This window comes from Amycolatopsis sp. NPDC059657 (assembly GCF_042734395.1).
In the GTDB taxonomy this organism is placed as follows: Bacteria; Actinomycetota; Actinomycetes; order Mycobacteriales; family Pseudonocardiaceae; genus Amycolatopsis.
In genome coordinates, this window is sequence record NZ_JBHWEB010000007.1 from 22298 (window position 1) to 77740 (window position 55443).

The 55443-nt window shown below is 66.9% G+C and carries 57 protein-coding genes, 1 tRNA gene and 1 pseudogene (1 of these 59 running past the window's edge); 27 read left to right on the forward strand and 32 right to left on the reverse strand.

Annotated features, from left to right (window positions below; genetic code table 11):
• Positions 1–119: 119 nt before the first annotated feature.
• Complete coding sequence (locus tag ACFV15_RS05775) at positions 120–953, reverse strand: MarR family transcriptional regulator (RefSeq protein WP_378348979.1); 834 nt, start codon at positions 951–953, stop codon at positions 120–122.
• A gap of 303 nt (positions 954–1256) precedes the next feature.
• Here ACFV15_RS05775 and ACFV15_RS05780 point away from each other — a divergent pair, with 303 nt between their 5' ends.
• Together ACFV15_RS05780 and ACFV15_RS05785 are read left to right on the forward strand one after the other, a co-directional pair.
• Entirely contained in the window at positions 1257–1565 is a 309-nt protein-coding gene (locus tag ACFV15_RS05780) for a hypothetical protein (RefSeq protein ID WP_378348980.1), read from the forward strand.
• 34 nt (positions 1566–1599) lie between these two features.
• Positions 1600–2799, forward strand: coding sequence for a peptidoglycan-binding protein (locus tag ACFV15_RS05785; protein WP_378348981.1), 1200 nt, complete (start codon positions 1600–1602; stop codon positions 2797–2799).
• A gap of 2 nt (positions 2800–2801) precedes the next feature.
• Here the strand turns inward: ACFV15_RS05785 and ACFV15_RS05790 are convergent, their stop codons facing one another.
• Positions 2802–3209: a hypothetical protein gene (locus ACFV15_RS05790; protein ID WP_378348982.1), complete on the reverse strand. Its 408-nt coding sequence runs from the start codon at positions 3207–3209 to the stop codon at positions 2802–2804.
• Positions 3210–3401: 192 nt separating this feature from the next.
• Here ACFV15_RS05790 and ACFV15_RS05795 point away from each other — a divergent pair, with 192 nt between their 5' ends.
• A complete protein-coding gene (locus ACFV15_RS05795) occupies positions 3402–4022 on the forward strand; it encodes a DUF47 domain-containing protein (RefSeq protein WP_378348983.1) in 621 nt (206 codons plus the stop codon).
• Between the two features lie 3 nt (positions 4023–4025).
• Positions 4026–5015, forward strand: a complete 990-nt coding sequence (locus ACFV15_RS05800; RefSeq protein ID WP_378348984.1) for an anion permease — start codon at positions 4026–4028, stop codon at positions 5013–5015.
• 71 nt (positions 5016–5086) lie between these two features.
• Here ACFV15_RS05800 and ACFV15_RS05805 read toward each other — a convergent pair whose 3' ends face one another.
• The 5 genes from ACFV15_RS05805 to ACFV15_RS05825 all read right to left on the reverse strand — a co-directional run bounded on the left by ACFV15_RS05805 (position 5087) and on the right by ACFV15_RS05825 (position 10413).
• Positions 5087–6298: an MFS transporter gene (locus tag ACFV15_RS05805; RefSeq protein WP_378348985.1), complete on the reverse strand. Its 1212-nt coding sequence runs from the start codon at positions 6296–6298 to the stop codon at positions 5087–5089.
• Between the two features lie 845 nt (positions 6299–7143).
• A complete protein-coding gene (locus tag ACFV15_RS05810; RefSeq protein WP_378348986.1) occupies positions 7144–7962 on the reverse strand; it encodes a trypsin-like serine peptidase in 819 nt (272 codons plus the stop codon).
• A gap of 11 nt (positions 7963–7973) precedes the next feature.
• Positions 7974–9446, reverse strand: coding sequence for an alpha/beta fold hydrolase (locus tag ACFV15_RS05815; RefSeq protein ID WP_378348987.1), 1473 nt, complete (start codon positions 9444–9446; stop codon positions 7974–7976).
• 158 nt (positions 9447–9604) lie between these two features.
• Entirely contained in the window at positions 9605–9943 is a 339-nt protein-coding gene (locus tag ACFV15_RS05820; RefSeq protein WP_378348988.1) for a hypothetical protein, read from the reverse strand.
• A gap of 107 nt (positions 9944–10050) precedes the next feature.
• Positions 10051–10413 carry a hypothetical protein gene (locus ACFV15_RS05825; protein ID WP_378348989.1) on the reverse strand — a complete coding sequence of 121 codons (363 nt, stop codon included), beginning with the start codon at positions 10411–10413 and terminating at the stop codon, positions 10051–10053.
• Positions 10414–10797: 384 nt separating this feature from the next.
• Here ACFV15_RS05825 and ACFV15_RS05830 point away from each other — a divergent pair, with 384 nt between their 5' ends.
• The 4 genes from ACFV15_RS05830 to ACFV15_RS05845 all read left to right on the forward strand — a co-directional run bounded on the left by ACFV15_RS05830 (position 10798) and on the right by ACFV15_RS05845 (position 15259).
• Positions 10798–13137, forward strand: a complete 2340-nt coding sequence (locus ACFV15_RS05830) for a SulP family inorganic anion transporter (RefSeq protein WP_378348990.1) — start codon at positions 10798–10800, stop codon at positions 13135–13137.
• Between the two features lie 194 nt (positions 13138–13331).
• The gene (locus ACFV15_RS05835) at positions 13332–13460 is read left to right on the forward strand and encodes a hypothetical protein (protein ID WP_378348991.1); all 129 of its coding nucleotides are present in this window, start codon (positions 13332–13334) and stop codon (positions 13458–13460) included.
• Positions 13461–13530: 70 nt separating this feature from the next.
• Positions 13531–14769: a hypothetical protein gene (locus tag ACFV15_RS05840; RefSeq protein WP_378348992.1), complete on the forward strand. Its 1239-nt coding sequence runs from the start codon at positions 13531–13533 to the stop codon at positions 14767–14769.
• A 10-nt stretch (positions 14770–14779) separates the two neighbouring features.
• Positions 14780–15259, forward strand: coding sequence for a hypothetical protein (locus tag ACFV15_RS05845; protein WP_378348993.1), 480 nt, complete (start codon positions 14780–14782; stop codon positions 15257–15259).
• Here the strand turns inward: ACFV15_RS05845 and ACFV15_RS05850 are convergent.
• Together ACFV15_RS05850 and ACFV15_RS05855 are read right to left on the reverse strand one after the other, a co-directional pair.
• Complete coding sequence (locus ACFV15_RS05850) at positions 15252–16607, reverse strand: MFS transporter (RefSeq protein ID WP_378348994.1); 1356 nt, start codon at positions 16605–16607, stop codon at positions 15252–15254. The two genes, ACFV15_RS05845 and ACFV15_RS05850, sit on opposite strands and share 8 nt — an antisense overlap.
• Positions 16604–18202, reverse strand: coding sequence for a flavin-containing monooxygenase (locus ACFV15_RS05855; protein ID WP_378348995.1), 1599 nt, complete (start codon positions 18200–18202; stop codon positions 16604–16606). Before ACFV15_RS05855 ends, ACFV15_RS05850 begins: the two co-directional genes overlap by 4 nt.
• Before the next feature lie 348 nt (positions 18203–18550).
• Here ACFV15_RS05855 and ACFV15_RS05860 point away from each other — a divergent pair, with 348 nt between their 5' ends.
• From ACFV15_RS05860 to ACFV15_RS05895, 8 genes are all read left to right on the forward strand, one after another.
• Positions 18551–18826 carry a hypothetical protein gene (locus ACFV15_RS05860; RefSeq protein ID WP_378348996.1) on the forward strand — a complete coding sequence of 92 codons (276 nt, stop codon included), beginning with the start codon at positions 18551–18553 and terminating at the stop codon, positions 18824–18826.
• Positions 18827–20327: 1501 nt separating this feature from the next.
• On the forward strand, positions 20328–22571 hold the full coding sequence (locus ACFV15_RS05865) for an ATP-binding protein (RefSeq protein ID WP_378348997.1): 2244 nt from the start codon (positions 20328–20330) through the stop codon (positions 22569–22571).
• Positions 22568–23002: a roadblock/LC7 domain-containing protein gene (locus ACFV15_RS05870; protein ID WP_378348998.1), complete on the forward strand. Its 435-nt coding sequence runs from the start codon at positions 22568–22570 to the stop codon at positions 23000–23002. The genes ACFV15_RS05865 and ACFV15_RS05870 overlap by 4 nt, the downstream gene beginning before the upstream one ends.
• Positions 22999–23376 carry a DUF742 domain-containing protein gene (locus tag ACFV15_RS05875; RefSeq protein WP_378348999.1) on the forward strand — a complete coding sequence of 126 codons (378 nt, stop codon included), beginning with the start codon at positions 22999–23001 and terminating at the stop codon, positions 23374–23376. The genes ACFV15_RS05870 and ACFV15_RS05875 overlap by 4 nt, the downstream gene beginning before the upstream one ends.
• A complete protein-coding gene (locus ACFV15_RS05880; protein ID WP_378349000.1) occupies positions 23357–23944 on the forward strand; it encodes an ATP/GTP-binding protein in 588 nt (195 codons plus the stop codon). The genes ACFV15_RS05875 and ACFV15_RS05880 overlap by 20 nt, the downstream gene beginning before the upstream one ends.
• 19 nt (positions 23945–23963) lie before the next feature.
• The gene (locus ACFV15_RS05885) at positions 23964–24719 is read left to right on the forward strand and encodes an MHYT domain-containing protein (RefSeq protein ID WP_378349115.1); all 756 of its coding nucleotides are present in this window, start codon (positions 23964–23966) and stop codon (positions 24717–24719) included.
• 275 nt (positions 24720–24994) lie between these two features.
• Positions 24995–25684 carry a hypothetical protein gene (locus ACFV15_RS05890; RefSeq protein ID WP_378349001.1) on the forward strand — a complete coding sequence of 230 codons (690 nt, stop codon included), beginning with the start codon at positions 24995–24997 and terminating at the stop codon, positions 25682–25684.
• 275 nt (positions 25685–25959) lie between these two features.
• Entirely contained in the window at positions 25960–26220 is a 261-nt protein-coding gene (locus ACFV15_RS05895; RefSeq protein ID WP_378349116.1) for a hypothetical protein, read from the forward strand.
• Positions 26221–26691: 471 nt separating this feature from the next.
• On the opposite strand, the gene ACFV15_RS05900 is transcribed toward ACFV15_RS05895, so the two are convergent.
• The 15 genes from ACFV15_RS05900 to ACFV15_RS05970 form a co-directional block, all read right to left on the reverse strand.
• Positions 26692–27519, reverse strand: a complete 828-nt coding sequence (locus ACFV15_RS05900) for a hypothetical protein (RefSeq protein ID WP_378349002.1) — start codon at positions 27517–27519, stop codon at positions 26692–26694.
• A gap of 80 nt (positions 27520–27599) precedes the next feature.
• Positions 27600–28028: a 3-hydroxyacyl-CoA dehydrogenase NAD-binding domain-containing protein gene (locus ACFV15_RS05905; RefSeq protein WP_378349003.1), complete on the reverse strand. Its 429-nt coding sequence runs from the start codon at positions 28026–28028 to the stop codon at positions 27600–27602.
• On the reverse strand, positions 27949–28788 hold the full coding sequence (locus tag ACFV15_RS05910; protein ID WP_378349004.1) for a lantibiotic dehydratase C-terminal domain-containing protein: 840 nt from the start codon (positions 28786–28788) through the stop codon (positions 27949–27951). The genes ACFV15_RS05905 and ACFV15_RS05910 overlap by 80 nt, the downstream gene beginning before the upstream one ends.
• Positions 28785–31256 (reverse strand): hypothetical protein, encoded by a 2472-nt coding sequence (locus ACFV15_RS05915; protein ID WP_378349005.1) that lies wholly within the window; start codon positions 31254–31256, stop codon positions 28785–28787. Before ACFV15_RS05915 ends, ACFV15_RS05910 begins: the two co-directional genes overlap by 4 nt.
• A complete protein-coding gene (locus tag ACFV15_RS05920) occupies positions 31253–32350 on the reverse strand; it encodes a hypothetical protein (RefSeq protein ID WP_378349006.1) in 1098 nt (365 codons plus the stop codon). Before ACFV15_RS05920 ends, ACFV15_RS05915 begins: the two co-directional genes overlap by 4 nt.
• A 93-nt stretch (positions 32351–32443) precedes the next feature.
• A complete protein-coding gene (locus tag ACFV15_RS05925; protein ID WP_378349007.1) occupies positions 32444–32626 on the reverse strand; it encodes a thiocillin family RiPP in 183 nt (60 codons plus the stop codon).
• Positions 32627–32676: 50 nt separating this feature from the next.
• The gene (locus ACFV15_RS05930) at positions 32677–32865 is read right to left on the reverse strand and encodes a thiocillin family RiPP (RefSeq protein ID WP_378349008.1); all 189 of its coding nucleotides are present in this window, start codon (positions 32863–32865) and stop codon (positions 32677–32679) included.
• 76 nt (positions 32866–32941) lie between these two features.
• On the reverse strand, positions 32942–33106 hold the full coding sequence (locus tag ACFV15_RS05935; RefSeq protein ID WP_378349009.1) for a thiocillin family RiPP: 165 nt from the start codon (positions 33104–33106) through the stop codon (positions 32942–32944).
• A gap of 30 nt (positions 33107–33136) precedes the next feature.
• On the reverse strand, positions 33137–33307 hold the full coding sequence (locus tag ACFV15_RS05940; RefSeq protein ID WP_378349010.1) for a thiocillin family RiPP: 171 nt from the start codon (positions 33305–33307) through the stop codon (positions 33137–33139).
• Between the two features lie 26 nt (positions 33308–33333).
• A complete protein-coding gene (locus ACFV15_RS05945; RefSeq protein WP_378349011.1) occupies positions 33334–33516 on the reverse strand; it encodes a thiocillin family RiPP in 183 nt (60 codons plus the stop codon).
• Positions 33517–33531: 15 nt separating this feature from the next.
• Entirely contained in the window at positions 33532–33699 is a 168-nt protein-coding gene (locus tag ACFV15_RS05950) for a thiocillin family RiPP (RefSeq protein WP_378349012.1), read from the reverse strand.
• A gap of 12 nt (positions 33700–33711) precedes the next feature.
• On the reverse strand, positions 33712–34449 hold the full coding sequence (locus ACFV15_RS05955) for a nitroreductase family protein (RefSeq protein ID WP_378349013.1): 738 nt from the start codon (positions 34447–34449) through the stop codon (positions 33712–33714).
• Positions 34446–36074: a hypothetical protein gene (locus tag ACFV15_RS05960; RefSeq protein ID WP_378349014.1), complete on the reverse strand. Its 1629-nt coding sequence runs from the start codon at positions 36072–36074 to the stop codon at positions 34446–34448. The genes ACFV15_RS05955 and ACFV15_RS05960 overlap by 4 nt, the downstream gene beginning before the upstream one ends.
• A gap of 11 nt (positions 36075–36085) precedes the next feature.
• Positions 36086–36742, reverse strand: coding sequence for a TOMM precursor leader peptide-binding protein (locus ACFV15_RS05965; protein WP_378349015.1), 657 nt, complete (start codon positions 36740–36742; stop codon positions 36086–36088).
• 16 nt (positions 36743–36758) lie between these two features.
• A complete protein-coding gene (locus ACFV15_RS05970; protein WP_378349016.1) occupies positions 36759–38063 on the reverse strand; it encodes a YcaO-like family protein in 1305 nt (434 codons plus the stop codon).
• 379 nt (positions 38064–38442) lie between these two features.
• On the opposite strand from ACFV15_RS05970, the gene ACFV15_RS05975 reads away from it, so the two are divergent.
• The 4 genes from ACFV15_RS05975 to ACFV15_RS05990 all read left to right on the forward strand — a co-directional run bounded on the left by ACFV15_RS05975 (position 38443) and on the right by ACFV15_RS05990 (position 41721).
• On the forward strand, positions 38443–38892 hold the full coding sequence (locus ACFV15_RS05975; protein WP_378349017.1) for an XRE family transcriptional regulator: 450 nt from the start codon (positions 38443–38445) through the stop codon (positions 38890–38892).
• A 223-nt stretch (positions 38893–39115) separates the two neighbouring features.
• Entirely contained in the window at positions 39116–39574 is a 459-nt protein-coding gene (locus tag ACFV15_RS05980) for an ImmA/IrrE family metallo-endopeptidase (RefSeq protein ID WP_378349018.1), read from the forward strand.
• 18 nt (positions 39575–39592) lie between these two features.
• Positions 39593–40810 carry an MAB_1171c family putative transporter gene (locus ACFV15_RS05985; protein WP_378349019.1) on the forward strand — a complete coding sequence of 406 codons (1218 nt, stop codon included), beginning with the start codon at positions 39593–39595 and terminating at the stop codon, positions 40808–40810.
• Positions 40807–41721 carry a nucleoside hydrolase gene (locus ACFV15_RS05990; protein ID WP_378349020.1) on the forward strand — a complete coding sequence of 305 codons (915 nt, stop codon included), beginning with the start codon at positions 40807–40809 and terminating at the stop codon, positions 41719–41721. The genes ACFV15_RS05985 and ACFV15_RS05990 overlap by 4 nt, the downstream gene beginning before the upstream one ends.
• A 2-nt stretch (positions 41722–41723) precedes the next feature.
• Here ACFV15_RS05990 and ACFV15_RS05995 read toward each other — a convergent pair whose 3' ends face one another.
• Genes ACFV15_RS05995 through ACFV15_RS06010 form a run of 4 tightly spaced genes read right to left on the reverse strand, consistent with a single transcriptional unit; the run spans position 41724 to position 44205 of the window.
• Positions 41724–42014, reverse strand: coding sequence for a winged helix-turn-helix domain-containing protein (locus ACFV15_RS05995; RefSeq protein WP_378349021.1), 291 nt, complete (start codon positions 42012–42014; stop codon positions 41724–41726).
• Complete coding sequence (locus ACFV15_RS06000) at positions 42011–42421, reverse strand: hypothetical protein (RefSeq protein ID WP_378349022.1); 411 nt, start codon at positions 42419–42421, stop codon at positions 42011–42013. Before ACFV15_RS06000 ends, ACFV15_RS05995 begins: the two co-directional genes overlap by 4 nt.
• 51 nt (positions 42422–42472) lie before the next feature.
• Positions 42473–43237: an ABC transporter permease gene (locus ACFV15_RS06005; protein WP_378349023.1), complete on the reverse strand. Its 765-nt coding sequence runs from the start codon at positions 43235–43237 to the stop codon at positions 42473–42475.
• Positions 43237–44205, reverse strand: coding sequence for an ABC transporter ATP-binding protein (locus ACFV15_RS06010; RefSeq protein WP_378349024.1), 969 nt, complete (start codon positions 44203–44205; stop codon positions 43237–43239). The genes ACFV15_RS06005 and ACFV15_RS06010 overlap by 1 nt, the downstream gene beginning before the upstream one ends.
• 227 nt (positions 44206–44432) lie before the next feature.
• On the opposite strand from ACFV15_RS06010, the gene ACFV15_RS06015 reads away from it, so the two are divergent.
• The 3 genes and pseudogenes from ACFV15_RS06015 to ACFV15_RS06025 all read left to right on the forward strand — a co-directional run bounded on the left by ACFV15_RS06015 (position 44433) and on the right by ACFV15_RS06025 (position 45140).
• A complete protein-coding gene (locus tag ACFV15_RS06015) occupies positions 44433–44630 on the forward strand; it encodes a hypothetical protein (RefSeq protein ID WP_378349025.1) in 198 nt (65 codons plus the stop codon).
• A gap of 116 nt (positions 44631–44746) precedes the next feature.
• Positions 44747–44911: pseudogene (locus ACFV15_RS06020) on the forward strand (alpha/beta hydrolase); the annotation flags it as partial.
• Between the two features lie 40 nt (positions 44912–44951).
• Positions 44952–45140, forward strand: coding sequence for an alpha/beta hydrolase (locus ACFV15_RS06025; RefSeq protein WP_378349026.1), 189 nt, complete (start codon positions 44952–44954; stop codon positions 45138–45140).
• 327 nt (positions 45141–45467) lie between these two features.
• Here ACFV15_RS06025 and ACFV15_RS06030 read toward each other — a convergent pair.
• From ACFV15_RS06030 to ACFV15_RS06040, 3 genes are all read right to left on the reverse strand, one after another.
• Positions 45468–45540: transfer RNA gene (locus ACFV15_RS06030), tRNA-Ala, on the reverse strand.
• Positions 45541–45767: 227 nt separating this feature from the next.
• Complete coding sequence (locus tag ACFV15_RS06035; RefSeq protein ID WP_378349027.1) at positions 45768–46556, reverse strand: thioredoxin domain-containing protein; 789 nt, start codon at positions 46554–46556, stop codon at positions 45768–45770.
• 3 nt (positions 46557–46559) lie between these two features.
• Positions 46560–47087 (reverse strand): DoxX family protein, encoded by a 528-nt coding sequence (locus ACFV15_RS06040; RefSeq protein ID WP_378349028.1) that lies wholly within the window; start codon positions 47085–47087, stop codon positions 46560–46562.
• A 67-nt stretch (positions 47088–47154) separates the two neighbouring features.
• On the opposite strand from ACFV15_RS06040, the gene ACFV15_RS06045 reads away from it, so the two are divergent.
• A complete protein-coding gene (locus ACFV15_RS06045) occupies positions 47155–47985 on the forward strand; it encodes a glutamate ABC transporter substrate-binding protein (protein ID WP_378349029.1) in 831 nt (276 codons plus the stop codon).
• The gene (hrpB, locus tag ACFV15_RS06050) at positions 47982–50351 is read left to right on the forward strand and encodes an ATP-dependent helicase HrpB (protein ID WP_378349030.1); all 2370 of its coding nucleotides are present in this window, start codon (positions 47982–47984) and stop codon (positions 50349–50351) included. Before ACFV15_RS06045 ends, hrpB begins: the two co-directional genes overlap by 4 nt.
• 43 nt (positions 50352–50394) lie before the next feature.
• Here the strand turns inward: hrpB and ACFV15_RS06055 are convergent, their stop codons facing one another.
• Positions 50395–53196 (reverse strand): M36 family metallopeptidase, encoded by a 2802-nt coding sequence (locus tag ACFV15_RS06055; protein WP_378349031.1) that lies wholly within the window; start codon positions 53194–53196, stop codon positions 50395–50397.
• A gap of 443 nt (positions 53197–53639) precedes the next feature.
• On the opposite strand from ACFV15_RS06055, the gene ACFV15_RS06060 reads away from it, so the two are divergent.
• Both ACFV15_RS06060 and ACFV15_RS06065 read left to right on the forward strand, forming a co-directional pair.
• The gene (locus tag ACFV15_RS06060) at positions 53640–54554 is read left to right on the forward strand and encodes an ATP-binding cassette domain-containing protein (RefSeq protein WP_378349032.1); all 915 of its coding nucleotides are present in this window, start codon (positions 53640–53642) and stop codon (positions 54552–54554) included.
• Positions 54551–55443 carry the 5' portion of an alpha/beta hydrolase family protein gene (locus tag ACFV15_RS06065; RefSeq protein WP_378349033.1) on the forward strand. The gene runs 133 nt beyond the window's last position, so the window shows 893 of its 1026 coding nt (coding positions 1–893); the start codon lies at positions 54551–54553; its stop codon lies off the right edge, out of view. Before ACFV15_RS06060 ends, ACFV15_RS06065 begins: the two co-directional genes overlap by 4 nt.

Genomic DNA, 55443 nt, shown 5'->3' on the forward strand with positions numbered 1-55443 from the left:
ACACCTCTCAACCGCTGCCTGGGGTGGTGGGGGGGGTTTTTTTTTTTATAACAGCCCCGCTGGGGTGGGGGCTCCGGCGTTCCCACCCCGGCCGTACCACTCACGACGGTCCGTTTACGTCACCACGGCAAGACAGCCTTGATGGCAGCCGAGATCGGTTCGAGGTCGGCGACCATCCCGTCGAGCTCGCCGGCGGTCAGCGCGTTGTACGGCGCCTCCGCGAGCCGGTCGGTCAGCGCCTCGACGCGTCCCTTCGTGGCCCGCCCTTCAGCGGTGAGCCGGCCGTCGTCCCCGACGAGGCCGCGGGCGCGCATGCCGTCGATGACCGCGGCCAGCTGCGCGGCGGGGAGATGGTGCACACGGCCGAATTCCGCGGCCGGCATGTCCGCCGACAGGGCGTGCAGCACGTGGCACTCCGTCCCGCCGACACCCTCGGCCACCAGAGCGACCGTGTGGCCGTCGCCGCGGTGCTCGCGGAGCAGGGTGGCCGCGTGCCACAGCCGGGCCACGGGCTCCTCCGGCACCGGGAGCGCCCGCAGCGCGGCGAAGAGCGCGCGCCCCTCCACCGGCGCGCTGGTCGCCGCCCTCAGCAGCAGGTCCCCGGCACGCACGACACCGGGGCCGTCGGCGAGGTCTCCGAGCGTCCGCCGCAAGGCCGTGGCGCATCCCCGCTCGCGGGCGGCCAGCGCCGCTTCGGGCGTGGTCAGCTCCCAGACCCGCGGGAGGTGACGTGCCACCTCACCCGGTGCGAAGTTGTAGAAGACGGCGTGGACGACCTCGGCGGGCATCGAACGGCCGAACGGCGCGGCCCGCCCCGCGAAGTAGGCGTCCCACTGATTGCGCAGGCCCAGTGCCATCAGGTCGTCGTCCGATCCGTCGACCAGGTAGGGCACCAGGCCGATCGGCTCGATCAGGTCGTACATGCGGCGGGCTACGGGTTCCTGGTGCGACATCTCATCCCCTGTGTTCGTGGTGGCGCCCTCGTGGCGGCCGGTCACCTACTCCACGAACGGCCCGTCCGGGATTCGACACCCGAGCCTCAAGAAATTCCGGACCGCGTCGCGTGCACCGGTTCGAGGCCTTTTTCGTATGATCGCCCACGGAACCGAGACGCCGCCGCGTGCGTCGGTGTACACGAACGGTCATCGCGTTTCGGGAAACCCGCGCAGACGTCGATGTGAGCTCATAGGCTGTTCGCAGAACAGCGCAAGTCGGACAAGCACGGGGCGCAGGCGCCGAGACTGGAGGGATCACTCATGGCTCGCCGATTCGATCCAGAGCAGATCGCCGAGCTGGCCAAGAAGGTCGGCGGGCTCAAGGACGGGATCAGCACGACCGGCAAGGACCTGGGCAATGGTGATCCCGGTGGCGCTTTCGGCCACCTGAGCAACGCGGCCAATGCGGGCAAGACGGTGCAGGGGTTCCACAAGGGTGTGAACGCCGAACTGGCCGCCGCCGGGAAGCTCGTCGACGCCGCGTCCGCGGCGCTGGCCGACGCGGCGCGGCTCATCGACAACTACGAGGACGAAGGTGCGTACACCTTCCGCGGCGCCAAGCGGGATTGATCGGAATGTGGACGCGAAACAGGGGGCTTGACCGATGACCACGGCGCGACGGAATCCGGATGTGCTCGACGATCCGGCACATGACCGTCCGAAGTCGATGGACGCCATCGACACACACGCCCAGCAGGCACAGAAGCTCGACGCGCGTGCGGTCAACGACCAAGCCGCGAAGGTCGGCGTGGCCGCGACCAATGCCAACGATCTCGGAGACGATCTCAAACGCTTCCGCGACGACGTGCTGCGCCACTGGGAGGGCAAGGACGCGGACGCGGTCGCCGACCACCTCGAAAAGCTGGGCAAGGCCAGCTATCAGGTCAGCGACAAGGCCGAGGCCGCCAAGAACATCCTCCAGCGCGTGTCCGAGATCCTGGACGACGTCAAGAAGAAGGTCGCCCAGCTCGCCCAGGAAGCCAACGACAAGGACGCGGACAACCGCAAGCTGATCGGCGCCGCCCGGCAGCGGCGCAACACCGCTGACGACGAGAACGAGATCGCCGCCGCCGCGTCCGACATCGAGCGGCTCCGGAAGCTCAACGAGAAGGACTCCAACGGCAAGAAGACTGAGATCGAGCAGGCGCTCGACGACGCCGAGAAGCAGATCGACGACCTTCTCAAGCCGCTCGGCATGCAGATCGAGGGCGGTTTCCTGGAGCTGCTGCCCGCTGAGGAAGGCACGACGGCGAGCAGCGCCGCGCCCAAGCCGGTCGACACCACCGTCCACCACGCGCCCGTCGGCAACCACGGGAGCGGAGGCGGCGACCACGGCGGTGGCGGCGGGGTCGCCGGGGTGCCCGGCGACGGAAGGCCGGCCAAGCCGATCGACGCCCGCGGCGACAACCCGGCCAAGATCGCCGAGAAGTTCCTCGGCCGCAACGCCAGCGACCTCAAGCGCAGCGGCGAGCTGCCCGCGATGCAGTCATGGGTGCCCAACGACGTCAACTGCGCGAACTTCGTTTCCGGCTGCCTGGAGGCGGCAGGCCTGATCGACAAGAGCCAGGCCAGCGCCTCAGTCGCAGGCCTCGCCGCCAACCTCGAGGCGGACGGCTGGGTGTCGATCCCGCTCTCCGAGGCGAAACCCGGCGACGTGGTGATCGCGAACGGCGGCCACCACGTGGTGCTGTACGCGGGCGACGGTCAGTTCATCGGCTCCAACAACGTCAACCCCGACGGTTCCCAGAAGGTCAGCATGGGTGGCGGCGGCGGCCTCGTGAAGATCCTCAGGGCGCCGGGCTGAGACTAGAACCCGAACAACGCGCGCGGTGCCTCGTGCTTGTCCGGCCAGTCCAGCCAAGCGACATCGGTCGGGCCGATGGCGTAGTCGGACAAGCGCCAGGACCGCGCGTCGTCGGGCCTCCCCTGCTCGGTCTTCTTGAGCAGGACGGCGTAGGCGTCCGACATCACGCCGTCGAGCCTGCGTGACTCGTAGACGGTGCCCGCGTAGTAGGGGCGGCCGCCTTCGACGCCGTGCATCCTGCCGTGCAGGAACACCCAGGATCCGACGCGGTTGAGCTGCTCCACCGCCACCTGGACACGATCGCCGAACGACTCGTCGAGCCGTGCGATGGCGGCTTGGAGCACCGCTTCGCGTACCGGGTCCCCTGGGCTCAGCGGTTCCGGGACGGATCGTGCGGACGGGCTGTACATGTTCGGGCTACCTCCCAAGAGCAGCGATTCACCTGGCCTCGGTGATGCTACCGCTCCGATCGCGCCCAGTCCTGGCTTCGGGAACGCGCGGCCACTCGCCTGATCCAGCTCCCTCTCATCAGGGCGATCAGCGCTGCCGGTACGGTCCGCGTGACCTACCGTCCACGGCAGTAGCGGCGAGGAAGGAACTTCATGCGTTTGCGGCTGCAGCCCCGGAACACCAAGTTCTTCGACCTGTTCACCCAGGCCAGCAGCAACATCAGCGCCTGCGTTGGCGTGCTGGGCGAGTTCGTCGCCGCGCCGCCCGAACGGCACAAAGAGCTGGCGAAGCGGATGCACGACGTCGAGCACGACGCCGACCAGACCACCCACACCATCTTCGAGGAGCTCAACCGCTCGTTCATCACGCCGTTCGACCGGGAGGACATCTACCGGCTCGCCGGCCGCATGGACGACGTGGTCGACTACATCGACGCCGCCGTCGACCTCGCCACGCTCTACCAGCTCGGCGAGCTGCCCGACGGGGTGCGCGCCCAGGTGGACCTGCTCGCCCAGTGCGCGAAGCTGACCGTCGAAGCCATGCCGAAACTGGCCAAGCCCGCCAGCCTGAACGAGTACTGGGTGCAGGTCAACGAGCTGGAGAACCAAGCCGACCAGGTGTACCGGCGGCTGCTGTCGTGGCTGTTCAGCGGCGAGATCGACACGCTGACCGTGCTTAAGCTCAAGGAGGTCGTCGACCAGCTGGAATCCGCGGCCGACGCCTTCGAGCACGTCGCCGATGTGATCCACACGATCGCGGTCAAGGAATCCTGACACATGCTCTCAACGGGCTTGGTGGTCCTGGTCGTACTCGCGCTGACCTTCGACTTCACCAACGGCTTCCACGACGCCGCCAACGCGATCGCTTCGGCCGTCTCGACCAAGGCGCTCTCACTGCGCGGCGCGCTGCTGCTGGCCGGCGTGATGAACCTGCTGGGCGCGCTCGCGGGCACCGGTGTCGCGGTCACCGTCGCCAAGGGTGTGATCGCCACTCCCACGGCAGGCGGCGGGCTGATGGTGATCATCGCCGCGGTGATCGGCGCGATCACCTGGAACCTCATCACCTGGTACTTCGGCCTGCCGTCCTCCTCGTCGCACGCGCTGATCGGCGGGCTGGTCGGCGCGGCGCTCGCCTCGGCCACCACCGTCCAGTGGAACGGCGTGCTCACCAAGGTGCTGATCCCCATGGTGGTCTCGCCCGCGGTCGGGCTGCTGCTCGGCTACTTCCTGATGACGGCGATGCTGTGGCTGCTGAAGTCCGCCGACGCGCACAAGGCCAACCGCGGCATGCGCCGTGCGCAGATCTTCTCCTCGGCCAGCCTCGCCTTCGGCCACGGCCTGCAGGACGCGCAGAAGAGCATGGGCATCATCGTCCTCGGCCTGGTGATCACCGGGCACCAGACCGACTTCTCGGTGCCGTTCTGGGTGATCCTGTCCTGCGCGCTCGCACTCGCGCTCGGCACCTCCGCCGGCGGGCTGCGGATCATGCGCACCCTCGGCAGGCGCATCTTCCCGCTCACCCCGCCGCACGGGTTCGCCGCCGAGGTCTCCGGCGCCTCCGTCCTGTACTTCACCGCGTTCGTCTTCGCCGCGCCGATCTCCACCACGCATGTGATCACCTCGGCGATCATGGGCGTCGGCGCGACCCGGCGCCGATCGGCGGTCCGCTGGGCGGTCGCGGGGAACATCATCACCGCCTGGGTGCTCACGCTCCCGGCCGCCGCCGCTGTGGCCGCGCTCGTCTACAGCGTCACCAGGCTGTTCTGAGCACGAGCCGGGACGACGGGTCGTGCAGGCCGCGATCGCGGCTCTCGAGCTGTACTGACATGCCCGGCACCTCAGCCCGCCGGACGCCGAGCCGCCGGGATCGCCTTCGCCGCACCGCGCCCCGGGCTCAGCGGCTGGCCGCGGTGGTCGATGACGACCTCGGGGTCGTGCCGCGGCCAGTACCGCACCGCGAAGGCGATCCCGGCCAGCGCCAGTACGCCGAGCACGATCCAGGCCGGGGTGAACCCGATGCCGGTGCCCAGCCAGCCCGCGATCGGATACGCCAGCAACCAGCACGCGTGTGACAGCGAGAACTGCGCGGCGAAGATCGCGGGGCGGTCCGCCGCCTTGCTGGAGCGGCGCAGCACTCGCCCGACCGGCGTCAGGACAAGCCCGGTGCCCGACCCGATCACCGCCCACACCACCACCGCCACCGTCCACCGCCACCCACCTGTATCCACAGTGGACAAACCGATGGCGCCGAACATGCCCGCGATCAGCACGCAGGCTCCGGCCAGCATCACGTCGCGTTCGCGGACCCGATCCAGGACCCGCGGCACAACCAGCGCGACCACGATCGTCCCGACGCCGTTGCCTGCCAGCAGCAACGCGACATCGGCCTGCGACCGGCCGAGGGAATCGCGCACGTAGTTGACGGTGTTCACCATCACGGCCGAGCCGGCCGCGGCCCGCTCCCCCAAGGCACGCAACGCGGCCAGATCAGGTGCGTACCGGGCAAGCGGACGCCACATCGGTCCGAAGAAGATCTCCAGGTTCGGCCGCCCCAAAAAGGATTCCAGGTTCTTCAGCGTCGCCGCCACCCCCGCCAGTGCCAGCTCGTCCGGATCCTCCGGCACGTTAAACCCGGCCAGTGGCAGGAACTTCCCCAATGCCGCGCTGACACCGTCCGTTCGCGCGGTCCGGTAGATGCCGGCGTACCGCGCCCGGTGCACCGGGGCGTCGGGGAACAGCTCGGGAATAGGCGGCTCATGCACGACGACGGCGCGGACCTGCCCGGGATGTGTCGTGGCGAGCACCAGACCGGTGTTGGAGCCACCGCTGTTGGCGAACACGGACGCGGGCTCACCCGTCACCGCGCGCAGCACCCGGTGCGCGTCGTCAGCCTGCGTCTCCACCGCGATGTCGCGATCCGGATCATCCAAAGTGGACTCCGACAGGCCACGCGGGTCATAGGTGAGCACGGTGTAATGCTCGGCGAGCAGCGGCACGACATCTTCGTAAGCCGCCATACCCGATGGCCCGCCAGGGATCAGCAGCAGCACAGGACCGGAGCCGCACACAAGGTACCTCAGGCGTGCGCCCGGGACGGCCAAGGTATTCAGCTTCACTTCACCGCCGGACGAACCGGGTTCTTCCTCGTCGCAGACATGACGCAAACACCTACCTGATTCTCGAATCGATCCGTTCGCAGAGAATGCGACGGTGATTTCTTTTGGCATCCAAATCGTGAAACGGCCGCATACCCGTCGAGAGCCTAGTCGATTTTCACGAACCAGATCATGCAACTTCCTGCCGACTTCGGCGGCCATGCCGCATCAAACTGCACCCGCGGGGATCAAAAGTCACGCGCATTCATTAGGCGCGGAACATGTCATCTGCCGCTGGAAGCGAACAGCGAGTCGTTCAATTCAATAGGCTGACACCACCCGCGTAGCCGGCGAGGTTCGAGCTGGTCGACACCGAAGCCGCCTCCGCTCGGTCCGTTGTCCGTGCCACCACCACAGTTGTTGGGCACGCCGCGCCGGGCCATCGCCGCGTCGACCACCGTCTTGGCCGCAGCAGCGCAGCGGCGACCAAGGCGGCGTCGAAGGCGTTGTGCGGGTTGCGCGCCCGTCACGCCGTCCTGGCTGACGGCGGCCCAAGTGGTGATCAGGAACTAAAACGAGCCGACCGCGTGTTCAGCCATGAGCGTCGCGCTCTCCCGGCCGCAGACCTTGATCAGGTAGCTGCCCGAGCCGCCGCCCGCCAGTCAGAACGAAAACGCTGAGCACCCGATCCCCAGCTCCAGGCCCTGTTCGAGGTCACCCGGCGACGCCGCCGACACGCTGGCGATGACGCACGATGATGGCGGTTCTAACCATTCCAAACACTCACGCCCCTTCTGCCTTTACGCGGGCTTGGGCAGCAGGCAGCCCTTCTTGGCCAGGTTCAGCCGGCTGTGCCCGTCGAAGCAGGTGGTGAGCCAGTACACCTGAGTGCCGTAACCGCGCCCCTTGTGCACGGTGATCACGCCATCGCGGTCCATCTCGCAGGGATTGTTGACCGTGCACTGCTCACCGGCACGGTTGCTCGTGTTGTTGAGGCCGACGAGCTCGCCGCTCGTCCGGTCGAGCATCGGCGAACCGGAGCTGCCAGGTCCGGTGTCGCAGGCCTGGGTGTAGCGGATCACGTCCTTGGTGACGTTGCCGGTCTCGAGTACCCGGTAGACGAGCCGGTCGATGTCGCACTCGTAGACCTTCTTGAGCCCGCCGGAGACGATCCGGATGGCGGTGCCCACCGCGGGCCGCCCCGTGGTGATCGTGAACGGGCGGGCCCCGTGCTCCGCCTCGATCTGCCGGTAGGTCTGCTTCAGCTCGTACAACGCCATGTCGGTGCCGGTCATGGTGACGTACAACGCTTTGGTCGCCTGCAGGGTCGCCACGGTCCCGCCCTTGTCATCGAGCAGTGCGGCCAGACGCTCGGACGGGCGGTTCACCAGCACCTCGTCCGCGACAGGCTTGGCGCCCTCGTAGCAGTGCCCGTTGGTCAGCGCCAGCGCGCGGTCGCCCGGCGCGGAGTCCGGCAGCCGGATCAAGGACCCGGAGCAGCCGCCGATCTTGAGTACGCCCGCCAGACCGGTGCCCGTCGCGCCGGCAGCCGGTGCGAACAGGGCGAGCCCCAGGCAAGCGGCGCCGACTGCCGCGCTTGCGCGCAGGAGAATGTTCATCATCGGTCCCTTCAGTCCAAGCCCGCGCACGAGCCGCCGCTGAGCGCGCCTGTACGGAAAAAGTCGACAGCCTTCGAGGAGCAGGGATTGCGCGGGAACGACCCGTGTGCACGGTCGCGGATGGTCAGCAGGGTCCCTCCGGTCGCGTCTCGCGCCGCGACGGACCAGGCATACGGCGTGACGTCTTCCGTGAGATGTCCGGAAAGCTGCAGTGGACTCTCACCGCGCACGGGTTCCCACCGGCGCGCGGGGAATGGCCAGCCCGCGCAGTACAGGCTTTCCTCCACCCGCCCGCCGGTCATCGGAAATTCACGCACGCGGTTCGTGCGGTCGGTCCAGATCCGGTCGAAGTCGGGAATGTCGTTGCCTTCATTGCACATGAGCGCGTCGTAGGCGGCTCCCCCCTGGGGAACCGAGTCCCAGCCTGCCGTCCGCACCGGAGCCGGAGCCGGAGCCGGAGCCGGAGCCGGAGCCGGAACGATCGAATGCGGCACGCCGCCGTCGCGCACGGTGGCGATGTCACGTGCGACGGACGCCCAGGCTTGCCGGTGGGCACCTAGTTGCCGGCGCAACCAGTCACCGTCGAGCACGACCCGACCACCGCCTGCCCGGGGTTCTCTGGTGAGCTGATCGGCCAGTGCGAGCAAGGATGCCTTGACCGCTTCCGGGCTCACACCGAAGTGGAACTCGTTGTCGTGCCCGGCCAGCCATTGAGCGAATGAAACGAAACGCGCTTCGTCGAGCTCGTCGTACGATCGCTCGACGGCGAGGCCGTCCAGCACCGGCGCCACCGTGGAGTCCAGCCACATGGCCCGCACCCGGTCATCGAACAATCCGCGGTAGCGAAGGCCGACCGCAGTGCCGTAGGACACCCCGTAGAAGCTGACCTTCTCCTCTCCCAGCGCGCCACGCAGCCGGTCGAAGTCGCGGGCGATGTTCACGGAGGTCAAGTTCTCGAAGAAGTCGGGGTCGTGTGCCACACATTCCCGGTTTTCCACGGCATAGTCATCGAACTTGGCCTTCAGCCTCTCCTTCAGCGGGCTGAGCGGCGGAAGAACCGTCGGAGGCGGGAAGCCACACCTGACCTTGTCGCTGTACCCGGTACCCCGCACGTCGACGACGATGACGTCGTGATCGGTGGTCAGTGTGCTCAGCGGACCGGCGTCGAACCACAACGGGAACGACGGAAGGGAATTGCCCGGGCCACCGCCGGCGTAGAACAGGGCACCTCGGCGTTTCGCAGGATCAGTCGCCTTCTGCCTGGCGACGGCGACGTGGATCTGGCGACCACCCGGATTCGCGTAGTCCAGAGGCACCTCCAGCATGGCGCATTCGGTCACCTTGTCGGCGGCCGGCCAGTCTTTCGCCGTCGTAGCGCACAACGACCAAGTGAGTTCTCCACCACTGGTGGCAGCGGATGCCGGAGCAGCCTGCGCGAAGGCAAGGCCACCCGCCAGCACGACCGCCGAGATCGACTTTTTCATGGCGGCAGCCTAAGAACGCCATGTCTGGACTTTTTCGCGAAATTGTACGCAGACGGTAACAGAGCCGCGTTGATTGCACATGACCGTGCAATCAACGCGGCATACAGAATCAGCGACGCCCGTAAGCAGCCGATCTTTACCAACGGCACGGAGCGCCCTTACCTCTGGCAGGTGCCCCTCACCTCCGGCAAGCCAGCGCGGAATTCCGCGACTGTGCGAAATGCGACCGACATGGCGAGGCCCTCCGCTGCGCCACCGACAAGCATGGCACCGACAGGGCCGCGATCAAGGAGTCCACGCGGCTGACGCCCCCCGTTACCTTCGGCGCAGGTCGAGTCCAGGTAGCTGACCATGTCGGCGGTCAGTCGCACCGCGGCCGGGTCACAGGCGGCGTCGGCCAACGCGTGGCTCCAGGCGATCCCTTCCGGGATCGGGCGATGATCAGCGAGCGGCTTGCCACGCGAGCCTTCCCGCGACGACATCAGCAGCGCGACCAACTTCCACAACTCGTCCGGGATCGCATGAGAACGAACACCGGCCGATTACCACCTACCACCAGGCCAAATTTTTGGAGACACGCACTAGTCCAAAAGCGGCCAGGGTGTCAGCCGTGGCTGGCGGCGAATCCCACGGCGACCCAGCCCTGTGATTGGCGGCGCAGCTCGAAGCCGTAGGCGACGGCCCCGGGATCGTTGCCGTGCAAGGCTTTGACGCTCTCCCAGGAATAGTCGCCCGGCTCGTCCGGGCGATAGGGCGCTGACCAGAACTGGGGTGCGGTTCCGCCGCAACTGCGGTGTCCCCAGAACTTCACGGACTTGGTGCTGTCGGTGAACACGGTCCGGGCCGTGTCGTCGACGGTCCACCAGTCCTCGCAGTTCGGACTGCCTGCCACCGCGGTGCCGGTGACGGTGAGCCCGCACAGCACTGTTGCCGCCATGGCCGAGCCGGCCAGGTGCCCCCAACGCATTCGATGTCCCCCTTGGATCGAGTCGGTGCGGCGAACTATACCCGAAATGTCCGAGTCGGTGGCCGGGTCTCATGGACGCACAGTTTGATGTAAAGGTCACAGTACCCGGCTTTATTTAAGTCGTGGTCGGGTGCACTCGAAAGGCGGTTGACAAGATCAACCGTATGAAGATCAACTACGTTGCGTGACGACTTTGCCCATCGCGAACACCGATGAGTGACATTCGCTGCTCAGCCAGTGGGACCCATTAGTAAAGAACAATGGGAAGTTTCTTTACTAATAGAACACCTTCGCTTGGTTTTGCGGTATTCATTAAGTGGTGGCCGTCACCGCGGCCGGCCACGCGCACCCACGTGTCCAAAGCAATCACGGAGGAATCAAGCAATGAGCAAGGTGACCAGCGAACGGGAGCACGCGCCACCGCCGGGTACGGGCAGGTGGCGGTCGCTACGGGAGAACCTGCGCCACGACGTTCCGGCGTCGCTGGTGGTGTTCCTCGTCGCTGTCCCGTTGTCGCTCGGTATCGCACTCGCCTCGGGTGCGCCGATCGTCGCGGGCCTGATCGCCGCGGTCGTCGGTGGTGTCGTCGCGGGCGCGCTCGGTGGTTCGGTGCTTCAGGTCAGTGGTCCCGCCGCGGGACTGACCGTGATCATGGCCGACACCATCAACCAGTTCGGCTGGAAGACGACCTGTGCGATCACACTGGTGGCGGGTGCCCTCCAGGTGGTGCTGGGACTGAGCCGGATCGCGAGGGCGGCGCTGGCCATCTCGCCGGCGGTCGTGCACGGCATGCTCGCCGGTATCGGCGTGACGATCGTGCTCGCCCAGCTTCATGTGGTTCTCGGCGGCGGTCCGGAAAGCTCGCCGATCGCCAACGTCAAGGCCTTACCTCAGCAGATCATCGAGAATCACGAACCCGCCGTGCTGATCGGCGTGCTCACGATCGTCGTACTGGTGATGTGGGGCAAGATGCCGTCGGCGGTTCGCAAGATTCCCGGGCCACTCGCCGCGGTGCTGCTGGTGACGGTGCTGGCCGCGACGACCGGACTGGACGTCGCGAAGGTGGAGACTCCCGCCAACCTGCTCGACATCCGTTTCGTGCCACTGTTCCCCTCAGCTGGTTGGGCCCAGTTCGGCATGGCGGTGGTGACCATCGCACTGGTGGCCAGCGTCGAGAGCCTGCTTTCGGCTGTGGCGACCGACAAGATGCACAAGGGACAGCGCGCCGACCTCAACCGTGAACTCATTGGGCAGGGCGCGGCGAACATGGCCTCCGGCGCGCTGGGCGGCCTGCCGGTCACCGGCGTGATCGTGCGCAGCTCGACCAACGTCCAGTCCGGCGCGCGGACCAGGATGTCCGGGATCCTGCACGGTTTGTGGATCCTGCTGTTCGTCGTGGCCTTCGCGGGTCTGCTGCGCAACATTCCACTGGCCGCTTTGGCCGGACTGCTGGTCTACGTCGGCGCGAAGCTGCTGAACCTCACCCATGTGCGGGAAGTCCGGCGCCACGGCGATCTGCCCGTCTACCTGATCACGCTGGCCGGCGTGGTGTGCATAGACCTGCTGACCGGGGTGATGATCGGGATCGGGGTCGCGGCCGTGCTCATGCTGCGCCGCCTGCTGTGGTCCGGGATCCACGCCGAGCCGGACGGCGACGGCTGGCGAGTCGTGGTCGAGGGTGCGCTCGCCGCGCTGTCGATTCCCCGGTTGTCCTTGGTGCTGGGCGGTTTGCCCCGCGGCAGCAGGGTGACGTTGGAGCTCGTGGTCGACTACATGGACCACGCCGCGTTCGACACGCTGACCACCTGGCAGAAAGCGCACGAGAACACCGGCGGGATCGTGATCGTCGACGAGGTCGGTCACCCGTGGTTCGAACGTGGACGGGCAGGCGAGCCGACCGTGCACAAGTCGAAGGCGAATCCGGTGGTGCCTCGCTGGTTCGCGCCGTGGTCGGACTGGCAGCAGTCGGAAGGGCCTTCGGTGGCGGGTGTCAGCGTGCCCGCGCAGAGCTCGATGCGCCGCGGCACCGAGGAGTTCCAGCGGCGGACCTCGAAGCTGGTGCAGCCCGCACTGAGCAAGCTCGCCGACTCGCAGCGGCCGCAGACGCTGTTCATCACCTGCGGCGATGCCAGGATCGTGCCCAACCTGATCACCACGAGCGGGCCAGGTGACCTGTTCACCGTGCGCAACATCGGGAATCTGGTGCCTGACAACGCGAGCAGCGTCGATGGCATCGACACCTCGATCGGCGCCTCCGTCGAATTCGCCGTCGGTGTGCTGAAGGTGCGCGAGATCGTCGTGTGCGGACATTCGTCCTGCGGTGCGATGAATGCGCTGCTGAACGGAGCACCCGCCGGAGCTCCGGCGTTGGCTTCGTGGCTGCGTCACGGTGAAGCGAGCCTGACGCGGTCGCGGTCGCACGCGAACATCGGCATCGAGGGTGAGCAGACACCGATCGGTCCGAACCAGCTCGCGCTGCACAACGTGCTGCAGCAGCTGGACCGGCTGCGGGAGTACCCGGTGGTCCGGCAGGCCGAAGCGCTCGGCGAGCTCGAGCTGATCGGCATGTACTTCGATGTCGGCGCCGCGCAGGTGCATCTCTACGACGCCCGCACCGGCTCCTTCAGTTCGACGGGCAGGTCCGTGCCGAGTGGCAGGGACGCGACGGTGGCGGCACTGACGATCAACGGCCATGTCATGCCTTCGAACGGTTCGGCGCTCTAGCGCTCCGGTAATCGTGTGAAAGCCGGGTTCGGGGACCTCCCGGACCCGGCTTTGGCGACCCCTGGATCAGGGAGATTCGACCACGATTCTTTTGTGAAAAGTCACCTTGACGATGTCTTTGGAAACCCTTTACGTTGAGGTGGTGATGATCTCCGCATCGTCACGGTCTCGTACACCCCAACCGGAGGTATGACATGGACAAGCTGGTCAAGCTCATCGCCAAGGACGACATCTGGTCGAAGTGGGTCGCCGCGAACTCCGCGCCCGCGGCGGGCAAGGAAGGATGCATTTCCAAGTCGAAGCAGGGGTGCATTTCCCGCTAGTTCCAGAACTTCGCATCGGTGGCCGGCCAGTGCGCCGGCCACCGATGTGGCAATCGGATGACAGGTGGAGATGACTGTGCAGCCCTCGGCCGAGATGGTCGAAAAGATCCGGGGAATTCCGCTGTATCGCGACTCGCTCGAGTCCGGCGATTTCCCCATTCTCGAAAAGAGCGTCATCGCGCGGGGTTTCCCCGACAATTGGATGACCCCGGAACTCAAGGAGGCGCTGGACACCGGCGCCGCGGAGTTCGTGCTGTCCACGGGGACGAACCACGCGCGCATGCAGTTGATCCGGCCGCCGTACTTCCTGCTGAAGTCGTACTACCGGCTGTGGAGCGAACATCCGGACATCGCGCACACCTGGGCGGCCGGGTGCCCCCGGGTGTCGATCACCACCGTGCTGGCCACCGAGCACGTCGCGCGGGTGAACGCCAGGGCACGCGGCGAGGAGCCTGCCGAGCGGCCGAGCCTGGCGGACCGGCGCCTCGACGAGCGGACGCTGTACCTCAATCAGCGCCTCGACCCCGCGTTGTGGTCGCGAGCGGACGTCTCGCGCATGATCGATGAGATCGACCAGGTGCGGGCGACGCATCCGGAAGGCCGCTATCACCTCGACTGCTCCAGCTACCACCTCGCCCACCTGGTGCTGAAGGCGCGGGAATGGGGACTGTCCGATCGGCTGGCGCGGCCGGACAGCATCGTCCACGCCTACGAGTACACGCCGGACAACGTGTCCCGTTTCCTTCGCGAGCAGTTCGACTGCCCGATCGTGGATCTGTTCGGCAGCACCGAACTCGGATACCTGTACTACAGCGACAAGGACGGGCGGTACCACCCGTACCTCGACGAGATGCGGGTCGAACTGGTCCCGGTCGAGCAGGGGAGCACGCTCTACAGCCTGATCGTGTCCAGCATCCGCAATCCCCACATGCCGCTGATCCGCTATCGCTCCGGCGACTGCGCGCGCACGGTGGACGGGACTCCGGACCCGGCGAGGATCGCGCGGTTCTGTGGCCGGGAGAAGGAACTCATCCGGGTCGGGTCGACGCTCGTCTGCCACGGTGACCTCGACCGCTGGATAGGTGAGTGCGCGCCATCGGTCTTCCTCTACCGGCTGCGGGTGAGCGACGGGTCAGCCGCGGAGCTCGAATACGCCACCTTCGACGGCTCGCCGATCGAGGGCGGCGCGCTCGTGACGGCACTGGCCGAGCACCTCGAGCTGGCCGTCGAACTCGTGCACCGCGAGCACATCCCGATCGGCAAGTCGGGCAAATACGCCTGGCTGCACCCCGAATCCCGAGACCACTAGGAGCCTTGCCATGTCCGTGGACCTGCGGTCACTGCTGGGGGAGTCGCTCTACGACGAGGTCGTGACGTACTTCGTGGGCAAGACCGGTGAGCCGGTCGACTACGTCGAGCGGCAGACCCTGGAATGCCTGCGATACCTGTACCTGGTCTCCGCGCACCGGGACGAGCTGGCGGGGCTGTTCCTCCCGGTCGAGCAGGAGATCGACGAGATCTGGCACTACCTGATCCTGCAGACCGCCGAATACCGCGACCTGTGCGCCAGGCTGCCCGGCGGCTTCTTCATCGAGCACCGCAGCATCAGCTACACCGAGTACCAGGCCGAACCGCCACGCGAGCAGGCCATCGGCGAAGCGCTGCGTTGGATTCCCTTGTACCAGAAGGAGTTCGGACCGTTCGACGAAGGCGCGTTGCCACATTGGACGATGGTCCGGTTCCTGCACGCGGAACTGGGCCTGTCACTCGACGAGATCGGTACGGCCGCGGTCAGCTGACGGCCGCGGTGACGCGGGACCTTCCCGCGGCGTACGCGATGGCGAGCCCGGTGACGAGCTGCACCACCAGCACGACGCCGAACGACGTCGCCGCGAACACCGTGCCGAGCACGGCCACCCCGATCGCCATCGCACCCTGCTGGGTGGTCACCAGCACCCCGCCACCGACACCCGCGTAGGCGGTGGGCACCGCGGCGAGCACCGAGATGTTCGCGGCGCCCACCACCAACGCCTGGCCGAGACCGATCAGCGCCAGTCCGGGCAGCGCGTTCCAGACCGGGCCGTCCAGCCCCAGCCAGCCGAGCAGCCAAGCGACACCGAGCGCTTGCACCAGCGCGCCGCACGAAGTCGTCCGGTCGCCGATGCGCGCTCGCAAACCCGGTACCGCGAACGATCCGAGCAAGAACGCCAGCGACATGGGCACCACGGCCAGCCCGGCCGTCATCGGGTCCAGCCCGAAGCCGTGCTGCAGCGTCAACGGCAGCGCGAACAGGAAACCGGCCCACGCGGCCAGGAACGGCGCGAGCAGCAGCAGCCCGCCGCGTACCCGTGGCTCGGTGAGCACCGACGGCGGGAGCAACGGTGACGTCACCCGATTTTCCGTACGCCACAACGCGATCGCCACCGGCGCCGCGGCCACCAGTAGCACGAACGTCCACCACGGCCAGCCGAGCACCGGGCCACGGTTGACCGGCACGAGCACCATCAGCACCAGCGATCCCAGCAGCGCCGTGCCACGCGGGTCGATGCCCGCCGGGTTCGCGGACCTGGTGTCGGGGACCAGGAAAACCGCCAGCACCGCCGCCGCCAGCCCGAGCGGCAGGTTGATCAGGAACAGCAGCCGCCACGAGGTGTCCCACAGGTCGGCGCGCAGCAGCACGCCGCCGAGCACCAGGCCGAGGATCGCGGCGAGCCCGCTCACCGCGGCGTACAGACTCATCGCCCGCGCCCGGCGTTCCGGTGTGATCGCGGCCTGGATGGTGCCGAGCACCTGCGGCGGGATCAAAGCCGCTGTCGCACCCTGCGCCACCCTCGCTGCGATCAGCCAGCCGGGGCCGGTCGCGAGCGCGCACAGCAGCGACGTCACGACGAACCCCAGCAGGCCGGCGATCAGCACCCGGCGGCGGCCGAAGGCGTCACCGAGCCTGCCGCCGAGCACCAGCAGCAAGGTGAAGGCGAGCCCGTACCCGGCGACGAGGAGTTCCAGGTCGGCGTTGGCCGCGCCCAGGTCCGTGCCGATCGTCGGCAGCGCGACGTTGACGATGAACGAGTCCATCATCGGCAGCAGGGTGCCGAGCAGCACGACCGCCAGCCCGGCGAGGGACAGCGGGTGTTCGCGGCCGGTCACGGCGCCGTCAGCGTGAAGCCGCGGTAGCCCTGCTGGGCGACGGTTTCGCAGATGCCGCGGTAGACGTCGAGGCCACCCGAGTACGGCATGAACACCCTCGTCTTTCCCGGGACATTCGCGCCCAGGTAATAGGAATCGGCATGGCGGTACAGCGTCTTGGCCGCCGCTTCGGCGACCTGGCCGGTCCAGTCCTCCTGCGCGGCCGGGTCGGCTTCGGCGCACTGCTGCCCGGTGGAGCGCAGATGCAGCAACAGATCCCTGATCCAGGCGACATGGTGCTCGATCGCCCTGAGCACGTTCGACAGCACCATCGTGCTGCCGGGGCCGGTGATCGTGAACAGGTTCGGGAACCCCGCCACAGCGAGCCCCAGGTAGCTGCCGGGCCCGCCTGCCCACTGCTTTTCCAGCGAGACGCCGTCTCTGCCGGTGATGTCCATCCGCGTCAACGCGCCCGTGAAGGCGTCGTAACCGGTGGCGAACACGAGCACGTCGAGCGGATACGTCTTCTTCGCCGTGCGGACGCCGTCTTCGGCGATCTCCTCGATCGGTTCTTCGCGCAGGTCGACAAGCCGCACGTGGTCGCGGTTGAACGTGGTGAAGTAGCCGGAGTCCACGCAAAGCCGCTTGGTGCCGATGGGATGACCCCGCGGAACGAGCCGCTCCGCGGTTTCCGGGTCATCGACGGCCGCCCTGATCTTGGCGCGGACGAAGTCGGCCAGCAGCGCGTTGGCTTCGAGGTCCCGGCCGGTGTCGGTGAACGTCGCGACGATCGAAGTGCCACCCAGCGCCCATCGCCGGTCGAGCGCCGCCTCACGCTCGGCGGGGTCGGTCCCGAGTATCGGCTGACCGGTGCCCGTCACCGCGTGACCGAATCGGGTGGTGCTCGCCAGCCGGACCCGTTCGTCGAACTTCCCCGGTTCGGCCGCCAGCTCGGTTTCGTCCAGCTTCCGGTTCCCGGCGGGGACGCTGAAGTTCGCGGTGCGCTGGAAGACCACCAGTTCGGCGGCTTGCGCGGCGAGTTCGGGGATCACCTGGATCCCGGAGGAGCCGGTGCCGATGACCCCGACCCGTTTGCCGGCCAGGTCGATCGGCTCGTGCGGCCACCGCCCGGTGTGCAGCTGGATGCCCTGGAACCGTGATTCCCCCGGTACCTGCGCGGCGGACATGCAGCCGACGGCGGAGACGAGGAAGCGGCAGCGGTGCTCGCCGCGGCCGGTGCGCACCAGCCAGGTGGCGGACGCCTCGTCGAACACGGCGCCGGTGACCCGGGTGCCGAAGGTGATCAGCGGCAGCACCCCGGCACGCTCGGCGAAGTGCTCGGCGTAGCGCAGGATCTCCGGCTGGCCCGCGAACCGCTCCGACCAGCGCCATTCCCGGTGCAGGTCACGATCGTGCAGGTAGCAGTAGTCGAGGCTCTCGATGTCGCACCGGGCCCCGGGATACCGGTTCCAGTACCAGGTTCCGCCGACCCCGTCGCCGGTTTCGAAGGCGTGGCAGGAGAACCCGTTCTTGCGCAGTTCCGAGAGCATGTGCAGGCCGGCGAACCCGGCCCCGATCACGATGGCGTCGTAGTCGATCGGCGCGGCATCGCTCAAGGGCTTTCCTCTCCTCGCGGTACTTCGGTCCGGCGAAGAGGTACGCCCCCGCCACCAAGATCGACTATAGCGGCAAAACGGACATCGGGGCTGCCGGCTGCACCATTTCCACAACTCCGCCACTGGTGACCGTGGGCACTCTCCGTTGGCGGCTTCGTGCCGATGGCCCGCGCTTCGCGGGCGGCGCTTTCCGTGGAAGGTGCCGCTCCGTACGTCCGGCTGGGCGCGGATCGAAAGTACGTCACCGCCTTGCTCGACGAGGGCTGGTCTCAGGAGACATGCCCTAGTCAGCTGCCAGCTAGCCGGAGCGTGCCGGTCCGGCGCACCGGTCACTGTGGAGCGTGCGGCATGACAGGGCTGCCGCGCTCGCCCGCGACGGCGCGGCAGAAGCTCGTTTGGGCGGGTCTGTCGGTGTCGGCCACCTACGTCGGCTCGGTGGTGATGGCGAACTGGGCCTCCACGCACTGGTCGGCTCTGCTCGTCGGCTCGCTGATCGTGCCCGCCGGCACGCTGTGGGCCGGGGTGACATTGACGCTGCGCGACCTGCTGCACGAAGCCCTGGGCACGTCGGGCGTTCTCGCCGCGATCGTGGTGGGGGCGTTGCCTGGCACGACCGGCCTCTAACCTCGTTGCGCGCCAAAGGACCTCGGCGCGGATCTGACTGCGCGCCTGCTTTCCCACGCGTGCACATACCGCGCTCGCGTGGCCAGAAGGAACAACGCACCCCGGCGTAACCCTCATTCACGAAACGGAGACGCGACTCACATGCACATTCATCGTGAGCGAGCACAAAAGACTGAGCACGCGCGCACTACTCGACGAACAAGCCGCTATGACCGAACTAGCCAGAACCATAGCTCTACTGGACGACGCTGTCCGATGCGCTGCAATCATGACCGACTGCACTGAACTCGAGACGTTCGCCACGAAGCACCTGACCCCGTCACACACACGTCACGACTGGTTCCGCGGTACCTCAGAATCGCTGGATGGGATCAAAGACGCGCTACGCGCCACCCCGCCGATGTCATTCGGCGTGGTTTATATGTCATAAATAGCCACTGGTTGATGGTCATAAACGCCACCGTTGCCCCAGCAGTGGCCTGGGCGCCGAGCCACTACGTCACGTCTCAAACTATGCACCCCTCGAAGTATGTCACGGAGAGTGTTCACTTAAGGTTCAATGGGCTTCTTGGCCACTTCGATGATGGACCACAGTTGACTGTCGGTGCGCCGGTAGCAGATCCGCCGTTGATCCGTCATTTCCTCGACGGCCAACATGCCCAGGGACGTGAACCGTTGAAACGATTCGACTGCGGAAATGCCCAACTCAACTTGGGATGAGTACCGGCAAGCCACAGGAATTGAGCGTGGCCGCCAGCGCTCCGGCAATCGCTGTAAAAATGGTAGCGATCGTCCATCGTTTGTCGACGGGTAATTGACGTCACGCTTCTCAGCGTCCGCTCATGCCACTGGTCCGGCGCACACTGAACATCGACTCGTGTCGAGCCGCAGATGTTCTAATGAAGGCGCATGCCTGGTCGCCGGCATGGGTTTCTCCGCTCAGCCCACCGCACCCGCACGATCGACTCCGCACGTAGCGGCCGCTCCGCGACGGTAAGTGCGAGCCGGTCGCCGTAGGCATGCCGATCATCCTTGTCCGCCGGTGACGGACCGCGGACGAAACAGCGGCGCGGTGATAATTCCCTACACTGGTCGAGCGGCACCGCGGCCTGTCCAAGCCGGTCGGCCTGACCGGGTGAAGCGTGTTCGCCACGAGTAGCGTCGCGGTCGTGGCCACGGTGGCGTCGATGAGGTGCCGAGGTGCCCGCCCCCGCACACCTGTCCAGCTGAACAACGCCACAACCGCTCGTCGTCCCCGGCGTACCCGCCGGCAGGTATCCGTCGATCCCGCCGATCAAGAAATTGCCGCCGGAAATTCACGGACACGGCGATCGCGGAATTGGGTAGTTCACACTCCGTAGCTGATGCGTACGGGGGAACTAGGTCCAGCTCCTTGACAACACCCCCGTCAGCGGAGTTATGTCCCTGGCTTGAATTCAGAGAAAAATGAACTCTGAAAATCGTTCATCGGGCCACGGGTAGGAATCGAGCCACGCCACAGATGAAAGAAGACGAACCACTTCGACGCCGTCCTGCCGCCACCTACTGGAATCCCAGTACGTGGCGGCTGCGCACCAAGATCTCCGTAGTGCTGTTGTTGCCCGTGCTCGTCGCGCTGCTGCTGGCGGGGGTACGGGTGCAGGCCGAGCTGGCCAGAGCGGGCGGGCTCAGCGCCGTTCGGGATCAAGTGCCTGTTCTGCAAGGGATCGCCGAGCTCAGCGCGCTCGTCGACGACGAAATGATCCACGACGGCGGATCCGCGCAGACCAGCGCGGTGGACGCGAAATCGGCGTCGGTGCGGCATGACGCCGACTTCGCGCGGCTCGCGCCGGAGACCGCGCAGGCGCTGGAGACCGAACTGGGGAAGCTGGCTGAGCTGCGTCAGGAGACCGGGTCGCCCGCCGTCAAAACCGGTGGCTACCACGACTTCGTCTTCGCGCTCAGCGAAGTAGTTCCCAGGGTGGTCGGACAGGCAGGCGGCAGCCCGGATCTCGACGTCTCGGCCGGCGTCGCCAAGGCGCTCGTGCAGCTGAGGACCAGTCTCGCGGTGCGCGAGGCGCTGTCCGGGCAGTCACAGGACCCGCCGATCGTGGCCGCCACCCAGCAGGCCGCCGCCGAGGAAATCGTGTTGACCGCCCAGATTCGCCGGTCGTTGCCGCCTGGGGCGGAGGCCGCCCGGTTCGCCGCGGCGACCATCCCCGGCGCCGGGGGACCGGCGGCGAAACGCGCCGCCCTCGGGAATCTGCTGACGGAGCACATCAAGATGCTTTCCGACTCGGTCGGGTTCCAGACCAACCTGGCCCGTTCCGACGCCCTTCGTGACGCCGCGCTCATCATCGCTTCGCTGCTCGGCGCCCTCGCCGTCGCGCTCGCCGTGGCGCGGTCGCTGGTCGCGCCGATCCGACGGCTGCACGCGGCCGCGATCGACGCCGCGCGCCGCCGCCTGCCCGACACGATCGAGCGGATCCGGGGCGGGGAAGTGATCGACTGGCAGGCGATCGAGCCGCTCCCGGTCGGCTCCGAGGAGGAGATCGGCCAGCTCGCCCGCGCCTTCGACGACATGCACCAGCAGGCCGTCCGGCTGGCCGTCGGTGAGCAGGCGGAGATGCGTATCCAGGTCAGCGAGATGTTCATGACGCTGTCCCGCCGCAGTCAGTCGCTGGTGGAACTGCAGCTTTCGGTCATCGAGGACCTCGAAACCGACGAGCAGGATCCGCAGCGGCTCGCCGAGCTCTTCCAGATCGACCACATCGCCACCCGGTTGCGGCGCAACGGCGAGAACCTCCAGGTCCTCGCCGGTGGCCGCCCGGTGCGGCGGGAAATCGGGCCGGTCGCGACGGTCGAGCTGCTGCGAGCCGCGACCTCGGAGGTCAAGGACTACCAGCGGATCTCCCTCGGGAACGCGCCGCGCGGGTCGGTGCAGTCCGAGGCTGCCGCCGACGTCGTGCACATCCTCGCCGAACTGCTGGAGAACGCCATCCGCTCCTCGCCGCCGGATGAGCAGGTCGTGCTCACCGCCGACCGCGGGTTCGACGGCGGGGTGCTGATCGAGGTCGTCGACGTCGGGCTCGGCATGGGCCGCGAAGACATCGAGGCGGCGAACGTCCGGCTCTCCGCCGGTGACGCCGTGAGCCCGGAAACCACGCGCCGCATGGGGCTGTTCGTGGTGAGCAGGCTCGCCGCGCCGCACGGGATCACCGTCCGGCTGCGCCCGACGGCCACCAGGACCGCGAATGCGGGGATCACGGCGAGCGTGCACGTTCCCGGCGAGCTCGTGCTGGTCGACCTGCCGCCGCGGCCCGCGATCAACGGCAGCGCCCGCCACGAGCTCGAACCCCGATGGCCCTCCGAGGAACCGAGGCCCTTCGACGCGGAGCTCACCCCGATGCCGCTCCCGATCTTCGACCAGACGCTTTCACATTGGTTCGCCGAGGAACCCGTCGCGGCTGCGACGGACCAGGCCGGCCAGTGGGTCACCCCCGTCGACCAGGTCCGGCTGGCCGCGGAAGTCGCGGTCGGCGGCCTGGCTGACCTCGAGTTCACCGAGTCCGGGCTGCCGACCCGGCAACCCGGCGCGCAGCTCGCCCCCGGCGCGGCCGCCCCGCGCCGGCCCGAGACATCCAACACGTCGTTCCGCGATCCGGCGGCGGTGCGGAACAACCTTTCCCGGCACTACAGCGGCATGCGTGCGGCCCGCCATCGCGTGACGAACGAGCCGGCCGAACCGAAGGTGGAGAAGCGATGAACACCCGGCAAGAAGGAGCGGACGTGATCGACCAGCCTCGGAACTGGCTGGTTTCGGCGTTCACTCAGGACGTTCCCGGCGTCGCACACGCGGCGCTCGTCTCGGCGGACGGACTGCTCGTGGCGGCAAACGAAACGCTGCCGCGGGACCGGGCCGACCAGCTCTCGGCGATCGCGTCCGGGCTGTCCAGCCTCGCGCTGGGCACGGCCGAGCTGTTCACCGCCGGCCGGGTCGTGCAGTCCGTCATCGAGATGGAGCAGGGCTTCCTGATGCTGATGAACGTCGGCGACGGCTCGAACCTGGTGGTGCTGGCCAACCCCGGCTGCGACATCGGGCTGGTGGGGTATGAGATGACGTTGCTGGTCGACCGGGTCGGGAAGATGGTCGAGACCCCGGTGCGGCGTGCGGCCTCACCGGGAGCCACCAGGTGAGTGAAGCCCAGCGACGTGAGGGCGGTCGGCACGCGGCTTCACTGGCCCGCCCCTACGCGTGGACCGCCGGCCGGACCCGGCCGACGGTCGACCTCCCGGTGGAAGCGCTCGTCGAGACGACCGCCGAGGGACGCACGGCACCCTACAGTCCTACCAACCCGCTGGCGGTGGTCACGCAGCTGTGCCTGCACCAGCGTTCGGTGGCGGAGGTCGCGGCCCACCTGAACGTGCCGCTGGGGGTGGCCAGGGTCCTGATCGGCGACCTGCTCAGCGCCGGGCAGGTGTCGGTGCGGGACACACTCACCGAAGACACTTCCTGGGACGAACGCAACGACCTGCTCGAAAGGGTCCTCAGTGGACTACGCGCACTCTGAACGACGGATCACCTCGGCCAAGATCGTGGTGGCAGGCGGGTTCGGCGCCGGCAAGACCACCTTCGTCGGCGCGGTCTCGGAAATACTCCCGCTGCGCACCGAAGCCGTGATGACGACCGCGGGCGCCGGGGTGGATCGGATCGAGGCGGTGCCGGGGAAGATCGCCACCACCGTCGCGATGGACTTCGGCCGGCTCACTCTCGCCGACGACCTGGTGCTCTACGTGTTCGGCACGCCGGGCCAGCACCGGTTCTGGTTCATGTGGAACGACTTGGTCCGCGGCGCGGTCGCCGCGATCGTCTTGGTCGACACGCGCCGTCTCATGGACTGCTTCGCGCCGATCGACTTCTTCGAGTCGCGCGGACTGCCGTTCCTGGTAGCCATCAACCAGTTCCAGGGCACCCGCCAGCACTCGCCAGGACAAGTGCGGGAGGCGCTCAAGATTCCGGCGACGGTGCAGGTGATCTCCTGCGACGCGCGCTCGCCGGAGTCGACGAAACAGACCCTCATCGCCGCGGCCGAGCACGCGTTGGCCGAGTTACATGCGCCGCACCAGCGAAAAGCCTGACAGGAGCCCGGAAATGCAGATGGATCACGACGATTTCGCCATGGGGAACTGGCTCATCGTGCTCGCGTACCTCACTTCGGTGGTGGGGTGCGCGCTCGGGCTCGCCTGCACACTGCAGGCCCGGTCCACCGCCAACTCGCGGAGCCGGCTGGGCTGGCTCGCGCTAGCCGCGGTGTCCATCGGCGGTGTCGGGATCTGGGTCATGCACTTCATCGCGATGCTGGGCTTTTCGACGCCAGGTCTGCCGGTGCGCTACGACATCCTCCGCACGACATTGTCCGCGATCCTTTCGGTGGCCGCGGTTTTCCTCGGCCTGCTGGTGTTCGGGGTCCGCGACCGGTTCGCGTGGCGGCGGCTGCTGCTCGGCGGGCTGCTCACCGGGCTCGCGGTGAACGTCATGCACTACACCGGGATGTGGGCGGTGCAGATCAAGGGAACCATCGGCTACGACGTCCCGATGGTGGCGCTCTCGGTGATCATCGCGGTCGTCGCCGCGACCGCCGCGCTGTGGTTCACCGTCGCGCTGGACAAGCTCCTGCCCCGACTGGCGGCGGGACTGGTGATGGGCGCGGCGGTCACCGGCATGCACTACACCGGGATGGCGGCGGTGCGCCTGCACCTGGATCCGGCGGCGGCGGATCCGCCCGGGGTGGAGGTCTTCTCCTTCCTGTTCCCGGTTTTCGTGCTGGCCACGCTGGCGCTGGCGGTACCGATCTGCGCGGTACTGACGGCATCGGCGAGTACCGAGTCGCCGCGCCCGGTCACCCAGCCATAGGATCCCGGAGACCCGGTCAGCGATCCCGCCTCCGCCCCAGGCGGCGACAGCTCGCACCTTGCCTGCTCTTCCCGGAAGGCCGAGTGGCCGTATTGCGCTGCTCCGAGTCGCCATCGAACGCCCCTCTGCCGCGCTGACCCATGCTCGAGTTCCACATCGAAGTCGCTGTCGCCTGGCAACAGGTCGCTGCCGGAGACTGGGCTGGGTAGGCCGCCGACTCTCTGAACGGTACTGACATCGATAGTCGGCGACCGCTATTCGGATGGAGCGGCCAGATGAGCATCGTTGATCAACTGCCAGCCCTCCTAGGAGTCGTAGTCGGCGCGACCATGTCCTACATCTCAACGAACCTCACTGAACGAAGCCGCTGGCGGCGCAGCCACGCAGCACGATGGGACGAACGACGACTGGCCGCCTACTCCGACTACGGAAACGCCGTCAAAGAGATGGTCTTGCTGGCCAACCGCATTGCCGCGGCACGCGGCCCCAACACCGATCCCCAGCCACTCGAACCGGATGACGACGCGCTCGCGACACTGACCGAGGCGGCAATGCGGTGTTCAGTTCTCAGCGAGACGGTGCGTCTGCTGGCCGACACCAACACGATCACGGCCGCGCGAACAATGAGCCACTGCTCTTGGAAGCTTGAGTGGTTCGTCCGCGGACGGCTCGACGCTGACACCGCAGCATGGCAGCAGGCGTTCAAGGAATACAAGGATGCCCGCGACGAATACCTACGCCGCGCCCGCCAAAGCTTGCAGGTGACAGGATCCCCGATCCCGCACAACAGACCATGGCCACCACGATGGCAATCGGCCCCGCCAGCTATGGGGAACCAGGAGCAGCCCGACCGGGCCATCATGCGTCTCCCCCTCGACTGTCGGCCCAAGACGCTACGTTTGAGGATGGAAACCCTGTTCACGATCTCGCAGACGAAGCCGCGACTGGGTCCACGGTCCTCTTGATCGCCTTCGGGAACATCCGCACGTCAAGTGAGTCGAGGAGCCGCTGCGAGACGGTCTCGCGAAGCACACTCAGCAAGATGCCCCAGACGGGGTGCTCCCCAGATTGAATCCTCGTCCTGGCCATACGAGACTCTCGCCCCCGCCCGAGCCGCCACACGAGACGTTGCTAGAGACACCAAATTGCGCCGGCCAGACGCTGTAATGAGCCGCGGCCGCTCGACCCGAAATCCGGCCTGCAGGCGTACCCGGTCCGGCCTGGGCTGACGTTCCACAGGTTGCGGCACAGCCAGAAGACCTGGCTCATCGCCGGCGGCGCCCTCGATATCGTCCAAACCCGCCGCCTCGGCCACCACCTCCACGACCGCGTCGTAGAGACCTACAGCCACGTCGCCCGCGAAGTCGAAACCCGGCTATTGGCCGATCTGCAGCGACGCTGGAAGAAGGCGGACCGGCCGGAGCTGATCGCCGGGCGCAACCCGGTGGTCGAGGCGCTGCGCGCGGACGTCCCGGAACCAGCAACGAAAAGCCACCGCTGAACAGCGCTCCACCCGCACCACACTGCTCCAGAAACGCTCCAGCAGGGGCATAGAGAACCCCAAGAACGATCACGCAAGATCGGAGCAGAATGCAGAAAACCCCTCCGACCAGCCGAAACGGCTCAATCGAAGGGGTTCCCTGAGACGTGGAGCTAAGGGGACTCGAACCCCTGCCCCCCTCACTGCCAGTCAGGTGCGCTGGCGCCTTCTACCTGCAAAAACAGGGAATCCGCATGAAAACGCTGCCGTTCAATGCACGTGGATGCCGTTCAGCGCGCCCCTGTGCCCCGGGTTTGCCCCAGGGAAATTGGTGTGAAACCAGATCACCGCGTCACTGCTCTCTGTAACCGTTGCTGGTGGCCGGCTTGCACCCTCGAAGGATCAGTGTTCGCCTTGCCCATCTGGCAAAGAGCAATTGGACGCGTCCATCCGCCAAGCCGACCGGTTCTCGGTTTCCGCTTGCCGGGTGTCTCAACCAACCAGTCTGGTGAGAGCCTTCTTACCTTCAGCCCGCACGAGGTTCAAGGTATCGGAGCTCCAGTCCGCCGCCGACAAATTGTCGAGGAATTCCTGAATCGGACCACGAGCTTCTGAACGCCTTAGCTTGCCGAGGGCGCGTAGGGACGAGGCAGCTACTGCGGGATCGTCCAGCAGGTTCAAAAGCACGTCCAAGGCCCGGTCGTCCTTGAGCTTCGGCAACGCCGCGACGATGTCAGCTCTACTCGCGCCGTAGGAGCGGTCCTGGGCGAGGTCGAGGTACTCCGTGGCCACTGAAGGGTCAGCGAAAGTCGCCAGTGCAGTGGCTACCGCTTCCCTGAAAACAGCGGTGATGACTTCACCTGCGTCCGGTCGCCGCGGATCGAACAGGTGCGGCGGATTCCGGAAGAATTCAAGGAGGGCTGGACGTGCCTGTTTTTTGGCGAAGCTGAACGACAACGCGCGCACTATCCCGTTGGCCACCGTCGGATGACCGACCTTGGGCAGCCATTTCAAAAGGATAGGCACGGCTGCCCGGTAGTCGACCTTCCGCGTCTTCTGTTCCCCGGTTTTGTCATCCTGGTAGGTGTAGTCGACCTGGAACAGGTGCCAGACATCGGTCAACTCGTAGCCGGTTGCGACGAAGTCAGGGATCACCCCGTCGTTGAGTTCGGCTAGCAGGCCAGCCGCCGCTTCGTCAGCCGGACGCCGGGCTTCGACCGCAGCCGGATCGGCCGCCTCGGTTTCCCTGTGAGCGGCGACGAGTTCCAGGACCTCCGCGTGTGAGAGCGCGTGTCCTGACGGGGGATCCGTTTCAGTCATGGGATGATTTCCTTCACAATCACGCAGTTGGCAGTGATCCATTGCTTCCAGCAAACCAAGAACGAGGCCGGCCTCGACCACTACCAAGTCCGGTCCTGGCGAGCCTCGTATGCAATCACCGAGACCGCACCGATCCGGTCCAGCGCTCCCGCTAGCTCCGCTGCGGTCACCACGCCGAACTCGACCATTTGCAGACCGGACCGTGAGGTCCGGTCGAGCGACTCCCGACCGGCAGCAGACGTCCGAGTACACACCACGACGTCCTTTCCACCGAGCGCGAAGTCCAACGCGATCCCTGTACCTATAGTGCCGCCACCGATCACGGCAACGCGCCTGACAACACTTCGTGTCATTTCCCCCAACCTCATAAGTGCAGCGCAACTGCCATTGAGCCAGCAGCTCTCAAGTATTCGAGGCCGGACTGCAGCACTAGCCTGTGGAGGCGATGATGCCGAGCAAGCACTCTTCGCCCGGGGCGAAACCCCAGCGATTGAGGTCCAGGTGCACATACTGCAGCAGCAGATTCGCCGGATCCACCGGGACGCCAGCCGTGCGGGCGCGGCCTACGGTTTCGGCCACCACGGCCGCGTGGTCCTCGGCGCGCGGGATGTTCCCGGTCACGGCCGCAACGCCGTCCGCCGTGGCACGCAGCAGCTCGCGGAGTTCACGCTGATCCGGGATGCTGAGCCGCAGCTGCCAGCCCCACTGTTTGCGGTGGGCGGTCCAGAACTCTTTCTCGCGGCCGGGCATCGCGGTCCCGACCGCCGCGGCGAGGTACCGGACGGCCATGGCTGCGCGATCGTAGCGCGGGTCGAGGTTTGAGACGTCGTTGTCCACATACCACCGCGACGCGTGCGTGAACAGTTCTTCGGCCAATGCCACACCCGCCACGCCGCCGTACTTCGCCAGCTCAGGGGCGTATAGGCCGGGCGTGACCTTCTTCGGCCCAGGCCTCGTGAACGACATTCCAGGGCCGACGAGTCCTGGCCCCGATCCCGCGCCGCGGACGTCGTGCAGTAACGCCGTCAGCTCACCGGCGCGGTCGTGGATGCGGTCGACGCCGTCCGGACCGCAGTTGATCCGCAGCCGCAAGTGCAGGCCGGCGATGTCGAGGTACCGCATGAAAAACCAGCGATCCGCACCCTCTTTCTCGGCCTGCGCGCGCAGCCAGGGCAGCACGACTCTGGTTGCTTCGTCCAGCAGGTCGGCCCGGCCGGGATATGCCCGTACGTACCACCAGTCTGTAGCCTGAGCTGTCAGCGTTGTCATCGAGTCCCCTCGTCATGGCGCGGCCAGGACAGCAATGTGATGTGCTCCGTCACCCGCCGCTTGCCGTTGTCGTCGCGCTGGGGCTGGCTCTCACGTCCCGGCAGCACCTCGACGAGTCGTACGTGTTTGGTCGCCGATTCCAGCCACTGGTGGAAAATCCGCATTGACAGCGGTGAATCCAGGCTGATCCACATCGGCTTTCGCGCGCCCGCGCCGGGGAAGAACGAAAGCTGGTGTGCGAACACCTCGCCGGGCAGCCCGTGCTGGTCGCGGAACTCCCGCAGCCGGAGCGCGAACGTGGCGTCGTCGCTGTCCGGACGCGGCATCGCGGCCAGCGGGACGAGCCAGGACGCGCGCCTGGTCACGATCCGGCCATCTTCGGCACGTGGTATCGCTACCACGTCCGCGCCTGCCTGAGCGAGCAATTGGGGCATCTTGCTGAGCGTGTAGTCGCAGTCCGGGCTCGCATTGACCCACGGATCGGCCAGCACGGCGAGCAGCCGCACGTACGACTGGGTCAAGTGCTGTGGCACCAGGCCGAGATAGGCAAGGCCGAACGGGTCACCCGCGGGGTCGCAGAGCGAGAGCGTGTTCGTACCGGCGTCGTGCACCAGTACCATTTCGTCCAAAGTGGACGCTCCGACGGCGTTGGGTTCGCCAGGGATCAGCAGTGGCGGCAGGATACCGGCGCATTCGGCCTGCGCCGTATTGCAGTCGGTCCACGGCACCAGTTCGCGGCACGGCACGCCGGGCCAGCAGCGCTCGATGTGAGCGGAAAGCCCTGCGCTGAACTCCTCGCCGAGCAGCCCGCGGAACCGGGCGAACATGCCACCGGTGCCGGCGCCGAAGTTGTTGACAACCAGCCGGTGCCGACCAGCCAGTACCGCTTCGTGGCTGTCCGCCTCGATCTGGAACATCACGCTGACGTTCGGCGGCGCGCTGGTCGGCCCGACCGGTAGCCAGGCACGCGCGCCGGGGTCAGCCTTGCTCCGCTGGTCCGCCGCGGTTGCCTGGTCGTAACCGGGGTTGTTGTCTCGTTCGACCATCTGCCGCATGAGGAATGCGAGGGGGCTCGCGCAACTGCCGCCGGCACCGAACTCGGCGACGAACCGGTCGAGCAGGAAATCGTAAAGGTGCGAACGGAACAGGTATGGCCGGATCATCGCGCCGAGCGTGGCGAGGTCCTCGCCGACGGCGGGGAATGACCTGGGGTCGGGCAGTTCGAGATCGGTTTCCCGGTCCTCGTAGACCAATCCGCTCGGGTTCCCGCTCATCTCTTCGCGGCTGGCCCAGTTCTCGGTCACCTTCGCGATCCGGGCCCCCACCTCGGCCCTGGCGGCCACGCCGCCCTCGCCGGACCGGGCGCCGAGGTCGTGCGCGAGTGTCAGATCCTCAGCCGGGATCTCAGATTCGGCGCCCTGGACCAACGCAGCTAACACCTGGAGCGGTGCTTCGCCTTGGAGCCAGGGTGTCACGGGCCGAATCACACCGGAGTCCAACAGCCTGCGGAACCGGGCGAACGGCCGCAGGCCTCCGATCGCTTCGACCACTTCAGCGTAGCTGACGCGGTCACGTCCGGCGAAGCCACCGATCCAGCGCAACGCGTGATCTGCCTCGACAACCCGGTCTTGGCGCCAGACGGTGCCTTCGGCAAGCACGAGTTCGGAATGGACAAGAATGCCATTCGGCTCGTTCGGGCCGCCTTCCCGGATCAAGGCGGGACGGTAGTCCAGCAGCGGCGCGGTTGTCTCCGAGCGCGCCAGCCGGACCAAGGCGAGATAGGCGACCGTCGCAGAGGTGCGGTTGCCGCTGCGGCCGGTGCCACGCTTGCCGCCGACCCCGACGGTCGTCAGGCCGGAGAACGGGCTCGTCTTGAGACTCGCGCGCGTGATGTAGGAATAGAGCGTCTGAAGGTCCCTCGGGGTGTCGAAACCACGCTCATGCGGCTTGCCGTACCGGATCCAGTCCGGTGCAGCGATCGCCAGCGATTCCAGGAAACCCTTGTCTTGCAGTACTCTTCGGAATTCATCGAGCGCCGCCACGCGGTGTGCAGCCAAGACGTTCGTCAGCTCGTCCTGACGTTCCGCCCGCGAAATGATGAGGCCATCCCACTCTTCGATCAGCGCCGCGTGCCCGGCTGGAACCCTGGCGCTGAGTCGTTGCCTGGTGTCGGTATCCCAGCCGAGCGCGGCTCGCTTGTTGACCGCGCGCTTGCCCGCGAGAACTGTTCGGCGCAGCGGCACATCGTCGTCCAACCGCGGGACGAGTCCGAAAAGGACATCGATCAGCGGTTCCGCGCAGCCTGCCAGCCGTTCCTCGGCCACCCGTACCTCGGTGAGCAACTCGCCGACCTTCGGCACCACCAGGTCCACCACGGTCGCGTCCAGTCCGGCGACCCTGGTCAGGAACGGTCCGATCAGCGGGGACAGCCGATCGGCGACGAGCGGGCTGAGTGCGGCGGCGGTCATGCGCCCAGCCCGAACAGCAGCCGCGCGACGGTGTACAAGGAGTACAGGACGCCAACGAAGAGCACACAGCCGTAGGCGACGCACACCGCGCCATATGCGAAGTAGGAAGCCTTCGCCCGCTGGGAAGTCGAGGCTAAGTGAGGGGGAAGCTCGCGACGGCGGAGGACACTTTTCAGCACGGTGAACGCGCGCCCACGTGGGTCGACGAGACCGGTGCCCGCTTCGACAGCCGAATACCCGTCCGACGGCAGCAGCGGGTTGACGTTGACGATCAGGCCGAGCAGCTGCAGACCCAACAGGAAGATCGCGGTGGCTTGGATGAACCCGTCCGAATTGAGCGCGGTCAGACCGACCAGGCCGCACAAGATGCCGTCACTGGTGATCCCTGCCAGTGCGAGCGTGACCCGCCCGCCGCGGCCGTGCAGCCGGTAGGCGTCGGTCCGGTCGACGTAGGCGACCGGCATGAAGTAGAACAGCAGCGCGACGCCGAGGCCGCGGACCGGCGCTTTCAGCACCTGTGCGACCACGGCGTGCGAAAGTTCGTGGATCAGCACGATCAGCAGCTGCGCGATCACCGCGGTGACGAAGGCCGGGACGTGCACGTAGACGATCGGCGGGGTGCCCGCGAGCAGCGCGTAGCCACCGACCGCATACCCGCCCAGCGCGACAATACCTAGCAGGATGGCGAAGAATTTGACCGGGAGCAGGCGCAGTAGACGAGCGAGCGGCTCCAGTAGCTTCGGCAGCGACCGGGTGAGCACCACCCTCGGCATGAACATCGACGACCGGACTCGGTCGGACTTGAGCACCTTGTCCGGCAACGGCGAGCCGACCAGCAGACCGCTTTTCGCCAAGGCCTCCAGGAATGGGTCGATGTTCCGCTCGAGCGCGACCGATCTAGCGGACTGCCCGCCGGACAGGAATTCGACGAGGTCCTGCTTCGTCCGCGAGCCGTCCAGATGTTTGACGATCACTTCGGCCGCGGGCGAGATCCGGTGGTAATGGCCGGTAACCGGATCGAAGATCAGCGGGGTGTCGTCCATCCCGCGGAGGATTTCCAGCTCTTCTCGGAGCTTCGGCGCTGCACTGATCACTTCGTTACCTCAATCCATTGGATCCGCCCCGTAGAGGGCCATATGAGAACGCGACGACGTCCCTGGCTGCCATGGACAGCCAGGGACGCTCGGTCAGCCCGAAGCTGACGACGCCGAGGTCAGCGACGACGCGGAGCTAGCCGGACAAGAGAAAGAGCCTCCTGAGGTCAGCGACGAGAACGAACTGAGGGCATTGCCATCAGGAAGTTCTTCCAGCGCCATCTCACCGTCGATCGCGTACAGCTCGAACGCGGCCAACGACAAATCGTTGATCATGGATCACCTACTTTCCTATGCGGTCACGCGCTGTTCCGCGTGATTTGTGGTCAGCCCGAAGCCGATGACGCCGACGTCACCGAAGACGCCGAACTGCCCGGGCAGGACATGGACAGTGCGGACGTCAGCGACGAAAACGAGCTGAGCGCACTGCCTTCGGGCAACGACTCCAGGCCGAGTTCCCCGTCGAGAACGTAGAGATCGATCTCTGAGCGAACTATGCTGCTGGTGTTGAGCACTTCGCTGATCCCTTCAGATCGGTCTGGTCTGTTCGGCCGTTGCGCGACCGAACAGACCAGACAAGCGGAACATCACTCAGCCGAAGCAGCCGATGCTGCTGGCTGTGCCGGCGCTGGTGAACGGGCAGGCAGCGGTCGACACCGAGCCGGCACTGCTGACTGACGACAAGGCGTTGCCTTCGGGCAGCGCCTCGATCGCCATTTCGCTTTCGAGTACGTACAGTTCGAAAGTGTCTGTCATGGTTTTCCCTTTCTGCGTGGATCAGCAGGCTTAGCCGAAGGTGGAAGATGTACCCACGGTGGCCGCCGAGCTACCCGGGCAGGACGCTGTGGAACCCGATGCGGCGGTGAACCAGCAACCGAGCGCGTTGCCTTCCGGCAGCTCCTCGATCGCCAGCGCGCCATCCAGGGCGTACAGGTCGATAACGTTCGTGTGAGACATGAAGATTTCCCTTTCCTGGTTGGGAATCAGCCGCCCTGGCAGTTGGCCGACATCACGGATCCTGCGCTGCTGACCGGGCAGCTGGCACTACCGAGCGTGCTCGTGGTGCTGAAGGTGCCGAGTGCGTGGCCGTCGGGCAGGGTTTCCATCATCAGGCCGTCTTCAAAAAGCTCCACGGCGTGCAGATCGAAAGTGTTCTCGTTGCGCATGTCAGTAGCTCCTTTTTAGGTGTAGGTGGAGAAACTGGCGATCGAGCTGGCACTGGTGGCCGGGCACGATGCGGTGGACACCGAGCCGCCAGTGGAAACCGACGACAGCGCATTGCCATCGGCGAGTGTTTCGAACTCCAGCGAATCGCCCAAGGCGTAGAGTTCGAGATCGGGACCGGACATCTATTTCCTTTCTCACTCCCGGTGGTCTGCGACCTCCGGTGATTCGGGGGGTACGACCGGCTCACCGAGAGCCAGTGCGAAGAGTTGGTGCCTGCTGCTGCCGTCGCTGTGCAACGGCTGGCGCACGGAGGCGGGGATGAACCCGGCGAACACCGTGCCGGCCAGTCCGGTAGCCACCGCGTCGAGCCACATCGTGTAGGCGGCGGCCGAGGTCCTGGACATGAGCATGCGGTAGCCGTGCGCGCCACTCGATGTGGCGACTCGGTCGACGTCCGCGGCCAGCGAGACGATCGCCGCCGAGTCGCAGAACTCGGCCTGCAGGGTGAGGTCGTAGCGCGCTTCGTCCGCCGGGAGCGGGGCGACCGGCGTGTACGCGCGTACCTGGCTGTCCAGCCGGTAGATCCCCGGTTCGAGCCCGTTCACCCGGAACGCGACCACGCTGATCTCGAGCGCACCGGCCTCCTGTGCGTCCGGCCAGGCCGCTCGATCGGCGTCGAGACCACGATCGACGAGGTCGGCGATGTGCGCCGAGCCGATCGGCTCGGGACCGAAGAACCGCTGCGAGGTCCGGCGGTGCAACGCGTCGAGTAGCGAAGATCGGGCTTGTCGTGGTTCTTCGCCGACGATGACGGCGGGGCCGAGCGGGGCCGGTTCGGTCCTGGTCCTGACCGCGATCCCGCCACCGGCGGGAGGCCGGTCCGAAGCCAATTCGGAGAGCATCTGGGTAACGAGATCGAGCGGGCTGCTCATCGGGCACCTCCGAGGTCAAGGACGGCGGTGATCGGTTCGACGTCGGTGTCGAGGCCGATCCCGGTGGCCAGTTCGCTGTCGTCGAAGTCCGGGCGCTGGTGGAACCCGATGCCGAGCACCGAGCAGACCTCCCGCGCTGTGGCCTGGGCGCAGCCGCTGTCGAGGAACACGATCCGCAGCGCGAACGCCGAGTACTTCTCGGCGACCTTGCGGTAGTCGCCGCCGAGCACGACGGTGACCGGGGCGTCGCCTCGCACCGTGTCGGTGCGGACCGAAAGCCGCGCCAGCTGGTGGGTCGAGTTCACGTAGCCGTAAGTGCCCGGCTCGATGCCGTCGCACGAGCGCACCACGACGTAGGCGGTGACCGAGCCGATGTTGCCACCGCTGGCCGTCCAGCGCAGGACCTTCTGCTCGGTGACGGCCTTGGTGCCGACGGCCGTCATCAGTACCAGCGACAGCCGTTCGGCGTCCACATCGGATATCCGACTGTCCACAGTGATGCGTGCCGGTTCCCAAGCGGAGGCAAGCAGTTCGAACGGCGGGGCGGGCAGATCCGTCTTTGGCGCCACCGGCCAGATCCTCGACTTGCGCTGCAGGGCGAGATTCGAAGGCTTGTAGTGCATCTGATGCGCCTTGAGGTCAGCGAACTCCTTGGGCGGCATGGCGACCGACGCCTCGTATCGAGCGGGAATGGTCGCTTCCTCGGCGACGGGGCCATCTGCTGTCGAACAGAGTTCGCAGCCAGGACGGGTCGCGGAGGAGATCTCGGACTGGCTGAGATCGTCGAGGTTTACCCGGCGCCAGCGGGACGGCAGCGGCGACGGCGTGCTCCGCGAGATCATCGCGAACAGGTCCCGCGCGAAGAGTGCCGCCGCGAGGTCGACGTCACCGCCACACGCGGCCCGGTCGTCGCTGGTGTTATCGGAGGAAAGGCAATACAAGCAGGGCGTGGTGCGTGGATCCACCACAGGGCCGAGTTCCGCGGTACGCCCATCGAGGCGAACCCGTACCAGCGGGATGCTCTTGTCCCAGCAGTGCCGAACCGCTTCATCCGCCGTCGTGCCTGCGGAGTCGACCCACACCACCAGGTTCGTGTCCGGCCTGGGCAGCGGGCCGGCGGCCACTCGCACATCGAGCGACGAAGCCAGTTCGGCGGTGAACGCTTCGGCGAGCCCGCTCGTGCCGAATACCTCCAGCCGGACCGACTCCAGCCGCATGGCCGCCTGCTCCCAGGAAGCGTTCGCGCCGGTGGAGTCTCCGATCCGCGACAGGTAGTCCGCGAGTTCAGCCTCGACCTCTCTCACCGGATGCTCCGCCGGGGGTCCTTCCTCGATGACACCGCACGCCCACAGCAGGGAAAGTGCTTTGAAGGCAACGTCTTCGCTGATTTCCAGTTCGGACGCGAGTGTTTCGTGCCTGGTCTGGCCGTCGAGCAGGTCGAGCAGCGACGGCAGCAACGCTGTCGCCGACTTGCCGCGGAACAACTGGCGCTTCGGGCCACCTTCGACGACGAGCTCGTCCGGTTCCAGGCGGACCACCAGCCCGCGCCGCACTCGCGGCCGCTGCGGCACCCGAAGCTGCGGGTCGAACCTCGCTGCGGTGCCGATCGACTCTGCGGTGATCACCGATGGTCCCTTCATACGGCCTTCGCCTCCTCCGTGTTCGTGGCCGACATGGCCGCCAGTTGCCCGAACAGCTCTTCGGATCGCGACCCGGTGTGTCGACGGCAGCGCTGACAGCGGTCCACCGCGACCACCGAAGACCTCGAGGTGGTGCCGTTTACCTGGTCGAACCGCCGAATGGTGCCGCCGAGGCGCTCCAGATCCGGTGCCGCGAACACCTCGTCGATTGCCTGTAGCGTGAACCCGGCCGCGATACCGACGTGGTGCTGCGGGAAACCGGTCGGCTGCGTGCCATCGACGTCCGACACAGGGCCAATGCCCCGCCGATGTTGGTTCCGTCGGGCGAGATAGCACTGGTAGCAGGCGGTCCGGCCGGGCACGACCACCGGACCGCACTGCAGATCGGTGGCACCGGGGCGCACTCCAAACCAGGGCACGCCGAGCCGGAATGCGGCCTCGTCGATGCCCTCCGCGAGCCGCGGCCGTTCATGCGAGGTCGCCAGCACGATCAGGTCGGTGTAGGGCCAGAGACTTGAATGGGTCCCATCGGTCAGCTCGTGCGGGGTCACCGGCAGGTGCGCGGCGAGCCTGGCGCCGACCGCGTTGCCGAAGGCGCCTGCCGTGAGCACCAGGACTTGCCTGGTTCGCACGGATGAATCAGTGCTACTCATGTGGTGTCCTTCCAGCTCAGGCGAACGGCTGCGGGTTGGGGTTGATCTCGTCCTCGCCGTGCACCGGATGGCCCATCGCGGCCGGCGCCGTGTAGAGCCGCGGATGGTTCAGATATCTGGCGCGGTGGGCGAAGGACAGTGGCATCGCCTGCGGTACGAGCACTCGGACCACGGTCGCGCCGGCCTGCCGCGCCTCGTCGGTGGTCAGGTCGACCACGATGACCTCGTGGCCGGCGCGGTGCATCCGGTCGAGCAGCCACGGCAGCGGCTGTTCGTCTTGCCCCGGTACCGGCAGGTCGGCGAGCCGGTGAACCGGGCGGTCGCCGTCGAGAAGGAAGTCGAACTTGTCGCGGCTCGAAAGCGGCCCGTTGAGCAGCGCGCCCCCGATCACGCTGACCGTGTCCTGCGGGTCCGCTGGAGCGTTCTCGTCGGTGACCCCCACGAAGGACCGCAGTGCGATGCGCAGTGAGGCTGCCTCGCGGTGCAGCTTCGCCAGCGCCTTCACCGGGTCAACGTCACAGGTGGCCGCGACGAGCTGCGCCAGATCAGGGTCGTGGTCGGCCAGCTGCAACCCGTAGACCACCGGGATGCCGAGGTCGGTGGTCGCGTCGAAGAACAACGTCCGGATGTTCTCCGAGCGGCCCCGGTCGAAGTAGTCCCGGTATTCGCCGTGCAGCTCGCGCTCGTCGAATTCGAGGCGCGGCAAGCGAAGCCGCTGCAGCCAGGTCAACGCGATGGAATCGCGTTCGACCACCTCAAGCAGGCCGTTCGTCACCGCGTCGACCAGGTTCCCGTGCGCCGCACAGCCCGTGGAGACGGCGTGTTGGTACCGCTCGCTCGCGGACTCCGGGGTGAATTTCAAGTACACCTGCGTGGCAGGCACGAACACCGCCCTGCCCCTGGTCAGCGACCAGCCACGCACCCAGCGCAGCGGGATTCGGGGATCGGTGACGATCAGTCCGCACCTCGGGTCGGCGAGCTCGCGGGCCGAGCAGTTGGGCCACTCCCACGGCGGGATCGCGTCCTCACCGAGCTCCGCCGCGGTCGCCCAGATCAGCTTGTCGGGGTCCCATACGCAGGAGGAATACCGCTCCAGCGACTCCGCGACGGCCAGATGCGCGGCCAGGTCGGGATCGAGGGCGCCCCCGGCGCCATCGAAATTCCCCGAGGAGGCGCTGTGCGCCCAGCCTGCCTGGGTCGGGACCGCCGCCCCGGGGTCACCGAGTGACCCGGTGTAGATCGAGTACACCGGTTCGCCCTCGGTAACCGGTAGCCAGGTCAATCGGGACACCAGCCCGAAAGGCGAAACCAGCTTTCGCATTTCCCGGAGCGATTCGGGAATCTGGGACCTGTTTTGGGCAGCCCGCACCGTCGACAATTTTCCTCCCCTGATGACAGCTCTACGGCACGCAAATTGAGTAACGACCGCGATTTTCGGGCAACGCGGCGTTGCCTTGCCCCACGCATTTCCCGGCCCCGCGCGGAAGTTGTCGTGCTCGATGTTGCGTTGGGTGACGGCCTCAGAAGCTTCGACCCAGCCAGAAACGTTTGCTCACGTACGCATTGGCAGAGTCTCAGTGTTTGCTGTAGCTTACACCCGATCGAGTGCAACTCTAGGCAAAAGCCCGCGCGGTGTCAACGGTAGCTAACGGCTGCTAAGATTGGCCGGTATCCTTGTTAACGCAAGATGGGAGTCGGCCATGACCGAGCCGCGCCCACGATCCTTCGCCGAGAAGCTCGCCCACGTGATCGCCACCGTGCACCCGCCGGACCGTGGGCCTTACAGCTACCGGGAGATGGAAGCAGGGATCCAGGAGCGAGGGCTGGCGCCAGTCAGTGGCGCCTACATCAACCAGCTCGTCAAGGAACGCCGGGACAACCCGGCGATGAGCGTCATCGAGTCGATCGCGGGGTTCTTTGGCGTCCCGCCGGGATATTTCTTCGACGACGAGATCGCGGCAAACATCGACAAGCAACTGGAAGCGCTGGCACGCTGGCGCGACTCCGAGGCGATCGAAACGGCCGAACGGATCATGCAACTCGGTCCACGCGACCGCCGCACCGTGGTCGACCTGATCGACTCGCTCCAGCAGTACGAGGAGCAGCCACGTGACCGGCGCACGCGGCGAAAGCCTGCGACTCACGACTAGCCAGGGCGTAGCGCGAAATCGCTTTGCAGACCCCGCGGCACTACAAATAGCCTGCTGAAACAACCTTGCGTAGCGCTCTCGTGACTAGCGGTCCGCGTTTACGGTAGTCTGCGCTCGAGTGATCGGTTACCGGTCGCCAAAGCAGTACATGTCAGAGACTCTTGGGGAGGGGTTGGATTTGACATGGCTAGGTATTTACGCGCGCTGCAAACGTCGAGCGCGCATGCTGGATCGCAAAGTTGGTATTCCCGATCCGTGGGACATCAACGCGTTTTTGGACGCGCTCGAGCAGCACCGCGGACGGCAGATCGACCTTTGTGCACTGTCCTGGACACTGGGTGCCAGCGCCGGTGCCTGGCGTGCTTATCCGGATCACGACGTTATCGCCTATAGCGAGAACACTTCGCCGGTGCACCAGGACGCAATTATCCTGCACGAGATCGGGCACATGATCGCTGGCCACCGCGGGCGGTGCGTGCTCTCCGTAGAGCAGGCGCACTTGCGGGCGCCGGACCTCGCGCCTGCCGCGTTCGTTCACATGCTCGAACGAGCCGATGCCGCAGCAGAGGAACAGGAAGCCGAGTTGACCGCTCGGTTCGTCATCGCGCGAATAGCAGTGCAGCGTTCCCGCCAGCTTGCCCGTTCACCCCTCGCCGAGCGGGTCGAAGACGTATTCGGCTAACAGATTCCACGTGGAGCCATGGCAGCAGCAATCACCTCTTACCTTCTAGCGGCAGCCCTGTTGTTGACCGCGACCGTGCGGGCACTCCGGCTACGAACAGCCACCAATGTGCCCGCGGTGCGCAGCAGCGTAGTCATGCTGCTGGCAATGGCCGTCACCTTCGCGGTTTTCGCACCGACGTCGCAAGCATGGGCCAACCGTTTCGTGCCGGATCTCTTCAAGCTAACCGGAAACGTCGCGACGCTGGTAGCGATGTCGGCGGGAAGCGCACTGGTTTACCACACCCGATACCCAGCGGATATCGCACACAAGAAAGTCCGGCCTCGAGTCCTGCTCCTGATGGGCGCGATCGGATTGATGGTCGTGATGTTCGTCGTGCCGCATCCGGTGGCGCTGACCGGATCCTTCGACGGACTCTACGCGATTGATCCAACGCTGATCGTCTACACGATCACCTATGCCTGCTACTTCGGCGGCACCCTTGTCTCGCTCGGTGTCAACTTCATCCGCTTTGCGCGGGACTCCGCCACAGCGATGGCAGTCGCGCTATGGATACTGACCATCGCTGCGATCGTTGGCGTCGCCCACAACGTGGCGACGATCTTCATCGTGTTCCGCAATGCGCTCTCCGGCGCACGGTCGGGTGCGGGTGGCACGACAGGTGTGTGTCACTCGGCATTCTCGGACGTCTCGTGTTTCGTGGCAATCGGTACCCCCATTGTCGCTGCCGCGATCGCCGTAGTGGGCTTTCTTCTTTCCGCCGCGGCACCGCAGTTCGAAAAATATCAGCGCTGGAATCGGCATCGCCGCGTCAATCGGCGGCTTGTCCCGCTTTGGGAACTCCTCAGTAGCGCCTTTCCCGAGATCGTCCGGGGCCGCGGCCGGCGATATGCCACCATCTCCGACCGTGTCGTCGAGATCCGCGACGGACTTCTCCTGCTCGCTCCGTACAGAGACCACGCCGTCGCCGGCATCGCGGCATCCGCCGCTGACCAAGCCGGCCTCTCAGCGACCCGACATGCAGCCATCGTCGAAGCCGCGCAGATCGTCGTCGCCCACCGCAGACACGCTGTGGACAGCACTCCCCTGAACGACCGACCACCCGCTCCGCACGATGAGCCCGCCGATTTTGAAGCCGAGATCGCCTGGCTCGAGCGCGTCGCCGATGCACTCACCGACTCGGTCGTCATCGCACAGTTGAACCATCAGTCGATCATGGAAGACGAAACGTCATGACTACTAAGACCACTGTCATCGTCGATCAAGACGGCGGTATCGACGACACGCTCGCGCTCATTCTTCTCGTGAGGACCCCCGGCATCGAGATCGCCGGGGTGGGTTCGGTCCACGGCAATGTCACCGCGGAAGCCGCCGCCAACAACGGGTTGCGCGCGCTGGAACTCGCGGGCGACCACATCGTCCCAGTCGCGATCGGAGCGGCCGAGCCACTCGCCCAGCCATTACATCTCGCACACCCCGAGGACCTATTCGGTAAGGCCGCGGGGTCGCCGAAGCGGAAGCCAATATCCGAGGAGACCGCCGCCGAACAGATAGTGCGCCTCGCCCATAAGCACCGCGGTGAGATCGACCTGCTCACCCTCGGCCCGCTCACCAACGTCGCGCTCGCGCTGGCCGCTGAGCCTGAGTTGCCCCGACTCGTGCGTCGCGTTGTCTCGATGGCGGGCGCGTTGACGGTGCGAGGCAACATCAGCGAGCATGCGGAAAGCAATGTGTGGCACGACCCCGAAGCGGCGGCCCAGGTACTTTCAGCCGGGTTCGACCTAACGCTGGTGCCACTCGACCTGACCCGCAAAGCCACCGTCACCCGGCTGTGGCTGGAGCGTATCGCCGTTGATCAAGACCGGCTCTGGGGACGACTGGCCGCTATGCTGCTCGCGGTGCCAGGGAAGCTTCCTGCATTCCCTCTGCACGATCCGCTGGCCGCCGCGATCCTGCTCGATCCGACGTTCGCCACATACCGGCACACACCCGTCGTCGTCGACCTCGACGAAGACCGGCGTGGACAGACCCGCGATGCAGATGCAGAACATGCGCCTGCTGTCGCCATCGCCGTCGAAGCCCGGACCAGCACGCTTCTCGACCTGCTGATCCACGCGTTGATGCCGGGCCGGGCGTCTCGTTCCTGAACTCAACCCGCGATCTCGCGGAGTGCCCGCAAGTGGATGTCCCATGCCTTGCGGCCGTCCGCGGTGAGTGACAGGTAGGTACGCGGGCGTTTGCCGACGAAGACCTTGCGCACCTTGACGTAGCCGGCTTCTTCAAGCGTCGAGACCTGTTTGGACAGTGCCGAATCGGAGATCTCCACCGCCTCCTTGATCGACTTGAAGTCGGCCTCGTCGACAGCGGCGAGCGCGGCGGCGATAGAGAACCGGATCGGTGCGTGGATCACCGGGTTCAGTGCCAGCCGTGGATGGCTCACTTGCGGCCACGCACCTCGAGCCAGGCAGCCAGTACGAACGGGATCGCGCTGAGTACCGCGGCCGGCACCCACCACGCCGGATTCTGCGGGAAGCTCACCTGCCCGAGCGGGCTCGCGATCGCGATGACCAGGCCGACGAGCGCACCGAGGATCGGATAGAAGTAGCGCTGACGGCGAGCCACTACCGGGCGGGTAGCCGTATAGAGAATGAACGCGAAGAGCGGGAGCAGCGCACCTGGCATGAGCAGCATCCCCGCGTTCGGGAGCAGCCCGCCAGCCAGCACTATGGCGGCTTCGAGTACGCCTAGTCCGAGCACCGCTTTCGGGTACCAACGGCCCTGTCCTCGCACCTTCGAAGCCATCGAGTCTGCGGTGTCCAGTGCTTGTTTCGCTGTTGCTTCATCCATTGTGTCCACGATCCTTCTGCCGCGTTGGGGAGGATACCAGTCGGGCACCGCTCAGCGCGGTTCGTCCTGATCCCACTTGAACGTACGAACTGCGAGGGTCGCGACCACCAGAGTGGTGAGCGCGACGACCAGCACCGAAATCCACGCCTGGTGCATCGGCCTGCCCGCAGGCAGCTGGGTCTGCATCAAATCGGCATAGAAGGAGGTCGGAAGATAGCTCAGCGCCCTGCCAACGGCGGAGGGCAGCAGGTAGAGCGGGAACGTGAGGCCGCCGAGGAAAAGCGCCGCAAGCTGGATCAAAGTACCGAAGTTGGTCGCCGCGTCTGGAGACGACAACCGCCCGCCGATCAGGTAACCGATGCTGCCGAACAGAGCCATGCCCAGCACGGTGATGCCGAACAGCGGGAGCAGGTTGGCCGCGCGGACGATGCCGAGCGCGGCGGCGATCGCGAGCAGCACGACTGTCTGGCAAAGGATCATCACGATCCGGACGGACATATGCGTGTAAAGCAGCCGTGCCCTGCCGATCGGTGTGGTGCCGAGCAAACGCAGAGTGCCTTTGCTCCGCATGCCAGCGAGCGGCCCGGCCGTGACGGTAAGCGCGGCGCTCGTGACGGCGAGATAGAGCGCCATCGGGATCACCGTCTGACTGAAGTCCGGCCCTCCGTCGCCTTTCGGCACGAGCGACCCGATGAGCAGAAAAAGGCCGAGCATGCCATAGGGAAAGAACAGCGCGAACCAGAAGTACCGATGGTCGCGCAGCAGTTCCCTGGCGTGTAACGAGGTCAATGCCCGTGTCGCGGTGAGAGTGGTCATCAGGCTGCTCCTCGCTCGTCGGCGCCGACATCTGCTTCGGCGAACTCATGACCGGTGAGCCTGCGGAAGACTCCCTCGAGCCCGGCGTCCTTCAGTTCGATCTGGCGCGCTCCCAGCGAACCGGCGATGATCCCGAACACGGCGTCAGGGTTGGTGGTCCGCAACCGGACGCTGGTGTCTTCGCCGGTGCCACGCGGCGTCGTCTCCAGCTCGGTCGTGAGTGATTCGAGCGCGCTCAGGTCGGCATTGGTCCGCACGGTGAAGTGGATTTCCCGATCCGGCGCGTGCGCCCGGATCAGGTCGTCGGGGGTCCCGCAGGCCGCGATCCGGCCACAGTGCAGCACGGCCACGCGGTCGCACAGCAACTGCGCTTCCTCCATCGAGTGCGTCGAAAGCAGTACTGTGCCGCCACCTTCGCGATAGGTGCGGAGCGCTGCCCACAATTCCTGCCGGGCATTGGGATCCAACCCGGTCGACGGTTCGTCGAGCACGAGCAGCCGCGGCCGTGAGACCAGCGCGAGGCCGACCAGCACGCGTTGCTTCTGGCCACCGGAAAGTTTGGCGACCTTCTTGTTGCGCGACTCGCCGAGGCCCATCTTGGCGATGACCGTTTCAGCGCTGTCGGGCTCGGGATAGAACGAAGCCCAGGTCGAAAGCAGCTCGAACACAGTCTGCTGCTCGAAAACCGCGGCCTGCTGCGGCTGGATGGCGACCTGCAGCCGAATCTCGCCACGCTGCGCGACCGGATCCAACCCCAGTACCCGGACCCGGCCCGAATCGGGCTTGCGCAGTCCCACCATCGTCTCGATGCTGGTCGTTTTGCCCGCCCCATTGGGGCCGAGCAGGCCGAAGATCTCGCCGCGCCCGACCGTGAGCCGCACCCCGTCCAGCGCGGCGAATTCCTCGACTGGGCCAGGATATCGCTTGACTACGTCCTCGAAGAAGATCACCGGTTCATCCGACGCCATCGTGGCCGTCTCCCCTCGTTCCCGGCGGGTGATCCCCAGCCGACTAGTTGCGAAGCTAGCAGCTACTTTCCAAAACGGCAACTACTTGCCACATGATGTCATCTTGCTAGATCGAGAACGCTGCCGCACGGGATGCCCTGGGTGAATGAGGTGCGGCGACTAGAGCTGGATGATCACCGGTCCTGCGTGACGCCCCTGACCTGGTCCGCAACCTCGATGGCATTCCAATGGCGGATCTGGATTCGGCGAACCGGGCCGTGCTACAGCGGGAGATCGGCAAGCTCGAACGTGAAGCGACCGAACTGTCCCGCACGAACCCGAACGACACCCGATCGCGGCAGCAAACCGACTGGCAAAGCAAGGGAAAAGCTGGACGAGATCGCTGGAAAACTCACCGGCTTGCGCAACATCGAGAAACCGTCTGAACCACCCCGGCGCTGGCCAACAGCAAGCGTTCCTCATCGGCCTGGACGTCCAAGGCGACCGAAAGGCGATCGTGTCCTCCGACAACTCCGACACCGCCAAGAATGTCGCCACGTACGTGCCGGGCACCGGTGCCGAGCTGGCGAAGATCAGCGGCGAGATGGAACGCTCCGACCCGATGGCCGACGCGGCCATGCGAGCCGATTCACCGTCGACCACGGTGATCTCCTGGGTCGGTTACGACACCCCGGACGACGTGGTGCCCAACGCGATGAGCTCCGACTACGCCGACAACGCCAAGAAGGACCTGGACCGGTTTCAGGATGGCCTGCGCGCCACCCAATCAAGGCGACCCGTCGCACAATACGACGGTCGGGCACAGCTACGGGACAACCGTGATCGGGCACGCCGCTCGCGACGAGCACCTGGCGGTCGACGACATCGTGTTCGTCGCGAGTCCGGGTGTCGGGGTCAACCACGCGAGTGAACTCGGCTTGCCCGCCGAGCGTTGACCGCCTTCGGCAGATCGGATTCCGGGACCGACGGCCCGCGCCCTCACACGAGCAACCCGTGCCGCCATGCCGGAAAGCGTCGGCGTCCCGTTCTCGGGTCACAAGAAGCCGATAACCGCTGGCTTCGCCAGGATCTCCAAGACACAGCCATGGATAGTCGCGACGCCAGCGAGCACCACATATCAAATGGAGCCACAGACTGCTCCAGTTTTGCTCCACCTACTGAACGGTAACTGAAGTGCAGTCCACAATGGACAAACATTTGGCGTGCCAAAAAACAGCGCCCGACCTGCGGAAACTCGCAGACCGGGCGGTTTGTAAATTCTGTGGAGCTAAGGGGACTCGAACCCCTGACCCCCTCACTGCCAGTGAGGTGCGCTACCAGCTGCGCCATAGCCCCGGAGCGGGTAACCCCGCATCTCGTAGGTACAGACTTTACAACACCCACCAGAGGCCTCCGCGATGGGGGTCCCTACCGGTCCGGCCTCAGGGAGGCCGGACCGAACGACTCCCAGTAGTCGATCCTCGTCGTGCTCGACCGCGGCGTAGTTGCTGGTCGCCGAGGCCACTCCGGGTTAAGACGGAACCACTGTCCGTGCCCGGAGTGGCCGAAACCGCATGGTGCGGTTACTGCTGGAGCCAGCCCGCCTTGACGTCGACGACCTTGCCGTCGCGCACGACTGTCGGGGTGCCGAAGCCCTTTGAGCCGTCGGGGAAGGTCTGCTCGAGGCTCGGGTCCTTGGCGGTCTTGTTCTCGAATTCGCTGGTCAGCTGGGCGTCGTAGGTGCCCGCGTTGACCGCGTTGGCGAAGTCCTGGCCGGTGATGCCCAGGTCCTGGCCGAGTTTGATCAGCTGCGCCTTGTCGTAGCCGCGCGCGCCCTCCTTGGGCTGCGTCTTGAAGAGAGCGTCGTGGAACTGGGCGAACTTGCCCGCGTCGGCGGCCGCGAGCGCGGCGTTGGCCGATTCGAGCGAGTAGCCCTCCGGGTTCGACCTGGTGTTGAGCATCGGGACCATGTGGTACTTGACCTGCAGCTGCCCGGCGTTGACCTGCTGGCGGATCTGCCCGCCGTAGCTCTTCTCGAAGTCACCGCAGATCGGGCACAGGAAGTCCGCGTACACGTCGATGGTCTTCGGGGCCCCTGGCTTGCCGAGTGTGACGACGACCCCGTCGCGCTTCTCGACCACGCCGGCTGCGGGTGCCTCGATGCCCGCGGTCGGGATGGCCTGGCCCTCGGTCTTGTTCTTCGACGCGTTGGTCCACAGGACGCCGCCGATCACCAGCGCGGCGAGCACCACGACTCCGGCCACGATCGCGATGATCTTCTTCGTATCGCCGCCGCCCCTGGCCTGCGTCAGCGCCCTTGCCGCCTGCTGCTGCTGGCGCTTCTTCCGAGCGTTGCGCTCAGCTCCACCCACTGCTCATGTCCTTTCCGAACTTGCCGTTTCATCGAACGAGTCGTCCGGAACGGCCTTCGAGTTCCAGCCGAGCCAGCCGTCGACGGAGAACAGCGTCGACGGGCGCAGCGTCAGCCACACCGCGAGCAGCAGGAACCCGGTGTCCCGCGCTATTTCCTGCGGATACTGCGTCTGCCCCGCCGCGACCTGGCCGCCGCCGCCGAAACAGCCGCAGTCGATGGTCAGCCCGCGTGCCCACGACTGGGCGATCACCGCGATCAGCAGAAGCAGCAGCACGATCGAGCCGATGCCGGCGAGCCTGGTGCCGAACCCCGCGAGCAGCATCACTCCGAGCACCAGCTCGAGCAGGGGCAGCATGGTCGCGACCGGGCCGACGAGCCCGTCCGGGAGCAGCTCGTAGGCCTTGACCGCGATGAACGTCTGGCCGGCGTCGCTGATCTTCAGCCAGCCGGAAACCAGCCACACCGCGGCGAGCCCGACCCTGACCAGAGTGCCGATCAGGTCGAGCACGCGTGGAGACGGTTTGGGCACGCACTTAGGCTAACGACCGCACCTGAGAAAAACATGAGGTCGGCCGATCGGTGGAAGGAGGTCATCTGTGCGGGTGAAATCGCTCACCACGCTGGGGGTCCTGCTCGTGCTGCTCGCCGCGTGCGGGTCGCGCGGCTCCGCCTCGGATTCGCTCGTGAAGCGGGCGAGTGACCGAAACCACCTCACCATCGGCACGCGCTTCGACCAGCCTGGGCTGTCCGAGCGGACACTCGACGGCCGGGTCGTCGGCTTCGACATCGACGTCGCCAAGTACGTCGCGAACGAGCTCGGCGTGTCCCCCGACGAGATCACCTGGCGCGAGACCGACCCGAAGTCCCGCGAGCCCGACATCAGCTCGGGCGCGGTCGACATGGTCGTCGCCACCTACTCGATCACCCCGGCCCGGAAGCAGGTCGTCTCGTTCGCGGGCCCGTACTTCGTCACCGGGCAGGACCTGCTCATCCGGCTGAACACCCCCGACATCACCGGGCCCGAGAGCCTCAACGGCAAGAAGCTGTGCTCGGTGCCGGGCACGACCTCGGCCGACGAGGTGAAACGCCGCTACGCGCGTGCCGTCGAGCTGAGCGAATATCCGCGTTACCCGGCCTGTGTGACCGCGCTGCTGGCCGGGCAGGTCGACGCGGTGACCACGGACGCGGTGATCCTGGCAGGCTATGTGACGCAGAACCCGGAGCTGCTGAAGGTCGTCGGGCAGTCGTTCACTGTCGAGAAATACGGCATCGGCCTGCGCAAGGGTGACATCGAGGGGCAGAACGCGGTCAACGCGGCGATCCGCAAGATGATCACCAGTGGCGAGTGGGTCAAGTCGCTCAACGCCAACATCGGCCCGTCGGGGTACAAGCTGCCCGCGCCGCCGGAGGTCACCGAAACCCAGTGAAGCTCCCCGACCTGCCCATTCGCGCGGTGCTCGGCGAGCTGGGCGACCTGCTCGACGCGCACGGCACCGCGGTGCTGGTCGCGCCGCCGGGCACCGGCAAGACCACGCTCGTGCCGCTCGCGCTGGCGGAACGGGCGCCGGGGAAGATCGTGGTCGCCGAACCCCGCCGGATCGCCGCGCGCGCCGCGGCCGCGCGGATGGCCGCGTTGCTGGGTGAACGGGTCGGTGAGACGGTCGGGTACTCGGTGCGCGGCGACCGGAAGGTGTCGGCGGCGACGCGGATCGAAGTCGTGACGTCCGGTCTGCTGGTGCGCCGCGTGCAAAGTGACCCGGAACTGCCCGGCGTGTCCACGATCCTGCTCGACGAGTGTCATGAACGGCATCTCGACGCCGACCTGCTGCTGGCGCTGCTGCTCGACGTGCGCGCGGGCCTGCGTGACGACTTGCGGCTGCTCGCGACGTCGGCGACCGTCGCGTCCGGCAGGCTGGCCGCGCTGCTCGGTGACGCCCCGGTGCTCACGGCCGATGCCAGGATGTTCCCGGTCGAGGTCTCGTACCATCCCGGGGCGCGGGGCGAGCGGATCGAAGCGACCGTCGCGCGGACCATTCGCACCGCACTGTCCGAAGTAGACGGTGATGTGCTCGCGTTCCTGCCCGGTGTCGGCGAAATCGCGCGGGTGTCCGCGATGCTGCCCGGCGTGGACGTGTTCCCGTTGCACGGCAGGTTGACCGCCGCGCAGCAGGATCTGGCGCTGCGCCAAGGCGAACGGCAGCGGGTCGTGCTGGCGACGGCCGTCGCGGAGTCGAGCCTCACCGTGCCGGGGGTGCGCGCGGTCGTCGACTCCGGGCTGGCCAGGGTGCCGCGCGTCGATCACCGGCGCGGGCTGCCCGGCCTGGCGACGGTCCGGGTTTCGGCCGCCGTGTCCGAGCAGCGGGCCGGGCGAGCGGGCCGTGAGGCGCCCGGGCGTGCTTATCGCTGCTGGGCGGCTCACGAGCAGGCGAGCCTGCCCGCGTATCCCGAGCCCGAGATCCGCACCGCCGAGCTGGCCAGGTTCGCGCTCGAGCTGGCCTGCTGGTCGACCCCGGACGGCAGTGGCCTGACCTGGTGGGACCCACCCGGCGAAGGCGCGCTCGCCGCGGGCCGCGCGCTGCTGGTGACGCTCGGCGCGACCGACGCCGACGGCACGGTCACCGCACGCGGGCGCAAGATGGCCGGGCTCGGCCTGCATCCCCGCCTCGCCAGGGCGCTGCTCGACGGCGCCGCCGCGGTCGGCGCCAGGTCGGCGGCCGAGGTCGTGGCCTTGCTCGACGCCGGTGGCACGCTGACCGATGTCGAGGCCGAGATCCGGCGCCTGCGGTCGGCTTCGGAACGCTGGAAGGCCGAGGTCAAACGGCTGGCGAAGCTGGTTCAAGGCGGCGCGGAGAAGCCGGATCCGGCGCTGGTCGTGGCATTGGCGCATCCGGAACGGCTCGCGCGACGCCGGAATCCCGGTTCGCCGGTCTATCTGATGGCGGGCGGCACCGCGGCGGAGCTGCCGTCGGGCAGCGGCCTGGGCGACACCGAATGGCTCGCGGTGGCCGAAGCGACCAGGGACCCCGGCCGCGTCAACGGCATCGTCCGGCTCGCGGCCCGTGCCGACGAGCAGCTGGCTGTCCGCGCGGCCCCGGCGTTGCTGTCCGAAGTGGACGAAGTGACCTGGGCCGGCGACGTGGTCGCCAGGTCCGTGCGCAAGCTCGGCGCGATCGTGCTCTCGGAACGCCCACTCCGCGATTTCGACGCGCGGGAGGCGCTGCTCACCGGCCTGCGCACCGAAGGACTCGGCTTGCTCAAGTGGTCCGATGACGCGAAGCGGCTGCGCGAGCGGATGACTTTCCTGCACCGGGTTCTCGGCTCGCCTTGGCCGTCGCCGGACGACGAGGCAGTTTTGTCCACTGTGGACTTGAGCAGTGCACGGCGCAGGTCCGATCTGGCCAAGATCGATGCCGGGCAGGCGTTGAAGCAACTGCTCCCCTGGCCTGCCGCCTCCCGTTTCGACGAACTCGCGCCGGATCGGCTCGAGGTGCCGACCGGTTCGCGTATCCGCGTGGACTACACGGCCGACGAGCCGGTGCTCGCGGTCAAGCTGCAGGAGACCTTCGGCTGGACGGCCACGCCCCGCGTCGCGGACGGCCGGGTGCCGGTCGTGCTGCACCTCCTTTCACCCGCCGGTCGCCCGGCGGCGGTCACGGCGGACCTGGAATCGTTCTGGCGTAACGGTTATCTGGCTGTGCGTGCCGACCTGCGCGGGCGGTACCCCAAGCATTCCTGGCCGGAGGATCCGCTGACCGCGGCGCCGACGCGCCGGACCAAGCAGAAGGGGTCGTGAGCGCTGCGGGCGGTTAGAACCGCCCGCAACGCTCACGAGCCCTTTAGCCCTTGGTGCCTCGGACCGCGAAGCGCTGGACGTCCATGTACAGGCAGCCTGCCGAGGTGGGCTGCGGTGTGCAGGAGACCTGCGGGTAGAAGGACAGCTGGTTCGAGAACACGGTCAGCCGGAGGAAGCGCACGCCGGCCGTGCTGCCGGGGGCCAGCGTGAGCGGGTGGAGTGCGTTCAGGTCGGCGGGTTTGAAGTCGGCACTGCCCGCCTTCACCCAGGTCGTGCCGTCCACCGAGGTCTCGACGGATACCTCCTTGGCCGCGGCGGGCGGGTCGTCGCCGCAGTTGTTGGAGGGATCGATTTCGATGGCGCTGATGGTGACCGGCCCGCCGAGCTTGACCGTGACGAAGCGCGACTGGACGGTGCCGTCGGGGTTGAGCGCCTTGTCGGTCGACCAACCGGCGCCGCCGAGCGGTGAGGAACGCAGCAGGTCGGCGGGACCGCAGCCGTACAGGGACCAGTCGACGCCGTTGAAGGCCGCTACCGAGGCGCCTGCCGCGTCCGACGCCCAGTTCTGCCGCAGTTTCCAGTCCACCGTCGTGGTGCCGGAGCGGACCGAGACCGCGCGGATCTCGCTGTCCGCGCCGCCGCCGAAGGCGTAGACCTTCGGGTACGTGCCCGGCAGGACTCCGGTGATCTTGTAGGTGCCGTCGGCGCCGGTGACCGCGGCGAACGAGCCGCCGAATCCGGAATCGTGGCCGCCGAAGCGGATCGAGACACCGGCGAGCGGGGCGGCCGAGTCGCCGTTGACGACCTTGCCCGTGACGGTCGCGGTCGGCGTGCCCGCCGGCGGCGGCACCGAGAAGTCCTCGGCCGGCGTGGTGTCGTCACCGGTGATCGTGCCTGCGAAGAAGCCCATGCCCCTGGCGGCGAACGTCTTCCAGATCTTGGCGGCTGCCTGGCCACCGTTGATCACCACGTCGGCCTGCAGGATCGAGTTGCGCATGTCCAGGAAGGACGGCGACGCGGGCGAAAGCTCCATCGCCCTGGTCACCAGCGCCCTGGTCAGCGTCACGCCGAGTGCCGAGCGCAGGTCCCACAGCGTGCTCGCCCAGATCTCACCGTCGGCGTGCACCTCGGGGAACGGCAGGATGTGGCCGAGGTCGCCGTAGGTGTAACCACCGGGACCGGCACCAGGCGAGCCTGGGCACTTGGCCGAAACGACACCGACCGCGCAGTCCAGCGGCTGCGACCGGGCCAGACTCTCGCCGTTGCCGACGTAGTCGCCGACGATGATCTCGCCCGGCGTCGCGGTGTCCTTGATCAGTCCCTTGCCGACGAGGTAGTCGAAGGCGTACCAGTCACTCCAGGCCTCGCCCATCGCGCCGGACTGGAACGAGTTCAGCGTGGAGTTGCCCAGCGCGTCGACGACCAGCCGGTTGGACAGGCCGTGCGTGTACTCGTGCTCGATGATGCTCGCGTCGTCCGCCGAGTTGGACGCGAGGAACGGATCGGTCGGGTCCTTGGGATTGTGGAACAGGAACATGCCCATGAACGGCGCTTCGCCGTCCGGCGGGGTCCCCATGAACGCGTTGTCGTACGAGCCGGGGTTGCCGGCGGCGTTGAGCAGGGTGTGCACCTCGACCGCGTCGCCGTCGACCTTCTCGAAGTTGCCGGCGGCGCGGGTGAACCCGATCGGGAACGCGGCCAGGTGGTCGTGGAAGGTACCGACGTAGGCCAGCGCCTGCACCGCGTTCTGTTCGCGGTTCTTCGCCCAGGAACCCGGCGTCTTCGGGTCCCACGAGCACTGCCTCGCCGCCGAGCACGGCGCGCCGACGATGGCGTTGAAGTCGCTGAACTTGTAACGGAAGCTGCCGTCGGAGTTCGGCCCGATCTCCTCCTCCGGCTGGAACTTCTGGTCGCCGTTGACGTCGGCGCCGACGTGCGCGACGTTGCCGTCCAGCGTCTTCGCGTCCGCGGGCAACCAGCCCTTCTGGGTCAGGTTGATCTGCTCCTGCTTGCCGCCGGCCGGGGCGCCGGGGCTGACCTGCCAGGCGAGGCCCTTGGCGCCGTCGGCGTCCTCGTGCTTGTTCACCAGGTTCTTGCGGTAGAGCACGGTGCCGGTCTGCGCGTCGGTCACCTGCTGGAACAGCTTGTCAGCGCTCGGCCTGTCCAAAGTGGACCAAGCGGGGCGCATGCCGTCGGCCGTGAGGAAGCCGACTCGCTGCGAACTCTTGCCGGGAGCGGCCAGCGTGGACGCGCCGAACGACGACGGCAGGCCGCGCACGGGGGAGCCGTCCAGCTGGATCAGCCTGCCGTCCTTGGCGACATGCGCCTTCAAGCCGTTGCCGAACACCGGGATCCCGTCGACGACCTGGGTGAACGAGAGGTGATGGGTACCCTCGACGTCGACATAATCCTTACGCAGGTTCAGTTTCGTCCTGTCATTCGCGGATAGCCCGACCAGTCTTTCGTGTTCGGTCAAATAGCGCAACACGATGTCGCGCGGCGCCTCGCGGCTCGGCCCGGTGAGAAAACCGTCCGTACGAGCGAGAATCCTGGGCGTGCCGGTCAGCGCGTCGATGTCGATGCGCGCCTGCTGCCCGAGTTCGGCACGGGCCTGAGCCGTCGCGTCCGCATGGGACGCCGAGAGCTGAGCCTGTGCGTTCAGCGCGCGCGGGCTGGATCTGGCGGTGTCGCGCACATCGAAGTCCTGATCGGACCTGCTCGGCACGGCCTTGCCCGACGTCGACGGCGGAGCGGCGTTCGCGACCGGCACGCTGGCCAGCCCGAAGATCATCACTGCGGTCGCGGCGTACACCGAGGCACGCGAACGCGACGACTGGAACGTCACGGAGACCCCTCTCTCAGTGGTGACGTAGACCTTTCCTTCGTACCGATACAGTCCCGATGTACATCAGCGCCGATCGGGTACGGGTGTGGTGCCTGACTGTGATCACCGCACTCCCACCTGCGCGAACACCCGCGGATCAGCGGACCGGCGACCTGACGCATTCACCGCACCATGGGCCGGTGAGCGGGACATCGCGCACGGGAGGCGACCGCCCGGTGCCGATTTCGTTGACGGACAAGCGAAGTGTGCCCGGCGGTATCCGGGAAGGATTTGTGAACATGCTCCGAGATTACGAACCCGGACGCGTCACCACACTGCGGTAAACCGCAATACAGATTGTGGTTTACCGCAGTCCGCGGAAGGGAGACCCTGACGAAAGTAAGGGGTGGGACCTGCCCGAAGTCCGCTGTCCCGTGCCACACCAGCGAAGGACACTGATCCGCATGATCACAGTGAGCGGTTTGACGAAACGCTATGGGGAGAAGACCGTCGTCGGCGGCTTGGGTTTCCTGGTGGAGCCGGGCAAGGTCACCGGGTTCCTCGGGCCGAACGGCGCGGGAAAGTCCACCACCATGCGGATGGTGGTCGGGCTGGACGAGCCGACCGCGGGGCACGCGCTCATCGGCGGCAAGCGGTACGCCGAGCTCGCGTATCCGCTGCGCGAGGTCGGTGCGCTGCTCGACGCCAAGGCACTGCATCCCGGCCGGAGCGCGGGCAAGCATCTGCTGGCCATGGCGCGCAGCAACGGAATTCCGGCGAGCAGGGTCGAGGAAGTGCTGGCGACGGTCGGACTGAGCGACGTCGCGGGCAAGCGCGCAGGGCAGTTCTCGCTCGGGATGGGCCAGCGCCTGGGAGTCGCGGGCGCGTTGCTGGGTGATCCGGGGGTGCTGATGTTCGACGAGCCGGTGAACGGGCTCGACCCGGACGGGGTGCGGTGGATGCGCCAGCTGATGCGCTCGCTGGCCGCGGAGGGGCGGACGGTGTTCGTGTCGAGTCATCTGATGAGCGAAATGCAGCTCACCGCCGACCGGCTCGTCGTGATCGGCAAAGGGAAACTCCTCTCCGACGCGCCGATCGACGAGTTCATCGCGGCCAACTCACGCAGTGTCGTCTCGGTGCGGCTGACGCGGCGCGATGACGTGGAAACGCTGGCCGCGCGCCTGCGCGCCGACCGGATCCGCTTCGAATCGGGTGCCGAAAACGAACTGCTGGCGCACGAGACGTCCGTCCGATACGTGGGGGATCTGGCGTACGACCTCGGCTTGCGGCTGCACGGGCTCGCCGAACGCACGGCATCGCTGGAGCAGGCCTACATGGAGCTGACCGCGAGCTCGGTGGAATACGGCGCGGCCGCATGAAGATCTTCGCGCTTGTCGCCGCGTTGCTGCTGACGCTGGCCGCACCGGCTTCGGCGGCTCCCCTTTCACTGCTGAAGCCGGCCGGGCATTACCCGATCGGCCTGCGGACCATGGCGTTGACGGACTCCGCCCGCGCCGATCACTGGCAGCCCGAAGAACGGCGCACGCTGATGGTTTCCCTGTGGTACCCGGCGATCCCGGTCGGCGAGCCCGGCCGGTACATGACGCTCGCCGAGTCCGCGGCGACCGTCAAGGCGTACGGGCTGCCGGACGACACGCTCTACCGGCTTCGCACGCATTCACGGGCGAACGCGCCCGCGCTGCCCTCGGCGCGGGGGTGGCCGCTGGTCGTGCTCTCGCCGGGCGCGGGCAACAGCCGGACCACGATGACCACACTCGCCGAGCAGCTGGCCTCGCAAGGCTTTGTGGTCGCAGCGATCGATCACGCATACGAGGCGTTCAACGTCGAGTTCCCGGGTGGACGGTTGCTGACCTGCCTGCCTTGCGGTGCACCGGGGACGCCGTGGCCTGCCGGGATCGAGAACCGGGCGGCTGACGTGTCATACGTGCTGGATTCGTTGCTGGGGCAACATTCCCCGCGTATCGACGGTTCGCGGATCGGCATGGCCGGGCACTCCGCCGGTGGCGCGGCGGCGGCTCTCGCGATGGCGGCGGACCGGCGGATCAAGGCCGCGGTCGACCTCGACGGGCCGTTCTACCACCCGGTCGCGCTCGACCGGCCGTTCGCGTTGTTCACCAGCCCGATCGGCGAGCAGGAGTTCGGCGCGGGCTGGGACGAGAACTGGCCGCGGCTGACCGGCTGGAAGGAACGCCGGTTCCTGCCCGAGACCGGGCACTCGTCCTCGACGGACACCGGCTACCTGATCGC

Bases quoted from the DNA above. Each gene is read 5' to 3' on its own strand.
- ACFV15_RS05970 (WP_378349016.1), bottom strand. From the start codon at position 38,063: ATGCGAAAGCTGGTTTCGCCTTTCGGGCTGGTGTCCCGATTGACCTGG.
- ACFV15_RS05890 (WP_378349001.1), top strand. From the start codon at position 24,995: ATGAGCATCGTTGATCAACTGCCAGCCCTCCTAGGAGTCGTAGTCGGC.
- ACFV15_RS05835 (WP_378348991.1), top strand. From the start codon at position 13,332: ATGGACAAGCTGGTCAAGCTCATCGCCAAGGACGACATCTGGTCGAAG.
- ACFV15_RS05945 (WP_378349011.1), bottom strand. From the start codon at position 33,516: ATGCGCAACGAGAACACTTTCGATCTGCACGCCGTGGAGCTTTTTGAA.
- ACFV15_RS05965 (WP_378349015.1), bottom strand. From the start codon at position 36,742: ATGAGTAGCACTGATTCATCCGTGCGAACCAGGCAAGTCCTGGTGCTC.
- ACFV15_RS06025 (WP_378349026.1), top strand. From the start codon at position 44,952: ATGGCCTGCGCGCCACCCAATCAAGGCGACCCGTCGCACAATACGACG.
- ACFV15_RS05905 (WP_378349003.1), bottom strand. From the start codon at position 28,028: ATGTGCACCTGGACCTCAATCGCTGGGGTTTCGCCCCGGGCGAAGAGT.
- ACFV15_RS05955 (WP_378349013.1), bottom strand. From the start codon at position 34,449: ATGAGCAGCCCGCTCGATCTCGTTACCCAGATGCTCTCCGAATTGGCT.
- ACFV15_RS05985 (WP_378349019.1), top strand. From the start codon at position 39,593: ATGGCAGCAGCAATCACCTCTTACCTTCTAGCGGCAGCCCTGTTGTTG.
- ACFV15_RS05780 (WP_378348980.1), top strand. From the start codon at position 1,257: ATGGCTCGCCGATTCGATCCAGAGCAGATCGCCGAGCTGGCCAAGAAG.
- ACFV15_RS05865 (WP_378348997.1), top strand. From the start codon at position 20,328: ATGAAAGAAGACGAACCACTTCGACGCCGTCCTGCCGCCACCTACTGG.
- ACFV15_RS05800 (WP_378348984.1), top strand. From the start codon at position 4,026: ATGCTCTCAACGGGCTTGGTGGTCCTGGTCGTACTCGCGCTGACCTTC.
- ACFV15_RS05795 (WP_378348983.1), top strand. From the start codon at position 3,402: ATGCGTTTGCGGCTGCAGCCCCGGAACACCAAGTTCTTCGACCTGTTC.
- ACFV15_RS05925 (WP_378349007.1), bottom strand. From the start codon at position 32,626: ATGATCAACGATTTGTCGTTGGCCGCGTTCGAGCTGTACGCGATCGAC.
- ACFV15_RS06010 (WP_378349024.1), bottom strand. From the start codon at position 44,205: ATGGCGTCGGATGAACCGGTGATCTTCTTCGAGGACGTAGTCAAGCGA.
- ACFV15_RS05935 (WP_378349009.1), bottom strand. From the start codon at position 33,106: ATGACAGACACTTTCGAACTGTACGTACTCGAAAGCGAAATGGCGATC.
- ACFV15_RS05840 (WP_378348992.1), top strand. From the start codon at position 13,531: ATGACTGTGCAGCCCTCGGCCGAGATGGTCGAAAAGATCCGGGGAATT.
- ACFV15_RS05975 (WP_378349017.1), top strand. From the start codon at position 38,443: ATGACCGAGCCGCGCCCACGATCCTTCGCCGAGAAGCTCGCCCACGTG.
- ACFV15_RS06005 (WP_378349023.1), bottom strand. From the start codon at position 43,237: ATGACCACTCTCACCGCGACACGGGCATTGACCTCGTTACACGCCAGG.
- ACFV15_RS05830 (WP_378348990.1), top strand. From the start codon at position 10,798: ATGAGCAAGGTGACCAGCGAACGGGAGCACGCGCCACCGCCGGGTACG.
- ACFV15_RS05845 (WP_378348993.1), top strand. From the start codon at position 14,780: ATGTCCGTGGACCTGCGGTCACTGCTGGGGGAGTCGCTCTACGACGAG.
- ACFV15_RS06060 (WP_378349032.1), top strand. From the start codon at position 53,640: ATGATCACAGTGAGCGGTTTGACGAAACGCTATGGGGAGAAGACCGTC.
- ACFV15_RS05860 (WP_378348996.1), top strand. From the start codon at position 18,551: ATGACAGGGCTGCCGCGCTCGCCCGCGACGGCGCGGCAGAAGCTCGTT.
- ACFV15_RS05825 (WP_378348989.1), bottom strand. From the start codon at position 10,413: ATGCGTTGGGGGCACCTGGCCGGCTCGGCCATGGCGGCAACAGTGCTG.
- ACFV15_RS05950 (WP_378349012.1), bottom strand. From the start codon at position 33,699: ATGTCCGGTCCCGATCTCGAACTCTACGCCTTGGGCGATTCGCTGGAG.
- ACFV15_RS05870 (WP_378348998.1), top strand. From the start codon at position 22,568: ATGAACACCCGGCAAGAAGGAGCGGACGTGATCGACCAGCCTCGGAAC.
- ACFV15_RS05785 (WP_378348981.1), top strand. From the start codon at position 1,600: ATGACCACGGCGCGACGGAATCCGGATGTGCTCGACGATCCGGCACAT.
- ACFV15_RS05915 (WP_378349005.1), bottom strand. From the start codon at position 31,256: ATGACCGCCGCCGCACTCAGCCCGCTCGTCGCCGATCGGCTGTCCCCG.
- ACFV15_RS05940 (WP_378349010.1), bottom strand. From the start codon at position 33,307: ATGTCTCACACGAACGTTATCGACCTGTACGCCCTGGATGGCGCGCTG.
- ACFV15_RS05885 (WP_378349115.1), top strand. From the start codon at position 23,964: ATGGATCACGACGATTTCGCCATGGGGAACTGGCTCATCGTGCTCGCG.
- ACFV15_RS05775 (WP_378348979.1), bottom strand. From the start codon at position 953: ATGTCGCACCAGGAACCCGTAGCCCGCCGCATGTACGACCTGATCGAG.
- ACFV15_RS05910 (WP_378349004.1), bottom strand. From the start codon at position 28,788: ATGACAACGCTGACAGCTCAGGCTACAGACTGGTGGTACGTACGGGCA.
- ACFV15_RS05815 (WP_378348987.1), bottom strand. From the start codon at position 9,446: ATGAAAAAGTCGATCTCGGCGGTCGTGCTGGCGGGTGGCCTTGCCTTC.
- ACFV15_RS06000 (WP_378349022.1), bottom strand. From the start codon at position 42,421: ATGGATGAAGCAACAGCGAAACAAGCACTGGACACCGCAGACTCGATG.
- ACFV15_RS05990 (WP_378349020.1), top strand. From the start codon at position 40,807: ATGACTACTAAGACCACTGTCATCGTCGATCAAGACGGCGGTATCGAC.
- ACFV15_RS05980 (WP_378349018.1), top strand. From the start codon at position 39,116: ATGCTGGATCGCAAAGTTGGTATTCCCGATCCGTGGGACATCAACGCG.
- ACFV15_RS05810 (WP_378348986.1), bottom strand. From the start codon at position 7,962: ATGAACATTCTCCTGCGCGCAAGCGCGGCAGTCGGCGCCGCTTGCCTG.
- ACFV15_RS05790 (WP_378348982.1), bottom strand. From the start codon at position 3,209: ATGTACAGCCCGTCCGCACGATCCGTCCCGGAACCGCTGAGCCCAGGG.
- ACFV15_RS05900 (WP_378349002.1), bottom strand. From the start codon at position 27,519: ATGACTGAAACGGATCCCCCGTCAGGACACGCGCTCTCACACGCGGAG.
- ACFV15_RS06015 (WP_378349025.1), top strand. From the start codon at position 44,433: ATGGCGGATCTGGATTCGGCGAACCGGGCCGTGCTACAGCGGGAGATC.